56 protein-coding genes and 1 pseudogene (2 of these 57 cut by a window edge) are annotated in these 56,714 nt (G+C 67.4%); 27 read left to right on the top strand and 30 right to left on the bottom strand.

The features are described 5' to 3' along the window. A protein-coding gene (gene purD, locus G6N25_RS12920; protein ID WP_083072292.1) for a phosphoribosylamine--glycine ligase crosses the window boundary here: on the top strand, window positions 1-724 show its 3' portion. Its footprint begins 545 nt before the window's first position; 724 of the gene's 1,269 nt are visible here — the last part of the coding sequence; its start codon lies beyond the left edge, outside the window; the stop codon is at window positions 722-724. Here purD and G6N25_RS12925 read toward each other — a convergent pair. The 4 genes from G6N25_RS12925 to G6N25_RS12940 form a co-directional block, all read right to left on the bottom strand. After that, on the bottom strand, window positions 721-1,926 hold the full coding sequence (locus G6N25_RS12925; RefSeq protein WP_083072291.1) for an FAD-dependent oxidoreductase: 1,206 nt from the start codon (window positions 1,924-1,926) through the stop codon (window positions 721-723). The two genes, purD and G6N25_RS12925, sit on opposite strands and share 4 nt — an antisense overlap. Window positions 1,927-1,930: 4 nt before the next feature. Then, complete coding sequence (locus G6N25_RS12930; protein ID WP_083072290.1) at window positions 1,931-2,662, bottom strand: TetR/AcrR family transcriptional regulator; 732 nt, start codon at window positions 2,660-2,662, stop codon at window positions 1,931-1,933. A 105-nt stretch (window positions 2,663-2,767) separates the two neighbouring features. Then, window positions 2,768-4,351 carry a gamma-glutamyltransferase family protein gene (locus G6N25_RS12935; protein ID WP_083072289.1) on the bottom strand — a complete coding sequence of 528 codons (1,584 nt, stop codon included), beginning with the start codon at window positions 4,349-4,351 and terminating at the stop codon, window positions 2,768-2,770. Window positions 4,352-4,447: 96 nt separating this feature from the next. After that, window positions 4,448-5,350: an alpha/beta hydrolase-fold protein gene (locus G6N25_RS12940; protein ID WP_083072288.1), complete on the bottom strand. Its 903-nt coding sequence runs from the start codon at window positions 5,348-5,350 to the stop codon at window positions 4,448-4,450. Window positions 5,351-5,411: 61 nt separating this feature from the next. Between G6N25_RS12940 and G6N25_RS12945 the strand changes: the two genes are divergently transcribed. From G6N25_RS12945 to G6N25_RS12960, 4 genes are all read left to right on the top strand, one after another. Next, the gene (locus tag G6N25_RS12945) at window positions 5,412-6,029 is read left to right on the top strand and encodes a TetR/AcrR family transcriptional regulator (RefSeq protein WP_083072287.1); all 618 of its coding nucleotides are present in this window, start codon (window positions 5,412-5,414) and stop codon (window positions 6,027-6,029) included. 156 nt (window positions 6,030-6,185) lie between these two features. After that, on the top strand, window positions 6,186-7,604 hold the full coding sequence (purB, locus tag G6N25_RS12950; RefSeq protein WP_083072286.1) for an adenylosuccinate lyase: 1,419 nt from the start codon (window positions 6,186-6,188) through the stop codon (window positions 7,602-7,604). Further along, the gene (locus G6N25_RS12955; protein ID WP_083072285.1) at window positions 7,601-8,848 is read left to right on the top strand and encodes a cytochrome P450; all 1,248 of its coding nucleotides are present in this window, start codon (window positions 7,601-7,603) and stop codon (window positions 8,846-8,848) included. The genes purB and G6N25_RS12955 overlap by 4 nt, the downstream gene beginning before the upstream one ends. Next, a complete protein-coding gene (locus tag G6N25_RS12960; RefSeq protein WP_083072284.1) occupies window positions 8,845-9,855 on the top strand; it encodes a tellurite resistance/C4-dicarboxylate transporter family protein in 1,011 nt (336 codons plus the stop codon). Before G6N25_RS12955 ends, G6N25_RS12960 begins: the two co-directional genes overlap by 4 nt. Here the strand turns inward: G6N25_RS12960 and G6N25_RS12965 are convergent. Beyond that, window positions 9,820-10,440, bottom strand: coding sequence for a hypothetical protein (locus G6N25_RS12965; protein WP_083072283.1), 621 nt, complete (start codon window positions 10,438-10,440; stop codon window positions 9,820-9,822). The genes G6N25_RS12960 and G6N25_RS12965 overlap by 36 nt on opposite strands. Before the next feature lie 51 nt (window positions 10,441-10,491). Here G6N25_RS12965 and G6N25_RS12970 point away from each other — a divergent pair, with 51 nt between their 5' ends. Together G6N25_RS12970 and G6N25_RS12975 are read left to right on the top strand one after the other, a co-directional pair. Continuing rightward, window positions 10,492-11,397 (top strand): phosphoribosylaminoimidazolesuccinocarboxamide synthase, encoded by a 906-nt coding sequence (locus G6N25_RS12970; protein WP_083072282.1) that lies wholly within the window; start codon window positions 10,492-10,494, stop codon window positions 11,395-11,397. After that, window positions 11,394-13,565, top strand: coding sequence for a S9 family peptidase (locus G6N25_RS12975; RefSeq protein ID WP_083072281.1), 2,172 nt, complete (start codon window positions 11,394-11,396; stop codon window positions 13,563-13,565). Before G6N25_RS12970 ends, G6N25_RS12975 begins: the two co-directional genes overlap by 4 nt. Here G6N25_RS12975 and G6N25_RS12980 read toward each other — a convergent pair. Further along, window positions 13,494-13,940: a DoxX family protein gene (locus tag G6N25_RS12980; RefSeq protein WP_083072280.1), complete on the bottom strand. Its 447-nt coding sequence runs from the start codon at window positions 13,938-13,940 to the stop codon at window positions 13,494-13,496. The two genes, G6N25_RS12975 and G6N25_RS12980, sit on opposite strands and share 72 nt — an antisense overlap. 93 nt (window positions 13,941-14,033) lie before the next feature. Between G6N25_RS12980 and G6N25_RS12985 the strand changes: the two genes are divergently transcribed. Then, window positions 14,034-14,597 (top strand): TetR/AcrR family transcriptional regulator, encoded by a 564-nt coding sequence (locus G6N25_RS12985; RefSeq protein ID WP_083072279.1) that lies wholly within the window; start codon window positions 14,034-14,036, stop codon window positions 14,595-14,597. Here G6N25_RS12985 and G6N25_RS12990 read toward each other — a convergent pair. Beyond that, entirely contained in the window at window positions 14,583-16,217 is a 1,635-nt protein-coding gene (locus tag G6N25_RS12990) for a DHA2 family efflux MFS transporter permease subunit (protein WP_142272457.1), read from the bottom strand. The two genes, G6N25_RS12985 and G6N25_RS12990, sit on opposite strands and share 15 nt — an antisense overlap. A gap of 158 nt (window positions 16,218-16,375) precedes the next feature. Here G6N25_RS12990 and G6N25_RS12995 point away from each other — a divergent pair, with 158 nt between their 5' ends. Beyond that, the gene (locus G6N25_RS12995) at window positions 16,376-17,080 is read left to right on the top strand and encodes a DUF2334 domain-containing protein (protein ID WP_083072277.1); all 705 of its coding nucleotides are present in this window, start codon (window positions 16,376-16,378) and stop codon (window positions 17,078-17,080) included. A 51-nt stretch (window positions 17,081-17,131) separates the two neighbouring features. Then, complete coding sequence (locus tag G6N25_RS13000) at window positions 17,132-18,808, top strand: FAD-binding dehydrogenase (protein ID WP_083072276.1); 1,677 nt, start codon at window positions 17,132-17,134, stop codon at window positions 18,806-18,808. Window positions 18,809-18,872: 64 nt separating this feature from the next. Here G6N25_RS13000 and G6N25_RS13005 read toward each other — a convergent pair whose 3' ends face one another. Further along, window positions 18,873-19,511 carry an MBL fold metallo-hydrolase gene (locus G6N25_RS13005; protein WP_083072275.1) on the bottom strand — a complete coding sequence of 213 codons (639 nt, stop codon included), beginning with the start codon at window positions 19,509-19,511 and terminating at the stop codon, window positions 18,873-18,875. Between G6N25_RS13005 and G6N25_RS13010 the strand changes: the two genes are divergently transcribed. The 3 genes from G6N25_RS13010 (at window position 19,488) to purQ (ending at window position 21,194) form a co-directional block, all read left to right on the top strand. Next, window positions 19,488-20,222, top strand: coding sequence for an ATPase (locus G6N25_RS13010; RefSeq protein ID WP_083072274.1), 735 nt, complete (start codon window positions 19,488-19,490; stop codon window positions 20,220-20,222). The genes G6N25_RS13005 and G6N25_RS13010 overlap by 24 nt on opposite strands. Window positions 20,223-20,283: 61 nt before the next feature. After that, window positions 20,284-20,523: a phosphoribosylformylglycinamidine synthase subunit PurS gene (purS, locus tag G6N25_RS13015; protein WP_083072273.1), complete on the top strand. Its 240-nt coding sequence runs from the start codon at window positions 20,284-20,286 to the stop codon at window positions 20,521-20,523. Then, window positions 20,520-21,194, top strand: a complete 675-nt coding sequence (gene purQ, locus G6N25_RS13020) for a phosphoribosylformylglycinamidine synthase subunit PurQ (RefSeq protein WP_083072272.1) — start codon at window positions 20,520-20,522, stop codon at window positions 21,192-21,194. Before purS ends, purQ begins: the two co-directional genes overlap by 4 nt. A 270-nt stretch (window positions 21,195-21,464) precedes the next feature. Here purQ and G6N25_RS13025 read toward each other — a convergent pair whose 3' ends face one another. Further along, window positions 21,465-22,289, bottom strand: coding sequence for an Rv0792c family HTH-type transcriptional regulator (locus G6N25_RS13025; protein ID WP_083072271.1), 825 nt, complete (start codon window positions 22,287-22,289; stop codon window positions 21,465-21,467). A gap of 58 nt (window positions 22,290-22,347) precedes the next feature. On the opposite strand from G6N25_RS13025, the pseudogene G6N25_RS13030 reads away from it, so the two are divergent. Continuing rightward, a pseudogene (locus G6N25_RS13030) lies at window positions 22,348-22,527 on the top strand (VOC family protein); the annotation flags it as partial. On the opposite strand, the gene G6N25_RS13035 reads toward G6N25_RS13030, so the two are convergent. The 9 genes from G6N25_RS13035 to G6N25_RS13075 all read right to left on the bottom strand — a co-directional run bounded on the left by G6N25_RS13035 (window position 22,521) and on the right by G6N25_RS13075 (window position 31,459). Next, window positions 22,521-23,981 carry a dihydrolipoyl dehydrogenase family protein gene (locus tag G6N25_RS13035; protein ID WP_083072270.1) on the bottom strand — a complete coding sequence of 487 codons (1,461 nt, stop codon included), beginning with the start codon at window positions 23,979-23,981 and terminating at the stop codon, window positions 22,521-22,523. The pseudogene G6N25_RS13030 and the gene G6N25_RS13035 overlap by 7 nt on opposite strands. A 27-nt stretch (window positions 23,982-24,008) precedes the next feature. Next, the gene (locus G6N25_RS13040; RefSeq protein WP_332103901.1) at window positions 24,009-24,695 is read right to left on the bottom strand and encodes a haloacid dehalogenase type II; all 687 of its coding nucleotides are present in this window, start codon (window positions 24,693-24,695) and stop codon (window positions 24,009-24,011) included. 79 nt (window positions 24,696-24,774) lie between these two features. Beyond that, the gene (locus G6N25_RS13045) at window positions 24,775-25,680 is read right to left on the bottom strand and encodes a DUF427 domain-containing protein (RefSeq protein ID WP_083072268.1); all 906 of its coding nucleotides are present in this window, start codon (window positions 25,678-25,680) and stop codon (window positions 24,775-24,777) included. A 52-nt stretch (window positions 25,681-25,732) separates the two neighbouring features. After that, complete coding sequence (locus G6N25_RS13050) at window positions 25,733-26,707, bottom strand: zinc-binding dehydrogenase (protein ID WP_276005428.1); 975 nt, start codon at window positions 26,705-26,707, stop codon at window positions 25,733-25,735. Between the two features lie 229 nt (window positions 26,708-26,936). Beyond that, window positions 26,937-27,608 carry a TetR/AcrR family transcriptional regulator gene (locus G6N25_RS13055; protein ID WP_083072266.1) on the bottom strand — a complete coding sequence of 224 codons (672 nt, stop codon included), beginning with the start codon at window positions 27,606-27,608 and terminating at the stop codon, window positions 26,937-26,939. 22 nt (window positions 27,609-27,630) lie between these two features. Continuing rightward, window positions 27,631-28,326, bottom strand: a complete 696-nt coding sequence (locus G6N25_RS13060) for a TetR/AcrR family transcriptional regulator (RefSeq protein WP_083072265.1) — start codon at window positions 28,324-28,326, stop codon at window positions 27,631-27,633. Window positions 28,327-28,403: 77 nt separating this feature from the next. After that, window positions 28,404-29,276, bottom strand: a complete 873-nt coding sequence (locus G6N25_RS13065; protein ID WP_083072264.1) for an alpha/beta fold hydrolase — start codon at window positions 29,274-29,276, stop codon at window positions 28,404-28,406. Between the two features lie 369 nt (window positions 29,277-29,645). Then, on the bottom strand, window positions 29,646-30,443 hold the full coding sequence (locus tag G6N25_RS13070) for a family 1 encapsulin nanocompartment shell protein (RefSeq protein ID WP_083072263.1): 798 nt from the start codon (window positions 30,441-30,443) through the stop codon (window positions 29,646-29,648). Then, entirely contained in the window at window positions 30,443-31,459 is a 1,017-nt protein-coding gene (locus G6N25_RS13075) for a Dyp-type peroxidase (protein WP_083072262.1), read from the bottom strand. Before G6N25_RS13075 ends, G6N25_RS13070 begins: the two co-directional genes overlap by 1 nt. 110 nt (window positions 31,460-31,569) lie before the next feature. On the opposite strand from G6N25_RS13075, the gene G6N25_RS13080 reads away from it, so the two are divergent. The 3 genes from G6N25_RS13080 (at window position 31,570) to purL (ending at window position 37,151) form a co-directional block, all read left to right on the top strand. Next, window positions 31,570-32,838, top strand: coding sequence for a M18 family aminopeptidase (locus G6N25_RS13080; RefSeq protein ID WP_083072380.1), 1,269 nt, complete (start codon window positions 31,570-31,572; stop codon window positions 32,836-32,838). 148 nt (window positions 32,839-32,986) lie between these two features. Next, window positions 32,987-34,801: a molybdopterin-dependent oxidoreductase gene (locus G6N25_RS13085; protein WP_083072261.1), complete on the top strand. Its 1,815-nt coding sequence runs from the start codon at window positions 32,987-32,989 to the stop codon at window positions 34,799-34,801. A gap of 85 nt (window positions 34,802-34,886) precedes the next feature. Beyond that, complete coding sequence (gene purL / locus G6N25_RS13090; RefSeq protein ID WP_142272465.1) at window positions 34,887-37,151, top strand: phosphoribosylformylglycinamidine synthase subunit PurL; 2,265 nt, start codon at window positions 34,887-34,889, stop codon at window positions 37,149-37,151. A 41-nt stretch (window positions 37,152-37,192) separates the two neighbouring features. On the opposite strand, the gene G6N25_RS13095 is transcribed toward purL, so the two are convergent. Further along, the gene (locus tag G6N25_RS13095) at window positions 37,193-38,407 is read right to left on the bottom strand and encodes an MCE family protein (RefSeq protein WP_083072259.1); all 1,215 of its coding nucleotides are present in this window, start codon (window positions 38,405-38,407) and stop codon (window positions 37,193-37,195) included. A gap of 19 nt (window positions 38,408-38,426) precedes the next feature. Between G6N25_RS13095 and G6N25_RS13100 the strand changes: the two genes are divergently transcribed. The 3 genes from G6N25_RS13100 to purM all read left to right on the top strand — a co-directional run bounded on the left by G6N25_RS13100 (window position 38,427) and on the right by purM (window position 41,655). After that, the gene (locus tag G6N25_RS13100; protein ID WP_083072258.1) at window positions 38,427-38,816 is read left to right on the top strand and encodes a sterol carrier family protein; all 390 of its coding nucleotides are present in this window, start codon (window positions 38,427-38,429) and stop codon (window positions 38,814-38,816) included. 137 nt (window positions 38,817-38,953) lie between these two features. Then, window positions 38,954-40,489: an amidophosphoribosyltransferase gene (gene purF / locus G6N25_RS13105; protein ID WP_083072257.1), complete on the top strand. Its 1,536-nt coding sequence runs from the start codon at window positions 38,954-38,956 to the stop codon at window positions 40,487-40,489. Window positions 40,490-40,560: 71 nt separating this feature from the next. Further along, window positions 40,561-41,655 carry a phosphoribosylformylglycinamidine cyclo-ligase gene (gene purM / locus G6N25_RS13110; RefSeq protein WP_083072256.1) on the top strand — a complete coding sequence of 365 codons (1,095 nt, stop codon included), beginning with the start codon at window positions 40,561-40,563 and terminating at the stop codon, window positions 41,653-41,655. Here purM and G6N25_RS13115 read toward each other — a convergent pair. Beyond that, complete coding sequence (locus G6N25_RS13115; RefSeq protein WP_083072255.1) at window positions 41,652-41,837, bottom strand: DUF3073 domain-containing protein; 186 nt, start codon at window positions 41,835-41,837, stop codon at window positions 41,652-41,654. The genes purM and G6N25_RS13115 overlap by 4 nt on opposite strands. Before the next feature lie 146 nt (window positions 41,838-41,983). Beyond that, the gene (gene ygfZ / locus G6N25_RS13120; RefSeq protein ID WP_083072254.1) at window positions 41,984-43,078 is read right to left on the bottom strand and encodes a CAF17-like 4Fe-4S cluster assembly/insertion protein YgfZ; all 1,095 of its coding nucleotides are present in this window, start codon (window positions 43,076-43,078) and stop codon (window positions 41,984-41,986) included. Between the two features lie 53 nt (window positions 43,079-43,131). Between ygfZ and G6N25_RS13125 the strand changes: the two genes are divergently transcribed. Further along, on the top strand, window positions 43,132-44,004 hold the full coding sequence (locus tag G6N25_RS13125; protein ID WP_142272464.1) for an aminodeoxychorismate lyase: 873 nt from the start codon (window positions 43,132-43,134) through the stop codon (window positions 44,002-44,004). A gap of 248 nt (window positions 44,005-44,252) precedes the next feature. Here G6N25_RS13125 and G6N25_RS13130 read toward each other — a convergent pair whose 3' ends face one another. From G6N25_RS13130 to lmeA, 7 genes are all read right to left on the bottom strand, one after another. After that, window positions 44,253-44,861 carry a nitrobindin family protein gene (locus G6N25_RS13130; protein WP_083072379.1) on the bottom strand — a complete coding sequence of 203 codons (609 nt, stop codon included), beginning with the start codon at window positions 44,859-44,861 and terminating at the stop codon, window positions 44,253-44,255. Between the two features lie 257 nt (window positions 44,862-45,118). Continuing rightward, entirely contained in the window at window positions 45,119-45,421 is a 303-nt protein-coding gene (locus tag G6N25_RS13135; RefSeq protein ID WP_083072252.1) for a DUF1416 domain-containing protein, read from the bottom strand. Window position 45,422: 1 nt separating this feature from the next. After that, window positions 45,423-46,256, bottom strand: coding sequence for a sulfurtransferase (locus tag G6N25_RS13140; protein WP_083072251.1), 834 nt, complete (start codon window positions 46,254-46,256; stop codon window positions 45,423-45,425). Window positions 46,257-46,289: 33 nt separating this feature from the next. After that, entirely contained in the window at window positions 46,290-46,754 is a 465-nt protein-coding gene (locus G6N25_RS13145; protein WP_083072250.1) for a DUF4395 domain-containing protein, read from the bottom strand. Window positions 46,755-46,849: 95 nt separating this feature from the next. Beyond that, entirely contained in the window at window positions 46,850-46,969 is a 120-nt protein-coding gene (locus tag G6N25_RS24475) for an Ms5788A family Cys-rich leader peptide (RefSeq protein ID WP_408632428.1), read from the bottom strand. A 5-nt stretch (window positions 46,970-46,974) separates the two neighbouring features. After that, the gene (locus G6N25_RS13150; RefSeq protein WP_083072249.1) at window positions 46,975-47,391 is read right to left on the bottom strand and encodes a thioredoxin family protein; all 417 of its coding nucleotides are present in this window, start codon (window positions 47,389-47,391) and stop codon (window positions 46,975-46,977) included. Beyond that, on the bottom strand, window positions 47,391-48,203 hold the full coding sequence (gene lmeA, locus G6N25_RS13155) for a mannan chain length control protein LmeA (protein WP_083072248.1): 813 nt from the start codon (window positions 48,201-48,203) through the stop codon (window positions 47,391-47,393). The genes G6N25_RS13150 and lmeA overlap by 1 nt, the downstream gene beginning before the upstream one ends. A gap of 172 nt (window positions 48,204-48,375) precedes the next feature. Here lmeA and G6N25_RS13160 point away from each other — a divergent pair, with 172 nt between their 5' ends. The 6 genes from G6N25_RS13160 (at window position 48,376) to pstB (ending at window position 54,129) form a co-directional block, all read left to right on the top strand. After that, complete coding sequence (locus G6N25_RS13160) at window positions 48,376-49,155, top strand: winged helix-turn-helix transcriptional regulator (RefSeq protein WP_142272455.1); 780 nt, start codon at window positions 48,376-48,378, stop codon at window positions 49,153-49,155. Next, window positions 49,152-50,084 carry a mycothiol synthase gene (gene mshD, locus G6N25_RS13165; RefSeq protein WP_083072246.1) on the top strand — a complete coding sequence of 311 codons (933 nt, stop codon included), beginning with the start codon at window positions 49,152-49,154 and terminating at the stop codon, window positions 50,082-50,084. Before G6N25_RS13160 ends, mshD begins: the two co-directional genes overlap by 4 nt. A gap of 147 nt (window positions 50,085-50,231) precedes the next feature. Then, window positions 50,232-51,350 carry a phosphate ABC transporter substrate-binding protein PstS gene (gene pstS, locus G6N25_RS13170; protein ID WP_083072245.1) on the top strand — a complete coding sequence of 373 codons (1,119 nt, stop codon included), beginning with the start codon at window positions 50,232-50,234 and terminating at the stop codon, window positions 51,348-51,350. Between the two features lie 44 nt (window positions 51,351-51,394). Next, complete coding sequence (gene pstC / locus G6N25_RS13175; RefSeq protein WP_372506953.1) at window positions 51,395-52,429, top strand: phosphate ABC transporter permease subunit PstC; 1,035 nt, start codon at window positions 51,395-51,397, stop codon at window positions 52,427-52,429. Next, the gene (gene pstA, locus G6N25_RS13180; protein ID WP_083072244.1) at window positions 52,426-53,340 is read left to right on the top strand and encodes a phosphate ABC transporter permease PstA; all 915 of its coding nucleotides are present in this window, start codon (window positions 52,426-52,428) and stop codon (window positions 53,338-53,340) included. Before pstC ends, pstA begins: the two co-directional genes overlap by 4 nt. A gap of 12 nt (window positions 53,341-53,352) precedes the next feature. After that, window positions 53,353-54,129 carry a phosphate ABC transporter ATP-binding protein PstB gene (gene pstB, locus G6N25_RS13185; RefSeq protein ID WP_083072243.1) on the top strand — a complete coding sequence of 259 codons (777 nt, stop codon included), beginning with the start codon at window positions 53,353-53,355 and terminating at the stop codon, window positions 54,127-54,129. A 35-nt stretch (window positions 54,130-54,164) separates the two neighbouring features. Here the strand turns inward: pstB and phoU are convergent, their stop codons facing one another. Together phoU and G6N25_RS13195 are read right to left on the bottom strand one after the other, a co-directional pair. Beyond that, window positions 54,165-54,833 carry a phosphate signaling complex protein PhoU gene (phoU, locus tag G6N25_RS13190; RefSeq protein WP_083072242.1) on the bottom strand — a complete coding sequence of 223 codons (669 nt, stop codon included), beginning with the start codon at window positions 54,831-54,833 and terminating at the stop codon, window positions 54,165-54,167. 57 nt (window positions 54,834-54,890) lie between these two features. After that, window positions 54,891-56,714, bottom strand: partial view of an LCP family protein gene (locus G6N25_RS13195; protein ID WP_083072241.1) — the 3' portion only. The gene runs 270 nt beyond the window's last position; the window shows 1,824 of its 2,094 coding nt (coding positions 271-2,094); its start codon lies beyond the right edge, outside the window; it ends in the stop codon at window positions 54,891-54,893.

Consider the following 56,714-nt stretch of genomic DNA (forward strand, 5'->3'; position numbering starts at 1 on the left):
GCTGGAGTCTTTCCTCGACGGCCCCGAGGTGTCGCTGTTCTGCATCGTCGACGGCCGCACCGTGGTGCCGCTGCTGCCGGCGCAGGACTTCAAGCGTGTCGGAGACGGTGATACCGGACCCAACACCGGGGGCATGGGCGCCTATGCGCCGCTGCCCTGGTTGCGCGAGGATGTATATCGGGAAATCGTCAGCGGAATCGTCGAACCCGTTGCTGCCGAACTGGTTCAGCGGGGCAGTCCGTTTTCCGGATTGCTGTACGTCGGTCTGGCGATCACCGCGAAAGGGCCCGCGGTGGTCGAATTCAATTGCCGCTTCGGTGATCCCGAGACGCAGGCCGTGCTGGCTCTGCTGGACTCACCGCTCGGCCAGCTGCTCTATGCGGCGGGGTCGGGCACGCTGGCCGAGTTCGGCGAGCTGCGCTGGCGTCCCGGCGCCGCGGTCACCGTGGTGCTGGCGGCGGAAAACTATCCGGGTCGCCCCCGGGTCGGGGACGTCGTCGCCGGCTCCGAAGCAGAGGGGGTGCTGCACGCCGGAACGGCGCGGCGCGATGACGGCGCGATTATCTCGTCGGGAGGTCGGGTGCTGTCGGTGGTGGGCACCGGCGCCGACCTATCCGCCGCGCGCGCCCACGCGTACGACATTATGAGTTCAATCAAGCTGCCCGGTAGCCATTTTCGAAGCGACATCGCCCTGTCGGCGGCGGAGGGCAAGGTCCACGTCTAGACATGCTCGACGGTGCGGATGTGTTCGCGACGGAAACCAAGCCCCATTATCCGGCCCAGTAGCCGTTTGACGGGCGGGGAGTGGCTCAGTAATCGCAACGTCCACAGCGGCGGGGCAGCTTTGCTCAATCGAGCGAGGTTGGCCGTCTGAGCGCCCTGCAGCCGCTGCGCGATCCGTGTCGGGGTCTCGCGACGTTTCTGCACCGCGCGCAGATCGTCGTTACCCACCCGGTCGTTTCGCAACGGTCCGGCAAGTGAATTGGCGGCGGCCACCGCGTCGGCGATGGCATAGTTCACGCCTATCCCGCCGACCGGGGACATCGCGTGTGCGGCATCCCCGATACACAACAATCCCGGCAGCCACCAGCGTCGCAATCCGTTGGCGCGCACGGATAGCAGTTTGACCTGGTCCCAATCGGTCAGCGAGTCGAGGCTGGTGGCTAAAAATGGTGCGGCCGAAGCGATCTTGGATCGGAACTCCGGTAGCCCTGCCGCCTGGACTCGTTCGAAGCCGTCCTTGTCGATGATGGTTCCACACTGCCAGTAGTCGCCACGATCGATCGCGATGATGATCTGGCCGCTACCGAGGTATCCGAGAGTCTCGGGTGCGGAATCAGCACGCGGAAGCCGGAACCAGAGCACGTCGATCGGCATCGGAAACTCGGTGACCGGCAGTCCAGACTGCTCCCGGATTATCGACCATCGTCCGTCGCAGGCGACCGTCACATCGGCGCGAATCTCGACGGGTCGACCCGCGGCCTGGGCGGTGACGCCGACCACCCGATCGTCCTCCCAGAGCAGTCCGGTGACTTCGGTGTTCATCTCGAGTCGGAAGGACGGGTACCGCTTGGCCTTGGCCGCCAGGAAGTTCAGGAAGTCCCACTGCGGTGCCAACACGACGTACTTGCAGGCGGTTGGCAGATGGCGGAAGTCGACGAGATCGAAAGCCTGGCCGTTGAATCCAATGCCCAGCTGTTCCAGCTTGTGGTGCGGGACCTCGTGCAGGAACTCGTCGAGTATTCCGAGCTCATGCATCAGCTCTGTGGTCGATGGATGAACCGTGTCCCCGCGGAAGTCGCGGAGAAAGTCGCCGTGCTTCTCCACCAGGATGGTCGGCACACCCGACCGCGCCAGCAGATAGCCGAGCATTATCCCGGCCGGGCCGCCGCCGGCCACCAGGCACGTCGTCCGCCAACGATCCATGGCTCTACCGCTTTCCGTCCGGCGCGATGGTGGTGCGGTGTAACGCCGCGATCCAGCTCCTCACCGCGCGGGCGTCAACACGGTTCAGCGCGCCGGCCGGCACACCCAGGTACCGCTCGATCGCTTCCATGTGTGCCCCATGGGTGTTCACCATCTCCTTGACGCTCGTTGGCGACGGTGACCGGTGCGGCACGGCCAGCAGCCGCCGGACCATATCGTCTTGGAGCGCCTGGATGATGGCGATGATGATCGCCCCGGCCTGATCGGGATAAGCGGTCGCGAACCGGCCCTCGTCGACCCCCTGACGGACGACCGCGGTCAGCAGGGGCGCTAATCGCTTCGCGCTCTCTCGATCCACCAGCAGCCGAAAGGCGAGGTTATCGGCCGAATACCACACCGGCAGCATCGCCACGAAGAGGTCCTGGCGCTCCGATTTCCAGCGGATGATCTCGCCGAAGAAGGCCTGCAATTTCTTGACGGCCCCCAGTTCGGGATTCTCGACAACCGCTGCAAGAGCCCGCTCGGACTCGCCGACCAGGCGCGTGGTGAGGGCGTCGATCACCGCCGGCTTGGAGTCGAAGTAGTGGTAGAAAGCCCCCTTGGAAATGTGCAGGTCGTCGAGGATGTCTTGGACCGTCAGGCGCTCGTATCCGGTGGACAGGATCAACCGCTGCGCGGCGTCGAGGATTTCGTCACGCCGCGCGGCGTGTTCGGCGATGTTGATCGTCCTGGCCACCGCACCCCATTATTAGACCGACGGTTGGTTTATTTATTGGTAGTCTCGCTCGCCGGCCGCGTCTGGTCAAGGGGTACGGCCAAAGACCGTTGGGCACCTGGAAGTTCAGAAGGCGGCGGCTTGTCCGTCGCGGCGCGGATCGCTCGCCGCAAGATACCCGTCGTCGAGGCGCCAGATCGCCTGGCAGCTGCCGAATTGGTTGTAGTCGTCCACGGTGATCAGGTCGTGTCCGCGCCGCTGCAGCTCGTCGAGGGTCGAGGGCGGGAAACCCCTTTCGCAGCTGACCTGCAGGCCGTGCACCCACCGGAACCGCGGGCCGTCACACGCGGCCTGCGGATTCTGCCCGTGGTCGGCGATGCGCACCATCATCTGCACGTGGCCCTGGGGTTGCATCGTGCCGCCCATCACTCCAAAGCTCATCACCGGGGCGCCGTTCTTGGTGACGAAACCCGGGATGATCGTGTGGTACGGGCGCTTGTTGGGCCCGACCCGGTTCGGATGGCCTTGAGCGACAGCGAAATCCGCGCCCCTGTTCTGTAGCGAAATCCCGGTGCCCGGCACCACCACGCCGGAGCCGAAACCCATGTAGTTGGACTGGATCATCGACACCATCACGCCCGCGGCGTCGGCGGCGGTCAGATAGACGGTGCCGCCCTTCGGTGTGTCCGCGAACGCCGGCTTCGCCCGCTTGGGATCGATCGAGGCCGCGCGCTGCCGCAGGTATTCGCCGTCCAACAAGCGGTGCGGCGCCAGCGCCATGTGGTCGATGTCGGCAACGTGGGCCCGGGCGTCGGCGAACGCCAACTTCACCGCTTCGATCTGCAGATGCACGCTGTCGGCGGAATCGACTGGCAGCGAGGGCATGTCGAAGTGCTCCAGGATGCCCAAAGCGATGAGCGCCACGATCCCCTGGCTGTTGGGCGGTATTTCGTGCACCGTGTATCCGCGGTAGGTGGAGTCGATCGTGCCCACCCAGTCGGCGCGATGAGCGGCGAGGTCATCGGCGCGCATGACCCCGCCGTGGGCCGCCGCGTGCGCCTCGAGCCTGTCGGCCAGCTCGCCGCGGTAAAGCGCCTCGCCGTTGGTCTCGGCGAGCAGTTCCAGCGTGGCCGCGTGATGGGGAAGCCTAAACAGCTCACCGGGTTTGGGTGCCCGCTTGGCGGGCAGGAACGTCTCGGCGAAGCCGGGCTGGTCCTTGAACAGCGGCGCCTGCGCCGCCCATTGCTCGGCGACGGTCGGCGACACCAGAAAGCCGTTGCGGCCATACGCTATCGCGGGCTTGAACAGCGTCGTGAAGGGAAGCTGTCCGAACGTGGCGTGCAGCTCGGCCCACGCCGACACCGCCCCGGGCACGGTCACCGAATTCCAGCCCAGCGCGGGAACGGGGTTGCCGCCGAAGTACTCTGGCGTCCAGCCAGCGGGCGAGCGGCCGGACGCGTTCAGTCCGTGCAATCGCGCGCCGTCCCAGACGATGGCGAACGCGTCCGAGCCGATGCCGTTGGACACCGGCTCGACGATCGTGAGTGTGATGGCGGTGGCGATCGCCGCGTCCACCGCGTTGCCTCCCTCGGCGAGCATTCGCAGGCCGGCTTGCGCGGCAAGCGGCTGCGACGTGCACACAACGTTTTCCGCGAGCACGGGCTTTCGCGGCCAGGCGTAGGGCAAGTTCCAACCGAACGGTGTGGTCACCCCTGCGAGCGTAACGCTGACGCGATTTTTGGCGCGATTTTTCGCCGTGGCGTTTCCCCCTCAATCGGGCGGCGCCCCCACCCGGCGGACCCGAGACTACGCCGTGAGCAGCGGCGCCATCCAGGTCAGCTCGGCCGGTAGCTGCGAGCTCCAGAACTCTGCGTTGTGCCCGCCGGGCGAAAATCCGCCCGCGGGCCTGTTTGGCAGTTGGGCAACGAACTGCTTCGTCGCCGCATAGAACGGGTCGCTGTCACCGCAATCCACGCGAATCGGGATCGACGCCAGCGCCGGCATTCCGAACACCGAGTTCGCCGCGAAGTCGTCGGGCCCGTCGAACGCGCCGGGTGCGGCCGCCCCGGAAGACAGCCACAACGCCGGGCTCACCGCGCAGATCGCCGCGGTGCGTGCGGGTCCCAGCCGGCCGCCGAGCAGCAATGCACCGTAGCCACCCATCGACCAGCCCAAGAACGCCACGCGGGAAGTGTCCAGATTCTGGCCGCCCAGCATCGGGATGAGCTCGTCCAGCACCATGGCCCCGGCGTCCTCGCCGGACGCTCTCTTGTGCCAATAGCTGCCGCCGCCGTCAACGGCGACCACCGCAAACGGCGGCAGACCGGCGTCGACCGCCTGGGCCAGACCCTGCTCGACGCCGCCGGCCATCACGGTCGATGCGTCGCTGCCCTTGCCGTGCAGCGCGATCACCGGTCGCAGCGGCTTGGTCTGGCCCGGCGGACGCGCGATCGCCCAATTGGTCGATATGCCACCGCGGGCAGCCGACACGAAGGAGCCGGTCACCATCGTCGGTGCCGGCTGAGTCGAGGGGGCAGGTTCACCCGGTGCCAACGGCGCCCGGGTGCCGCCCGTCGGCCCGGGCGAGGCGTGCGATGTTCGGGGCTGGAACAGGGCATCGAGGGCGTATCCGCCGACGGCGCCGGCGGCCGCGCTGACACCCAAACCGAGCAGGGTGCGGCGGCTCAGGTCGGGCATGCGGGCCATCATGCCATGGCCGTTTGGCCGAAATGGCAATGCAGTACCACTTTGACTGGCACGATGGCTACTCGTGACTGCAGCAGTTACTCCGAAAGGAGAACGTCGGCGGTATGCGCTCGTGAGCGCGGCCGCCGAGCTGCTTGCCGAAGGCGGGTTCGAATCGGTGCGGCACCGGGCGGTCGCTCGGCGGGCCGGCCTGCCGTTGGCCTCTACTACTTACTACTTTTCGTCTCTCGACGATTTGATCGCGCGGGCCGTCGAGCACATCGCGATGATCGAGGTGGCGCAACTCCGCGCGCGGGTGACCGCCTTGTCCCGGCGGCGCCGGGGGCCCGAGACCACCGCCGAGGTGCTGGCTGACCTGCTGGTGGGGGACCTGTCCGATCCGGCGCTGGCCGAACAGCTGATATCGCGATATGAGCGACATATCGCCTGCACCCGGTTGCCCACGTTGCGCGAGACGATGCGCCGCAGCCTGCGCCAGCGCGCCGAGGCCGTGGCCGAGGCCCTCGAGCGATCCGGCCGATCGGTGCGCATCGAGCTGGTGTGCACGCTGATCTGCGCGGTCGATGGTTCGGTGGTCTCCGCCCTGGTCGAGGGCCGAGATCCCGCCGCCGTCGCGCTGGGGACGGTGGTCGACCTCGTCGACGTGCTCGCGCCCATCGACACGCGACCGGTGCAGATCTGAGCGGTTAGGGGCGGGCCACGGCGACGGTGCCGACCTGTCGCATCCGCCATACTGGCCTCCGCTGCGAAGGGGGTGCCCGCTGTGGCGGCTGTGACGACTGCGATGCCGGGGGAGAGCCGGGCCATCGGGGCACCCCGAACCGTAAGCTGTCTGCTTGTGAGCATTCCGAACGTCCTGGCCGCCCGGTACGCCAGCGCGGAGATGGTCGCGATCTGGTCGCCGGAGGCCAAGGTCGTCGCGGAGCGGCGGCTGTGGCTGGCGGTGCTGCGGGCCCAGGCGGAATTGGGAGCTCACGTTCCCGCGAACGCGATCGCCGACTACGAGCGGGTGCTCGACGACGTCGACCTGGCCTCGATCGCCGCCCGCGAACGGGTGCTGCGCCACGACGTCAAGGCCCGCATCGAGGAATTCAACGCGCTGGCCGGCCACGAGCACGTGCACAAGGGGATGACCAGCCGCGACCTCACCGAGAACGTGGAGCAGCTGCAGATCCGGCGCTCGCTGGAATTGGTTTTCTCGCATGGGGTTGCGGTGGTGGCGCGGCTTGCCGAGCGGGCGGTCGCCTATCGCGACCTGGTGATGGCCGGGCGCAGCCACAACGTCGCCGCGCAGGCCACCACGCTGGGCAAGCGGTTCGCCTCCGCGGCGCAGGAGACGCTGATCGCGTTGACCAGGCTGCGGGAGCTGATCGACCGCTACCCGCTGCGCGGCATCAAGGGTCCGATGGGCACCGCGCAGGACATGCTCGACCTGCTGGGCGGGGACGCGGCCAAGCTGGCCGAGCTCGAGAGGCGCGTGGCTGAATTCTTAGGCTTCTCAACGGTTTTGATCAGCGTCGGGCAGGTCTACCCGCGCTCGCTGGACCACGACGTGATCTCGGCGCTGGTGCAGCTCGGCGCCGGACCGTCGTCGCTGGCCCACACCATCCGGCTGATGGCCGGGCACGAGCTGGTCACCGAGGGATTCACCGAAGGACAGGTCGGCTCGTCGGCGATGCCGCACAAGATGAACACCCGCAGTTGTGAACGCGTCAACGGGCTGCAGGTGGTGCTGCGCGGCTACGCGTCGATGGCCGCCGAGCTGGCGGGCGCGCAGTGGAACGAGGGCGACGTGTTCTGCTCGGTGGTGCGCCGGGTCGCGTTGCCGGACAGCTTCTTTGCCGTCGACGGGCAGATCGAGACGGTCCTGACGGTGCTCGACGAGTTCGGCGCCTACCCGGCGGTGATCGCCCGCGAGCTGGATCGCTACCTGCCGTTCCTGGCGACCACCAAGGTGCTCATCGCCGCGGTGCGCGCCGGCATGGGTCGCGAGGCCGCCCACCATGTGATCCGGGAGCACGCGGTGGCGACGGCGCTGGCCATGCGGGAACGCGGCGCGGAGCCCGACCTGGTGGAGCGGTTGGCCGCCGACGAGCGGCTGCCGCTGGACCGCGCGGCCCTGGACGCCGCGCTGGCCGACAAGAGGGCGTTCACCGGTGCCGCCGGTGACCAGGTCGACGAGGTGGTCGCGATGGTGGAGGAATTGGTGGGCCGCTACCCCGACGCCGCCAAATACACCCCGGGGGCGATCCTGTGACTCTCGCCGGCGCCCTTTCGGGGATCGACTTCACCGATCTGGACAACTTCGCCAACGGATTTCCGCATGACCTGTTCGCCGTCCACCGCCGCGAGGCACCGGTGTACTGGCACCAGCCGACCGACAACACGCCCGACGGGGAGGGTTTCTGGTCCGTCGCCACCTACGCGGAAACCCTTGCAGTGCTGAGGGATCCGGTGACATTCTCCTCGGTCACCGGCGGCGAGCGACCTTTCGGCGGCACGCTGTTGCAGGACCTGGCCATCGCGGGCCAGGTGCTCAACATGATGGACGACCCGCGGCATTCCCAGATCCGGCGACTCGTCAGCTCCGGGCTGACGCCACGGATGATCCGTCGGGTCGAGGACGACCTGCGGTCGCGGACGCGCCGACTGCTGGACGCGGTGGTGCCGGGCGAACCGTTCGACTTCCTCGTCGACATCGCCGCCGAGCTGCCCATGCAGATGATCTGCATCCTGCTCGGAGTTCCCGAATCCGAACGACATTGGCTGTTCGAGGCCATCGAGCCGCAGTTCGACTTCGGCGGCTCCCGCAAGGCGTCCCTGTCGCAGCTTTCGCTAGAGGAGGCCGGGTCACGGATGTACGCCTACGGCCAGGAATTGATCGCGTCGAAGCGCGCTACGCCGACCGATGACATGCTGTCCGTCGTCACCAATGCGATGCTCGATGACGCCGAGGCGCCGGTCTTGTCCGATCTCGAGCTGTACCTGTTCTTCAGCCTGCTGTTCAGCGCCGGCGCGGAGACGACCCGCAACGCGGTCGCCGGTGGGCTGCTGGCGCTGGCCGATCATCCGCGGCAATTGCACGAGCTTCGCCGGGATTTCGACATGCTCCCGACCGCGGTCGAGGAGATGGTGCGGTGGACGTCGCCGTCGCCGTCGAAGCGGCGCACCGCCACGCGCGACGTCACGCTCGGTGGCCAGTCGATCGAGGCGGGACAGAAGGTGCAGATCTGGGAGGGCTCGGCCAACCGCGATGCCGGCGTGTTCGACCGCGCCGACGAGTTCGACATCGCCCGAAAGCCCAACCCGCACCTGGGTTTCGGCCAGGGCGTGCACTACTGCCTCGGCGCCAACCTGGCCCGGTTGGAGCTGCGGGTGCTGTTCGAGGAGCTGCTGTCGCGCTTTTCCGCGGTGCGGGTCGTGCGGCCCGTCGAATGGACCCGCAGCAACCGGCACACCGGCATCAGGCATCTCGTCGTAGAGCTGCTCGAAGGACCGTGACGATCCGGCTCGCCGACGTCGAGCCGTCACCGGATGCGTTCGCCGCGGTGATGGCGACCGGGATCCTGTCCATCGCCGCGCGCGACCATCATTACACCGGAATCAGTGAAACGATGGGCGCTCTCGCATCGACGGGCCTGGTCGTTCTTGTTGCGCTGGTGATCGTTACGCGCCGGCTTTCGCTGTGGGATCTGACGGACCCCGACGTCACGCTGCGATTGTTCACGTTTGTCGCCGCGTGCGCGGTGCTGGACAGTCGGCTGGCGTCGCAGCCGGTGTTGGTGGCGGTGCTGGGTCTAGCAGCATTGGTGTCTTGGCTGCTGCTGATCGCACTCAGCGCGCGCAATATGGCGGCCGGTCCCCGGTCGGTGTTGCGGGACCAAGCACACGGCGCATGGGAGCTGGCCAGCGTCGGCACCTCCGGTCTGGCGATCGTTGTCACCAAGGTTGCCCGGTACACGCCCGCGCACTGGTGGCTCTGGGCGGCCGTGCCGGTCTGGGTGGCGGCGCTGTGCATCTACGGAGCGATGACCTGGCTGATCCTCTGGCGCACGGTGGCCGAGCGGCAGGACCGCGACGGCTTCGAGCCCGACACCTGGATTCTCATGGGCGGTTTGGCCATTGCGACGCTGGCCGGCGACAACATCCACGGCCTGGCTCCCCGTTGGCTGGCCGGGCCGGTGCTCGTCGTCACCGTGGTGACCTGGGTGGTGGCCACGCTGTGGATTCCGCCGCTGATCCACTTCGTCCTGCACCGGATCAGCCGCCGCCCCGAAATGCTGCACTTCGCCGGTGTGTGGTGGGCGTTCGTCTTTCCGCTGGGCATGTATTCGGCGGCCAGTTATGCCATGGCGGCGGAGCTTGGCCAGCGCTCGCTGATCACCGTCTCGCTGGTCTTCTTCTGGGATGCGTTGGCGGCGTGGCTGATCGTGGTCGTCGCCGGGCTGTTGCGCTTGTGGCGCGTCGTGTCGTCAGCCCGCGCGAATCGTGATGCCGGCCGCCCGTAGCTCCAGCGCGGCCAGCGCCCGGACGATCGCGGGATCCTCGCGTCGCCACCCCCCGACCGGATCCGCGCTGATGGCGATCAGTTTGCGCGGCGCCTGGTTCGTCAAGGCCCGCAGCGCCAGCAGCTGTTCGCCGGCCGGGGTCGCGGCAAGGCCGGTGACGGTCCATTTGCGCCGGAAGAACCGCATACGCAGGAACAGCCACGGCGCGCCCACGATGAGGATCGGCACGGCGACGACGGCCAGCGCCAGCAACACCGCGAGCCAGCTCGCCGTGGTGTCGAGGCTGTGTCCGGCGCCCGCGATGTCGAGGGCGGCCTCGCTGGCCGAGGCGAGTGGCTTGCTGACCGCGTCGCCGACCACCGGAATGCGCTGCGCGCCATGGCCTGCCGACGCCAGGTTGCCGGCGATCCCGTTCGCGCCGGTCTCGACCTGCCGGCCGGCGTCGGCGATCGTCGAGATGGCGTCGTAGACGGCCGTGCCGACGAGCAGCCATATCGCCGTCCACACGAAGACGGCGAAATCGCTGAAAAGTTGTGCCAGCAGCCGGCCGGGTCTAGTGGAGTAGGGCAAGAACCGCGATGTCATACCTAAATACCAGCACAGGCCGGGCGGCGCGGCGCCCGATAGGCTGACCCGATGCGTCCAGCACTGTCCGATTATCAGCACCTGGCCAGCGGCAAGGTCCGGGAGATCTACCGCGTGGATGACGAGCACCTGCTGCTGGTGGCGACCGACCGGATCTCCGCGTACGACTACATCCTGGACAGCACGATCCCGGACAAGGGCCGCATCCTGACCGCGATGAGCGTGTTCTTCTTCGGCCTGGTCTCGGAGCGTACTGGAGTCCCCAACCACCTGACGGGCCCGCCGGACGACCCCCGCATCCCCGACGAGGTGCTTGGCCGCGCCCTGGTCGTGCGGAAGCTCGAAATGCTTCCCGTCGAATGCGTGGCTCGTGGTTACCTGACCGGCTCGGGACTGCTGGACTACCAGGCGACCGGCAAGGTCTGCGGCATCGCGCTGCCGCCGGGTCTGGTGGAAGCCAGCAAGTTTTCCACACCGCTGTTCACCCCCGCGACCAAGGCGGCACTGGGGGATCACGATGAGAACATCTCGTTCGCCCGGGTCATCGAGATGGTGGGTGCGGTGCGCGCCAACCAGCTGCGCGACCGCACGCTGCAGATTTATGTCCAGGCGGCCGATCACGCCCTGACGAGGGGAATCATCATCGCCGACACCAAGTTCGAGTTCGGCACCGACCGCGACGGCAACCTGCTGCTGGCCGACGAAATCTTCACCCCGGATTCCTCGCGGTACTGGCCTGCCGCGGATTACCGGTCCGGTGTGGTCCAGGCCAGTTTCGACAAGCAGTTCGTCCGCAACTGGCTCACCGGCCCCGAGTCCGGTTGGGATCGGTACGGCTCGGAGCCACCCCCTCCGCTTCCGGATGACATCATCGATGCCACTCGCGCCCGTTACATCGATGCCTACGAACGGATTTCCGGTTTGCGCTTCGACGACTGGATCGGCCCGGGCGCATGACGGATACCTCCCATGACGCACCTTTGGCGCCCCTACCGCCCATAGCCAGGCGGGTCGAGACCCGGCGCGAACACCACGGCGACATCTTCATCGACCCGTACGAATGGCTGCGCGACAAGGCCGACCCCGGGGTGATCGCTTACCTGGAGGCCGAAAACGACTACGCCGACCGGATGACCGCCCACCTGAAACCGTTGCGGCAGCGGATTTTCGACGAGATCAAGGCGCGCACCAAAGAGACCGACCTGTCGGTGCCGACTCGACAAGGCGAGTGGTGGTACTACGCCCGCACCTTCGAGGGAAAGCAGTACCGGGTCCAGTGTCGTTGCCCGGTAACCGATCCCGACGACTGGGATCCCCCGGTCCTAGACGAGGACACCGAAATCCCCGGCGAACAGATTTTGCTCGACTCGAACGCCGAAGCCGAAGGCCACGAATTCTTCGCACTCGGCGCCGCGCTGGTGAGCCTGGACGGGAACCTGCTGGCATACTCCGTCGACATCGTCGGCGACGAGCGCTACACGCTGCGGTTCAAGGATTTACGCGGCGGCGAGCGGCTCCCCGACGAGATCGCCGACATCGCCGCGGGAGTCACGTGGTCGGCAGACAACCGCACCGTGTACTACCTGACCCTGGACGCGGCCCACCGTCCGGACAAGGTGTGGCGGTATCGACTCGGCTCCGGGGAGCCGGCGGAGTTGGTGTACCACGAAGCCGACGAACGGTTTTGGCTGGGCGCCGGGCTCACCCGAAGCGAGAAGTACGTGCTCATCGCCTCGGGGTCGTCCATCACCTCGGAGGTACGCTACGCGGACTCCGGCGATCCGCACGCACCGTTCACCGTCGTGCTGCCGCGGCGTGAGGGCGTCGAGTATTCGGTGGAGCACGCGGTCGTCGGCGGGCAAGACCGGTTTTTAATCCTGCACAACGACGGCGCGGTCAACTTCACGCTCACCGACGCCCCGGTCAGCGATCCAACCCAGCAACGCACCCTGATCGCGCACCGCGACGATGTCCGGCTCGACGGAGTGGATGCCTTTGCCCGGCACCTGGTGGTCAGCTACCGGCGTGAGGCGTTGCCCCGGATCCAGTTGTGGCCCATCGACCCCGACGGCGGCTACGGCGGGCCCGAAGAGGTTTCCTTCGACTCCGAGCTGATGTCGTGCGGCCTGGCAGGCAATCCGACCTGGGATTCGCCCAAGCTGCGGATCAGGGCGGGATCGTTGATCACTCCGGCGCGGGTCTACGACATCGACCTCGCCACCGGCGAGCGCACCTTGCTGCGCGAGCAACCGGTCCTCGGCGGCTATCGCCCCGAGGACTACGTCGAAAGGCGCGACTGGGCGCTGGCGGACGACGGCACCCGGATCCCCGTGTCGATCGTGCACCGCGCCGACGTCGAATTTCCGGCGCCGGCGCTGCTCTACGGGTACGGCGCCTACGAATTGTGCACCGATCCAAGCTTTTCCATCGCGCGGCTGTCGCTGCTGGACCGCGGGATGACGTTCGTCATCGCCCACGTCCGCGGTGGCGGTGAGATGGGTCGGCCATGGTACGAACACGGCAAGCTCCTGGAGAAGAAGAACACCTTCACCGACTTCGTCGCGGTGGCAAGGCATTTGGTGGATTCTGGCCTGACCAGACCGCATCAGCTGGTGGCCCTGGGTGGCAGCGCAGGCGGTCTGCTGATGGGTGCTGTGGCCAACTTGGCGCCGGAACTCTTTGCCGGAATCCTTGCGCAGGTCCCCTTCGTCGACCCGCTGACCACGATCCTCGACCCCTCGCTGCCGCTGACCGTCACCGAATGGGATGAATGGGGAAATCCCTTGAGCGACGGCGATGTTTACTCGTACATGAAGTCGTATTCGCCCTATGAGAACGTCGGGGCCAGACGGTACCCGGCCATTCTGGCGATGACGTCCCTCAACGACACCAGGGTCTACTATGTCGAGCCGGCCAAATGGGTTGCGGCGCTGCGGCACGCGAACACCGACGGCAAGCCGGTCCTGTTGAAGACCCAGATGAACGCGGGACACGGTGGTGTCAGTGGTCGCTACAAGGCCTGGCAGGAAACCGCGTACCAATACGCGTGGCTGCTAGCCGCTGCCGATTGCGACCGCTATGGCGGCGGCCAGGAAGACGACCTCGATGGCCATCCGCAGGGGTAGCCGTGTCGTCATCGACTTGGGCGGGTCGGGCATCCGGGAGGCGTAAACGTTGGCCGGGAACATGGCCAGCATCAGCACCAGCAGGCAGACGGCCGCCGCCATCCGGGTCGCGGGAACCAACAGCCCCACGGCACCCAGGAGTTCGAGCAGGCCGGTAACGGTGACCAGCAGGCCGGGGGCGGGCAACCGGGGCGGCACGATCGCGATCAGGTCGCGGCGCAGCGGCAGCGCGAAGTGGCTGAAGCCGGTCAGCACGAACATCGCCGCCAGCCCGACGGCGATCGCCGCGGTCCAGCTGTTGACATAGCCGACGCCGAGCCAGCCGATGCTCCGGGCGGCGATGGTGCTCAATAGCAGGGTGATCAACGGAGCCATCTCGACCCTCCGATCTAGGCAATGACAAGTTTCTGGTCTCTCAAAGTAGGCGGTCATCTAGTCGCTGTCAAGTTTGGTGGGTATGCTGATGGCGTGAAGCGCCCGAACTACCACCATGGCGACCTGCGCGCGGCGATCCTCACCGAGGCCGCGCGATTGGTGGCCGAGCGCGGCGCGGACGGAGTTTCGTTGCGCGAGTTGGCCCGCAGCGCCGGTGTGTCACATGCGGCACCGGCTCACCACTTCACCGATCGGCGAGGGCTGTTCACCGCGCTGGCCACCCAGGGATTCCAGCTGCTGGCCCGGGCGCTGATCGATGCCCGGGGCCGCTTCGCCGACGCGGCCCTGGCCTACGTGGGGTTCGCCCTCGAGCACCCCGGCCATTACCGGGTGATGTTCGACAAGTCGCTCCTCGACGCGACCGACACCGAACTGGCCGCCGCCGAGGCCGCCGCCGGGGCGGAACTGTCCTGTGGGGTGGCGACGTTGCGGGATCCCGGCGCGCAGGCCGACCCCACGGGTGCCCAGCTGGCGGCATGGTCACTGGTACACGGGTTTTCGATGCTGTGGCTCAACGGCGCGGTCAACGATCAAGTCAGGCAGGCCGATCCGATGGCCACCGTCGCGCGGATAGCGACGATGCTATTCGACGGGTAGCCGCGCTACTTCGCCGGCCGTTTCGCTCGCCGGTCTCTTCGGCAGAAACGAGGCCGGGATGATGGTCGCGATCACCAACACGACCGCGATCACGAATACCGCCGTATAGGCATGGGAAAGGTCGTGCAGCACATTGCCCGAGAAGCCGGGGACGAGTGACTGCCGGGGTATTGCGGACCGGTCAACCGGCAGTCCGCTGGCGGCGGCCTTCTGTTGTAGCGACACGAGTGTTTTTGCGGCGGTGATGTTTTCGCTTCGATTGAACTGGTTGGTCAGGATCATCGACATCAGTGCGGTTCCCATCGAGCCGCCCACCTGATGGCTGACGCTCATCACCGTTGTACCGCGGGCAATCTGGTGCGGGGCCAGTGCCTGCACCGACGCCACCGACAGCGGCATCATGGTGCAACCCATGCCCAGTCCCATGACCGTCAGGCCGACCAGCAGGGTGGGTTGGTAATCGGCCTGCCTGGCCACCCCGAAGGCGAAAGTGCCCAGGCCGGCGGTGATCAGCGCAATGCCGACCAGCACGATCTTGCCCGGTCCGCGCCTGTCGACCATCGGTCCGGTCAGCCGCATGGTCAGCATGGCACCGAGCCCCTGGGGGATCATGTGCACGCCGGCTTGCATCGGCGTGTGGTGCAGCACCTGCTGGAAGTAGCTCGGGAGCAGCAGGCCGGCGCCGAAAAAGGCGGTGGCGAATACCAGCATCGTGACGTTGGCCTGGGTAAGCACGGGGTTGGAGAACAGCCGCAGATCGATGAGCGGGTGATCCGCGCGGTGCCACGCGTGCACGACGAACGCGGCGATCAACGCCAGGCCGATGGTCGCCGGTATCAGCACGTGCCGATCGGCCACGGTGCCGCGGCCCGGGATGGACGACACGGCGAACAGGAACGTCGCCAGGCCGGGCGAGAGCAGCAGGCAGCCGATGACGTCGAAGGTCTCGGACCGCGCCGGGTGATCCCTGGGGAACACGATGGCCGCAAGGGCGACGGTGACGAGCCCGATCGGCAGGTTGATCAGGAAGATCCATCTCCAACTGGAGGTGTCGATGAGCCAGCCGCCCACGACTGGCCCGCAGATCGGGGCGAGCAGCATGGGGATGCTCAGGATGGACATCAGGCGGCCGAGCCGCCCGGGGCCCGCTTCGCGGGTCAGGATCATGAAGCTCACGGGCAGCAACATGCCGCCACCGACGCCCTGCACGACGCGAAATATGATCAGCTGCAGAATGTTTGACGCCATCGCGCACAGCAGCGAGCCGAGCATGAAGGCCAGCACGGAGCCCATGAACAGCCGTTTGGTGCCGAATCGGTCGGCCGCCCACCCGGTCAGTGGGATCACGGTCGCTAACGCGAGCGTGTAGCCGGTCATGGTCCACGCGACGACGGCCTGGGATGAGCTGAATTGGTCGATGAAGGTTCGTTGCGCGACGCTGACGACGGTGACATCCAGGATCGCCATCACCGTGGCCAGGATGCACACGCCGGAGATCCGGAGAAGCGCGGCGTCCAGCTTGTCGGGACCAACGTGCGCGCCCGGATGCTGAGTGACGGCGATGAGCGGCGGGATGTCGGCCGCTGCTGGACGGGCCTTTTCCATGGCGTTGCTTAGCATATCGAACCGATCATCTCCGCCGACGCCGGTAGGCGTTTGCTGATCGACGCTGACGTGGCCGGTGCGGTGCCCAACCGGCGCCCCGGTACCAGTCGATATACGCCTGCCGTCCGCGTGTCCTTCACCATCCCGACACTTGGGATCGGCAAACTGCTGGTGTGTCTGGAAAATTGATCGTCTCGGTCTCGGGCATAGGGGAACGCACCCTGGCCGACGTCGAGGCGTTCTGCGGGCAGATGGATGCCCGCAAGGTGCCGGTGTCGTTGCTGGTGGCTCCGCGCCTGTCCGGCGACTACCGGCTCGACCGCTACCCGCACACCGTCGAGTGGCTGACCGCCCGGCGGGCCGGTGGCGACGCCATCGTGCTGCACGGCTACGACGATCCGGCCACCAAGAAGCGCCGCGGCGAATTCGCGATTCTGCGCGCACACGAAGCCAACCTGCGGCTGATGGCCGCCGACCGCGTCCTCGAGCACCTCGGGCTGCGCACCCGGCTGTTCGCCGCACCGGGCTGGGTGGTGTCGCCGGGCGTCGTCAAGGCGTTGCCGCAGAACGGCTTTCGGCTGCTTGCCGACCTGCACGGGGTGACCGACCTGGTCCGGCACACCACCGTCCGCGCCCGGGTCCTCGGTATCGGGGAGGGCTTCCTGACCGAGCCGTGGTGGTGCCGCATGGTCGTGCTGTCCGCCGAGCGGATCGCCCGCCGCGGCGGCGTCGTGCGGGTGGCGGTGGCGGCCCGTCAACTGCGCAAGCCCGGCCCGCTGCAGGCGATGCTGGACGCCGTCGACCTGGCCTTGATGCACGGCTGCACGCCGACGGTGTACCGGTGGCGGGCCGACAAGGCGATTCTTGACGCCGCCTGACGTCACGCTTCCGATTAACCCGATGGCCGGGGGGCATTACCCTGTTCTCGTATGACTGATTCTTCGGCCGCAGGGTTCGCCGCCGACGCGATTATCGTCGGCGCCGGGCTGTCGGGCCTGGTGGCCGCCTGCGAATTGGTGGACCGCGGCTTGCGGGTGCTGATCCTCGACCAGGAGAACAGCGCCAACCTGGGCGGGCAGGCCTTCTGGTCGTTCGGCGGCCTGTTCTTCGTCGACAGCCCGGAACAGCGCCGCCTGGGCATCCGCGACAGCCACGAACTCGCCTTACAGGATTGGCTCGGTACAGCGGCCTTCGACCGGCCCGAGGACTACTGGCCGCGCCAATGGGCGCATGCCTACGTCGATTTCGCGGCCGGGGAGAAACGCAGCTGGCTGCGCGCCCGGGGGCTCGAGATCTTTCCGCTGGTGGGCTGGGCCGAGCGTGGCGGCTACGACGCACGGGGACACGGCAACTCGGTGCCCCGCTTTCACATCACGTGGGGTACCGGGCCGGCCTTGGTCGAAATCTTCGCGCGTCGGCTGCGCGACCGCTCGACGGTGCGCTTCGCGCATCGCCACCGGGTGGACGAGTTGATCCTGGAGGGCAGCGCGGGTGACGCGGTGACCGGCGTCCGGGGCACCGTGCTGGAGCCCACCGCGGCGCCGCGCGGTGTGGCGTCGTCACGAAAGTCAGTGGGGGAATTTGAGTTTCGTGCTTCTGCGGTCATTGTGACCAGCGGCGGCATCGGCGGTAACCACGACTTGGTGCGAAAGAACTGGCCGAAGCGGATGGGCCGCGTCCCCGAGCAACTGCTCAGCGGGGTGCCCGCGCATGTCGACGGCAGGATGATTGCCATTTCGCAAAAGGCCGGCGCGCGGGTGATCAACCCCGACCGGATGTGGCACTACACCGAAGGCATCACGAATTACGACCCGATCTGGCCGCTGCACGGCATCCGGATCATTCCGGGTCCGTCGTCGCTGTGGCTGGATGCGTCGGGCAAGCGGTTGCCGATCCCGCTGTACCCGGGATTCGACACCCTCGGCACACTGGAATACATCACCAAGTCCGGGTACGACTACACCTGGTTCGTGTTGAATGCCAAGATCATTGAGAAGGAATTCGCGCTGTCGGGCCAAGAGCAGAACCCGGATCTGACCGGGCGGAGCGTCCGCGAGCTGCTGCGGAACCGCGTCAGTCCCGGACCGCCGCGACCGGTGCGGGCCTTCATCGACCGGGGCGTGGACTTCGTCAGCGCGCACTCGCTGCGCGAGCTGGTGAACGCGATGAACAAGCTGCCCGACGTGGAGCACCTGGACTACGCCACGGTCGAGGCCGAGGTCACCGCCCGCGATCGCGAGGTGGCCAACAAGTTCAGCAAAGACGGGCAGATCACCGCGATTCGCGCCGCCCGCGGTTATCTGGGCGACCGGCTGGGCCGGGTGGTCGCACCGCATCGGCTGACCGATCCCAAGGCGGGGCCGATGATCGCCGTCAAGCTGCACATCCTGACCCGAAAGACGTTGGGCGGCATCGAGACCGACCTGGCCGGGCGGGTGCTCACCGGCGACGGCACCCCGCTTGCCGGGCTGTACGCGGCCGGCGAGGTGGCCGGGTTCGGCGGGGGAGGCGTGCATGGCTACCGGGCGTTGGAGGGGACCTTCCTGGGTGGCTGCATCTTCTCCGGGCGCGCCGCCGGCCGCGGCGCCGGCGATGACATTTCTTGATGCCGAGCAGACGCAGAATCGCACTGCGCGTGCCGCCCGCGTGCGATTCTGCGTCTGCTCGCGGTCAGAAGGCGACCGCGCTTTCTTCGGGCAACACCTGGAAGTCGGTGCTGGTCATCTCGCCGAGCCGGCCGTAGTAGATGCCCCTCGCGTCCGGTGCGATGATGCCCTGGTGAATGGGTATTGCGCGTGCCGGTGCGACCGCGCGCAGGTAATCGACGGCCTCGGCGATCCTCATCCACGGGGCCGCCGCCGGCGCGGCCAAGACGTCCACCGGTTCGTCGGGCACGAACAACGCATCGCCGGGATGCATCAACCTGGCGGCGTGCCCTCCGTCGCCCACCAGATACGAAATGTTCTCTATCACAGGGATTTCCGGATGGATCACGGCGTGCCGGCCGCCGACGGCGCGCACGGTCAGCTCCTCGATCCGCAGCTCGTCGCCGACGTGCACCGCCCGGCACGGGTCGCCCAGCTGAGCGGTGGTCTGCGGATCGGCGTACAGTGCGGCGTCCGGATTGCCCTCCAGCAGCGACGGCAGCCGCGTGACGTCGACGTGGTCGGGATGCTGATGGGTGATCAGGATGGCGGACAGGCCGGTGATTCCCTCGAAACCGTGGGCAAAGGTACCGGGATCAAAAAGCATACGGGTGTTGTCGAACTCGGCAAGTAGGCAGGAATGGCCGAAATGCGTCAGCTGCATGTCTACGATTGTGCCCTGACGGGGGTGATGCCGATGCGGGTGATCCTGGCGACGATCATGGTTGTCGGCAGTTTCGCCGTGGCGCTGACCGTCGCGGTACCCGCCCAGGCAGACCCAGAGACTTGTCCGCCCGTTTGCGACCAGATCCCGAACACCGCGTGGATCCCCCGCTACGCCGTGCCGCTGAACCCGGTCTACAACTGGCCCGCGCTCGCCTCCCTCGCGGTGCAGACGACGGGGGCGGCGTCCGGGCCGCGTTTCCGGTTCGAGGATGTGTGCGCCACACCGGCGGCACGGCAGGACGCTCGCGACTCGGCGGTCGCGGCCCGCGTGACGGTCGTACACCCCGACGGTCAGTGGCAGTTGCAGGCGCAGATCCTGCACTGGCGCGGTGACACGGCCCGCGGCGGCCCGACCGCGGCTTCGGTGTTCAGCAACGCCGTCGCCGCGCTGCGCGGCTGCCAACAGCGGGCACCGGCGCAGTCGCCATCGATCACCAGCGACGAGCCGAACCGGATGGCCGCGGTGATCAGCGGTCCCGTCGTCATGCACACCTACCTGGTCGCCCACGTCGCCAGCAGCACGATCAGCGAGCTCACGCTGTGGTCCCAGGGCCCCCCACAGGTTCCCTGGCCGGCGATGGCGGACGATCCCGTGCTGAACTCCATGACCGCCCCGTTGTGCGACGCCTACATCGCCTCGTGCCCATGACCCGCGCGCGCCGCCGTCGCCGGTAGAGTTGGCGCCGGGACGGATCTGAGGAGGAACGCAGGTGAGCCGGGTGGTCGTTCATGTGATGCCCAAAGCTGAGATTCTTGACCCGCAGGGTCAGGCGATTGTCGGCGCACTGGGCCGGCTAGGCCACCCCGGAATCTCGAATGTCAGGCAGGGCAAGAGGTTTGAGCTTGAAGTGGACGATACTGTTGACGACTCCACGCTTGCCGAGATCGCCGAATCCCTGCTGGCGAACACCGTGATCGAGGACTGGACGATCAGCAGGGAGACGCCATGACGGCCCGGATCGGCGTCATCACCTTTCCCGGGACGCTCGACGACGTGGACGCCTCCCGCGCGGCGCGTCGCGTCGGCGCCGAGGCGGTCAGCCTGTGGCACGCCGACGCCGACCTCAAGGGGGTCGACGCCGTGGTGGTCCCCGGCGGTTTCTCCTACGGTGACTACCTGCGGGCCGGCGCGATCGCCAGGTTCGCCCCGGTGATGACCGAAGTGGTCGACGCTGCCCGGCGCGGCATGCCGGTCTTGGGAATTTGCAACGGCTTTCAGGTGCTCTGCGAGGCCGGCCTGCTGCCCGGCGCCCTGACTCGCAACGCGGGTCTGCACTTCATCTGCCGCGACGTGTGGCTGCGGGTCGCATCGACGTCGACGGCCTGGACGTCGCGCTTCGAGCCCGACGCGGATCTGCTGGTGCCGCTGAAGTCCGGCGAAGGACGCTACGTGGCCCCGGCGAACGTGCTCGACGAGCTGGAGGGCGAGTGCCGGGTGGTGTTCCGCTACCACGACAACCCCAACGGCTCGCTGCGCGATATCGCCGGCGTCAGTTCCGCCAACGGCCGAGTCGTCGGGCTGATGCCACATCCGGAGCACGCCACCGAAGCGCTGACGGGTCCCTCCGACGACGGGCTGGGCCTGTTCTATTCGGCGCTGGACGCCGTGCTAACCGCTTGACCGAAAATCACTGCAGTACTAGGCAATTCGTTACAATTGGGGTGGGCTGTCGAACGTCAGCCGGCGTCGCGCACCAATGGTTGTGCCGTCGGCGGCAACTCGGCAACCGGGGGCAACTGACCAAACAGGTTCGCGCAAAGCGGCTCGCCGGTCATGAGATTCATGCTGAGGTCGGCGGCTTTGCGGATCCTTGGAGCCGAGCTAGCCGGCGCCGAAGAAATCGTTGAGAATCGGCTGAGCGGCCGTCAGCCCGTTTACGTCGGGCTCGATTTATGTCGGCTCGCGCCGCTCGACGATTCCGGCGCCGGGCCCGGGCATTGTCCTTGGCAGGGTGACCGAGAACCGGTACCGCTCGGGGCGATAGTGGAATTCCACCACTTCGAGGGGCTTGCCGTCGTCGGTGTAGCTGGTGCGCTCGAGGACCAACACGGGTGACCCCAACGGCACGGCCAACGCGCCGGCCACCTCGAGGGAGGCGCCGGCCGCATGAATCTCGTGGGTCGCCCTGGCGATCTGAACGCCCAGTCGCTCCCACATCGTGTAGGTGCTTTCCATCGCGGCCCCGGGCTGTCCGTGTGACGCGCTCGACAGCAGTGGCTCAACGGCTTTACCCAATCCCGGCGGAAGATAAGCGATCATCAGGGCCAGGGGTAGGTCGCCGTCGCGAAAACGCCGGTGAATGCACAGGGCCTTGGGCAGGCCCAGCGTTTCGGCGATCTGTTGCGGCGCCTCGTCGACGCGATGGGACAGCACGTCGACGAGGGGGGTGATGCCGGAGCTTGCCAGCACCTCGGTGATCGTGCGGACGCCGGAGCCCAGTTCCTGTTTCACCGGGTTGGCGACGAATGTGCCCAGACCTTGCCGGCGAATCAGCCACCCCTGACGTTCGAGGAGCCCGACCGCCGCACGGACGGTCACCCGGCTCAACCCAGAGCGATCGATCAACTCCCGCTCGCTGGGCAAGCGTCCGCCGCGGGGCAGGCGCTGTTTGATGATCCCCGCTTTGAGGGCCTCGGCGAGCTGGGTGCTCGCGGGCACGCTGCCGCGCGATATCCGCAGATTCAGGGCGTCGAGGTCCAGGACCCTACTGGCCATAAGACGTATTAAAACGTCTTGTTACCGGCTAGTAAAGGCCGTCATCGGCCACGCATTCGGATTGGAAGATTTGTGTTTCATCACCCGCTCCACGCCCGACGAGGTGCGGGCACAGCTTGCCGCGTGCGGCGTGGACGTTGTCTGCGGGCCGGTGGCCAGGATCGGCGCGTTGGGCCCGATGACGTCGCACTACTGCCGTGACATCGACGGAAATCTCGTCGAAATCGCCGTCTACTGAACGCCTTCCGCTGACGAATCACGGTAAGCTTCAAGAAGTCTCAGCCACAGTTCGCTGATCGTCGGAAAGCACGGCACGGCGTGCCACAACCGGTCGATGCGCACCTGACCGGCGACGGCGATGGTGGCGGAGTGGAGCATCTCGGTAACGCCGGCCCCGACCAGCGTGACACCGAGCAGGTGGCCACCATCGACATCGACCACCATCCGGGCCCGGCCGGTATACCCGTCCGCGTAGAGCTTGGCCCCCATCACGGCCTCGCCGATTTCGACGTCGACCGTGCGCACGCGGCGTCCGGCCCGCTCGGCCTGCTGGGCCGTCAGCCCGACCGCGGCGGCCTCGGGGTCGGTGAAGAAGGCCTGGGGCACGGCGTGATGGTCGGCGGTCGTCGCGTGCACGCCCCACGGCGCGGTGTCCAGCGGGGCTCCCGTCGCGCGGGCCCCGATCGCCGCACCGGCGATGCGTCCCTGGTACTTGCCCTGATGGGTCAGCAGGGCCCGGTGATTGACGTCGCCCGCCGCATACAGCCAGCCATCGTCGATGGCCCGCACCCGGCAGGTGTCGTCGACGTCGAGCCAGCTGCCCGGCGTCAGACCTACAGTGTCCAAGCCGATGTCGTCGGTGAGCGGTGCCCGGCCCGTGGCGAAAAGTACTTCGCTGACGCTCAATTCGGACCCGTCGTCCAGTTCGAGGACCACCCGCCCGCCGTCGGGTCGGCGCAGCGCGCGGACCGCTACTCCGACACGCACGTCCACGCCGGCGTCGGCGAGTCCGCGTCCGATCAGTTCGCCGACGAACGGCTCCATCCGGGGCAACAGGCCGGATCCCCGAGCCAGCAGGGTCACCTTGGAGCCCAATCCTTGCCAGGCTGTCGCCATTTCGACGCCCACCCCGCCGGCACCGACAACGGCAAGCCGCTCGGGAACGTAGCTGCTGTCGGTGGCTTGGCGGTTGGTCCACGGCCTGGCCTCGTCGATGCCGGGCAGGCGGGGCAGGGCGGGCCTGCTTCCCGTGCAGACCACGACCGCGTGCCGCGCGGCCAGCACCGGGCGCTCGCCGCCGGGCGTGGTGACCGCGACCCGCCGCGGACCGTCCAGCCGGCCATGGCCGCGTACCAGGGTGGCGCCGATTCCGCTCACCCAGTCGGCCTGGCCGCTGTCGTCCCAGTCGCTGACATAGCGATTGCGGCGGCCGAAGGCGCCCGCGGCGCTGAGGGAACCGCTGACCGCCTCGCGGGCGCCGTCGACCCGGCGGGCGTCGGAGACGGCAATCACCGGACGCAGCAAGGCTTTACTCGGCACGCAGGCCCAGTAGGAGCATTCGCCCCCGACGAGTTCGCGTTCGACCACCGCGACGCTCAGGCCCGCCGCCCGGGCGCGGTCGGCGACGTTCTGGCCGATCGGCCCGGCGCCCAGGACGATGACGTCGTAGTCCTGCTCGATGTCTGCTGCCATAGTCGAAAATCCTGTCGTTGCCGTTGATCAGTTGTCTATCCGAATGAGGCGCTCGGCCAGCTCTCGCAGGTCGCTCACCACGAGCGTCGGTTGGGGCAGCCCGTCCACCGGCAGCGGTGGGTTGCCGGGACGGGTGATGAGGGCGGCGCTGAAGCCGGCGTGCTGCGCGCCGAGGGTGTCCCACGCGTGGGCCGCCACCATCATGCAATCGGCGGGCGAGACCTCCAGGATCTCGCACACGTAGTGGTACACCGCCCGGGACGGCTTGAAGGCGCGGCAGGCATCGACGCTCAATTGGTGTTCGAAAAAGCCGCCCAGTCCCGAATTCTGCAGGGCCGTCGGCCCGTTCGGGTTGGGCGGCGAGTTGGTGAGGGTGACCAGACGAAACCCGTTGTCGCGCAGCGCGGCGAGTCCGTCGGCGGCGTCCGGGTGTGCCGGCATCGTGAGCAGCCCCGTCGTCAGGCGGCTCAGGTCGTCGTCGGCGATGTCGACACGATAGGCATCGCCGAGCATGCGCAGCACCCCCCGGGCGAGGGTGGGGAAGTCGACGTAATTTCCCGCCAGGGTGACGGTCATCGAGTACATGATGAGCTGCGCAAACCAGTCCCGCAGCACCCGCTCGTCGCCGAAGCGCTCGCCGAAAAGCGGTGCCAGCGAGTCGATATCGACCAGCGTCTCGTTCACGTCGAAAACGAGGACCGACGGCTTCACCAGGGTCACGGTGCGACCTTCCTGGGCGCAGGAATACCCGGCCGCAGGTACCAGATCAGGCACAGGCAGATCAGCACCATCGCTAACCTCGCCCGTGGTTGCGTTCCTGCGAAACCCTCCCGGTGGGCGTTTTCCGCAACACCTCGTCGGGGTCGAGTCCTCGGTCGACACCATGGGGTAGGACGGTTTGGCCGGGCTCGAGCCGCAGCTGTCGGTCGTCGAGGTATACGTCGATCTTGTCGGGCTCGAAGGACACCAGATTGGTTACCCGCCCCACCTCGGGCCAGGCGTTGATGTAGGACCAAGCGGCGCGCTGGTGACCGCCGACGTCGTAATACGAACATATTCCCTTGTATGGGCAGAAGGTCTGCAGCTCAACGAGTTTGAACGCGGTCTCGTCGATGTCCTCGCGCGGCACATACCAGCGGGGCGCGAAGCCCGATTCGTACAGCGCCAACGGATGCTTCGTGTCGGCGACCACCCGCTCGCCGTCTCGCACGACGAGATGGCGTGAAGTGGAGCGGATGTCGATGCGATGATAGGCGTCGGCGGCATGCCCGACGATGCGTTCGTTTTCCTCGTAGAAGGCGTCCATGGCGCGCCAGGCGAACGCCAGCCGCCCCTCGAGAATCGCCGCGTGGGGCGGCAACTCGGTGTGTTGCCAGGCGCTGTGATTGGCTTCGCGTGCCGCGGTTTTGACGGTGAACCACTGCGTGTCACCGAGATCCTGGTGCTGAGTCACCCGGCCCTCGGCGGTCAAGATCCCCGCCTCGATGTCGCCGAGCGGGAAGTAGGCAACCGGGTAGCGGCCCGGCTCGTGCAACAGGATGACGTCCTCGCTGTCAGCGATCCACCGGTCCGCGAAGTGCACTCTCATGCGCCGCCGCAACGGCTCGGCGAACAGCAGTCGCGGTGGCAGCGGCTGCTCAGTGAGGAAGTGGCCCACCGATCCGGTCGCCAGTGGACCTTGTTGCCATGCGAGCCCCATCGTTGTGTCCTTCCTCGAAACCCATTCCGGCAACGGCCGTTACGGCCGCGCATCACTCCATCACGACGACCATCTTGCCGCCGGATTCTTCGGCTTCCATCGTTCGGTGCGCTTCACGAATCTGGTCGAACGAGAAGACGCGAGACGGCTTTGCGTCGAGCTTGCCCTCGGCGACCTGGCGTGCGATGTCTTGCAGGGGCACGTCGGACAGCGGGAAACCGGGACTCCCAAACACGAAGCTGCCGAAGAAGTTCCAGTTCACGCCGCTGGCCATGCGCAGCAACGGGTTGAAGTCACCGATGGGGTCAAGCCCGCCCAGCCATCCCGCGAGGCAGGCAGTGCCGCCTCGGCGCAGCATATCGAGGGAGTCGAGGATGGTGCTGTTGCCGACCAGGTCCAGGACGGCGTCAACCTGTTTGGCCTCGGCGATGTGGGCGGCCAGGTCGCGCCTCTCCAACTCGACACGCGACGCGCCCAGCCTTTCGAGCATCGGAAAGCGGGCGCTGCTCCGCGTGGTGGCGATGACGCGCGCTCCAGCGGCGATAGCCATCTTGAGCGCGGCCTGGCCGAGCGACGACGTCGCGCCGCGCAGCACCAACGTCTGCCCGGCGCCCAGCGTGAGGTTGCGGAACAGGCATGTCCAGGCGACGGCATAGGTTTCGGGCAGCGCCGCCAGATCCGACCAGGGCAGGTCGGACTCGATGAGGGCGACGTTGGCCGCGCGCACGCGCGTGTACTCCGCGTAGCTGCCGTTGATGGTTCTGCCCAGCCCGCCCATGAGTGCGGCCACCTTGGCGCCGACCGGGAACTCGCCTCCCGGACACGAATCGACGATGCCGACGCATTCGATGCCGCTGACTTCCGCGGCTTCGGCCCATTCACCCCGGCGCATGTGCATCTCGGCGTGGTTGATTCCGAATCCCCTTATTTCGATCACCACTTCGCCGTCCTTGGGCAGCGGCTTGGGGATTTCGGTGTGGACCAGGCTGTCGAGGCCGCCGAACCCCTTCAGGATGATCGCCCGCATGGTTTCCCCGCCGGCTTGTTCGCGTAGGACCGCCGGCGCGGTGGGCGGTTGCGATGAACCGGTGGCGGACACGTGTTGTCCCTCCCAAATCGTTAGCACGCCTTTGGATATCGATATGCGAAGCCGGGCTACGGCAATGATACCCAGCCGCCCCTGTCAACTAAATGGGCTAGCTGACCCATTATTATGGGCTAACGAACCCAAATATGTCCAGGGCGAAGCCCGCCCGTCACGATGTGCCCCTGCGTGGGGTCGGGGTGGGTCGGCTTTTGCGACGCGCGGGACGTGGCGCAAAGGAGCGCACGTAATCGACGGCGGCGTTGACGGCGACCCGCAGCGGTTCCGGGTCACCGGTGGCGTGCGTGATCATCGCCCCGCCCTGGTGCGCGACAACCAGCGACACCGCCAAGTGCCGCGGGTCGGCATCGGGACTCAGATCGCCGCGGCGCTGCATCGCCGTGAGGCCCGCCCGAAACAGCTCAATCCACTGGTCGTAGCCGGCGGAGAGGTCGTCGTGTATTTCGTCGTCGGCCTCGATCAGCTCACCGGCCAGGGAACCGTAGACGCAGCCGCCGACGCGGTACACGGCGTCTATGTCCGACACGCAGGCATCGGCCCAGGCCTGTAGGGCATCGAGGCTGTCCAGCGCGCCCAGCCGCGGTTGGGCGTGAAAGGCCCGCACGCCGTCGCGGCGCGCGGCGACGACGTGACGGGTCAGGTCGCGCTTGTCGCGGAAGTAGTGCGAGATCTGCGATCCGCCCACCCCGGCGGTGCGCCGAACCTGGTCGATGCTGGTGTTGGCGACCCCGCGTTCAAACATGAGCCGGGCGGCGACGTCGATGATGCGCGCACGAGTCGCCAGTCCCTTGTGGGTGAACCGCGATGTGGTGTGGTCGGACACGTTGCCACCTTTGGCAGATGAGTCAGCTGGCTTTCCTTGTCGGGCGCCGGCCCCGCGAACGAGGTGGCGGCCGCGGAACGCGCTCGGCGGTATCGGTGGCGAACATGCGAAGGTAGTTGACCGCGAAACGGACCGCGTCGGCGTGTGGCCATTGCGCCCGATAGGTGAAGGCCAAGGTGGCGCCTCCCTGATGAGCGCAGACGATGGCCAGCGCCAGCCGCCGCGGGTCGGCGTCCGCGACCAGAACGCCGTCGTCCTTCATCCGCTGAATCGCCCGCTGCAGCAGGTCGACCCACTGCCAGTAGCCCGCCGCGAGCGTTTCGCGCGTGGCATCGTCGGACTTCGCCAGCTGCGCGGCGAGCGCATGGTAGGTGGGCGTCCCGAAGTATCCGATGCGTCTGAGGTAGCGCATATTGAGGTCGATCCAGCGCTCGAAGTCGTCGAACGTAGCCAGGTCCTGGAGCTTGGGCTGTCGGTGAAAGTCCAAAACCACGCCGATTTGGCGTCGGATGACCGCGCGAACCAGCGCACCTTTATCGGCGAAATAGTGAGCGAGCTGAGAACCACTGACCGACGCGGCTCTGCGGACATTGTCCATGTTGAACGCCGCCATGCCTTCGGTGACGATCAGCCGGGCGGCGGCCTGCACGATCCTGTCGCGGGTGGCACGCCCCTTGGCGGTCAACCGTTGTTCGTCCTGAACATCGGGATTGGCCATCGCGTCAGGCTAACCCGCAGGCGCCGCAAACTATGGGATATTCAACCCATTGACGCGTGTGGCGCCCGCGGGCCGCGTCAGTCGGGCACGTGGACCTTGGCGAGAAAGTCACGGATCAGCCCGGCGACCTCGTCCAGCGCGGACTCGAGCAGGAAGTGCCCGCCGTCGAGCAGATGGATCTCGGCATCGGGTAGGTCGTCGGCGAACGCTTCGGCGCCGGCCGGGCCGAAGATTTCATCGCCGCGGCCCCACACCGCCAGCAGCGGTACCCGGGTGGCGCGGAAGTATTCGTGCAGGCGCGGGTACAGCGCCGCGTTGGTGGCGTAGTCCCGCAGCAGTTTCAGCTGGACTTTGTCATTGCCGGGACGGGATATCAGCGCGTAGTCGTGATACCAGGACTCGGGGTCGACCAGCGTCTCGTCGGCGACGCCGGTGAGGTATTGCCAGCGGGTGGCGTCCAGCGTGAGGAACTGCCGTACCGCTGCCTCGGTGTCCGGCGTCTGCTCATTTTGGTAGGCGCCCACGACCTTCCAGAAGCTTTCGACGAATCCCGCGTCATAGCCGTTCCCGTTCTGACTGATGATCGCGGTGATCGCGGAAGGGTCGCGCAGCGCCAGCCGCCAGCCGATCGGCGCGCCGTAGTCCTGTACGTAGAGGGCGTATCTGTCGGCGCCGAGCGCGCGCAGCAGCCCCGCGGTGAAGTCGGTCAACGCGTCGAAGGTGTAGTCGAACTCCTCGACGGGCGGTGCGTCGGAGAGCCCGAAGCCCAGGTGGTCCGGTGCGATCACGTGGTAACGGTCCGCGAGCGCCGGAACCAGATCCCGGAACATGTAGGAGCTGGTGGGAAACCCGTGCAGGAGCACCAGCGCCGGCGCATTCGGATCGCCGGCCTCGCGGAAGAACAGCCGATGGCCGTCGACGGTGGCGTATCGATGATGAACGTTCGGCATGACATTCCTCCTGAGCGCACGCGCGAATTCACAAGCGAACGCCGTCGTGGCGTTCGACGAAAGTCCACCCAACCCAGCACCCCGCAGTTCTGGGTTGTCTGACCCAGTATGCACCAAAACGGGCGGCGCGCAACAGTCTCGGAACGGGATGTGTTGCCCTCCGCGCCGGCGTGGCATATTCTGGGCCAGCCAACCCAATTTAAGGTCCGGTCTCGGGCGTGCCGCCTACCGGACCAAAGGAGCAGGCGCACGGTGGGTAACACGTTGCGAAGTGCTCATCTGCTCTGCCGCGCCGCGCAGCGACCTCGTCCTGGATCTTTGAGCGTTAGGGGACACCGGCCCAACGGCGGTTGACGCCGACCGGCACCGTCACGGCGCCAGGCAGACCGACGCCTCGGCGGTGTAGCACAAAAACGTCAGTGTCTCCTGCAGATACAGCTGCACGGTCTCGGCGTCATGGCTGAGGTACCCGATGGCGACGTCGGTCCCGAGCTGTAGGTCGAAGTCGCCGCCGCGCGTGGTCAACACGAAGGCGCCATCGATCGCCGGCGCCCAGATGATGTCCCCGTCGACCAACCGGTTCAGGTGCTCGCGGATGGGATATCCGTGTTCGGTGGTCTCGCTGACTTTCGTGTAGACCTCGGCGGACAACAGCACCGAGTACGGGCCGTCGACACCCGCCAGCCGCAGCCCGGTCAACGCATGCGAGATGGCATCGGGCATATCGCGGGGGTCCTCGGGCAACGTCAGCGCCGGGTTGGAGCTGCAGCTGCGGATGCCCTCGATCGACGCGGCGGCGTAGCCCTCGAAGATGACGCGGTCCTCGACGAACGCCAGCTTCTTGGCCGCGGCCTTGACCGGGTCCCAGTCGGAGTCGTTGGAGCCGCGCTCGACGTCGTCGATCTCGGAACGCGACAGGGTAAACGGAACCCGCAGCCGGACAAGCGGTTTGCTCGCCCGCAGGTGGGCCACCACGCCGTCGGTGGGTGCGTCGACGTCGACCAGCCGACCCGTGCCAACCGCCGCGGCGACCGGTCCGCCCGGCTCGCTGACGTCGACCACGCGGCGCCCGGCAATGTGGCGCTTGAACGTCCGCGTGGCCTCCAATTCGATTTCGGCCCAAGCGACTTCGGTGACCGGTGCCAGATCGCGGTAAAGGTTGTTCATCAAGGGGTTCCTTTCAGGCTGCCGATCCCAAGTGAGCCGTCGTGAGGAGCTGGTGTGGCGGGCCGCGCCGTGGCCATGGGTGCGGGCAGGGGCGGGGGATCGTCGAGGAAGTCGACGGTGGGGGAGAAGAACAGTCCGCCGGTGACCGCGGTGGAAAAATCCAGGATGCGGTCGGTGTTGCCGGGCGGATCGCCGAGGAACATGTTGTCCAGCATCTGCTCGGTGACCCGCGGTGTCCGCGAATACCCAATGAAGTAGGTGCCGTACTCGCCCCTGCCGAGTTCGCCGAAGGGCATGTTGTGCCGCACGATCTTCAGCTCGGTGCCGTCGTCGTCGGTGATCACGTTCAATGCGATGTGGGCGTTGGGCGGTTTGACGTCGTCGTCCATCTCAATGTTGTCCAGTTTCGTGCGCCCGATGACCCGCTCCTGTTCGGTGACCGACAGCGAATTCCACGACGACATGTCGTGCACGTACTTCTGCACGTGGACGTAGCACGAGCCCTCGAACGCGGGGTCCTCATCGCCGACCGCGGTGGCGCTGACGGCCAGTGGGCCATCGGGGTTCTCGGTGCCGTCGACAAAGCCCAGCAGGTCACGGTTGTCGAAGTAGCGAAACCCGTGCACCTCGTCGACCACGGTCACCGCCCCGGCCATCGCCTGCAGGATGCGGTCCGCGAGCTCGAAACACACGTCGAGGCTTTCGGCCCGGATGTGGAACAACAGATCCCCAGGCGTCGCCGGGGCGGTGTGCCGCGGTCCCTTCAGCTCGACGAACGGATGCAGCTCGGCGGGACGCGGTCCGGAAAACAAGCGGTCCCAGGCGTCGGAGCCGATCGAGACGATCGTCGACAACCGTTTCGGCGGCTCCCGGAAACCGATCGCGCGCACCAGGCCGGAGATGTCCGGCAGCGCGTCGTGCACGGTCGCCTCTCCGCCGTCGTCGATCGTGACCACGAGGAAGATCGCCGCGGGCGTCAGCGGCTCGAGGATGGGTTGCGGCTGAACCGGAGGCACTCTGCCGACCCTAGCGTGGCGACGGCGAGCACCGGAAGCGGTGCGAGCAAGGAGCCGCGCAATTGACCCTAGCGTCAACTGCGCCGTCGCGAACAGCCATGATGTTGAACATGTCGGCAAGCGCCGCGGGCCTCTGCGATTTCATCGACGCGTCGCCGTCGCCGTTTCACGTCTGCGCCACGGTGGCCGCCCGGCTTGTCGAGGCGGGGTATGCCGAGCTCAGCGAAACCGATCGATGGCCGGACAGCCCCGGCCGCTACTTCACCGTGCGCGCCGGCTCGCTGGTCGCGTGGAATTCCGACGGGCCCGACGGGCCGTTTCGCATCGTCGGCGCGCACACCGACAGCCCCAACCTGAGGGTCAAGCAGCATCCGGACCGGCTGGTCGCCGGTTGGCGCGTGGTGGCGCTGGAGCCCTACGGCGGCGCGTGGCTCAACTCGTGGCTGGACCGAGACCTCGGCATCAGTGGGCGGCTGTCCGTCCGGGACGGCGCCGGCATCATCCACCGGCTCGTCCGGATCGACGACCCGATCCTGCGGGTGCCCCAGCTGGCCATCCACCTGGCCGAGGATCGCAAGTCGCTGACGCTGGACCCGCAGCGACACGTCAACGCGGTTTGGGGCGTTGCGGAACAGGCGGGTTCATTCGTGGACCACGTGGCGCAGCGCGCCGGCGTCGCGCCGACCGACGTGCTGGCCGCCGACCTGATGACGCACGATCTGACCCCGTCGAGGGTAGTCGGCGCCGACGCCAGCCTGCTGAGCGCGCCCAGGCTGGACAACCAGGCCAGTTGCTATGCGGGTCTGGAGGCATTGTTGGCCGTGGAACCGGCCTCGGCGCCGAGCGGCTTCCTGCCCGTATTGGTCCTCTTCGATCACGAGGAGGTCGGTTCGTCGTCCGACCACGGCGCGCAATCCGACCTGCTGGGTACCGTCCTGGAACGGATCGTGCTCGGGGCCGGCGGCGACCGGGAAGACTTCCTGCGCCGGCTGCCCGCGTCGCTCCTGGCCTCGGCGGACATGGCCCACGCCACCCACCCCAACTACCCGGAGCGTCACGAACCCGGCCACCCGATCGAGGTCAACGCCGGCCCGGTGCTCAAGGTGCACCCCAATCTGCGGTACGCCACCGATTCACGCACCGCCGCCGCGTTCGAGCTGGCCTGCCGCCAGGCCGGGGTCGGATTGCAGCGCTACGAGCACCGCGCCGACCTGCCGTGCGGTTCGACGATCGGGCCGTTGGCGTCGGCGCGGACGGGCATTCCCACCGTCGACGTCGGCGCCGCCCAGCTCGCGATGCACTCCGCACGCGAGTTGATGGGCGCACACGACGTGGCCGCCTATTCGGCCGCCATGCGCGCCTTTCTTTCCCCGCGGTAGCCGCACGCAATCTGGCTTTCGCCGTTGAACGACAGCTCGGCGGTTAATACTGTCGGCGGACCGGCGAATTGGCGTAACTTAAGTTCCTGCACGATCTTTTGTGTCGGCGCGAGGGCTCACGGAGTTGGCGACCGGGAGAAGGTGTCACATGGCTGACTATTCAGTGAACGATGGCGCCGACACGGTTGCGCGCGCCCGTCTTGAGTCGTTGCTCGATCAGCATGCCCGCCAGCGGGTGCTGGATCAACGCATAAATCTCGATGAATGGGCCGGGGGGTTGTCGCAGCAGGAAAAGGTGCAGGTGCCGGTAGTTCGGATCGGTCGACGCTGGTTTAGCTCGTTGTGGTTGCTGCCGCTCGGTGTGGTCGGAATGCTGGTGGCGGTCGCGCTGGCGCAGCAGTTGCGTCAATACGAATGGATGCAGAGCTTTATCGAGCGTTACCCCGGGACGTCGGCAAGTTTCGCGCCCGCGGTGCACTCGGGATTTCCGGTGTGGTTGCGCTGGCAACACCTGTTCAACATCGTCTTCATGATGTTTATCATCCGGGCGGGGATGCAGATTCTCGCCGACCATCCGCGGTTGTATCTGAACGCTGGGTGTCGGCCGGGAACCGAATGGCTGCGGTTGCGTGGTCCGGTCCCCACCGATCGCCAGGACAAAAGCGACGCAGCCCATATTTGGACGGCCAAGGACGATTCGGTGGCCATTCCGAGGTGGCTCGGGATACCCGGCTTTCGGCACTCGATCGGGCTTGCCCGTTGGTGGCATTTCAGTTTCGACCTTCTGTGGCTGGCCAATGGGCTGGTTTTTTACATTCTGCTTTTCGCCACGGGACAGTGGCGCCGGATCGTGCCCCGATCGGTCGATGTTTTCCCCAACATGCTGTCCACGGCGGTCCAATACGCCTCGCTGGACTTCCCGGCCAATCACGGCTTCACGAGCTACAACGGCTTGCAGATCATCGCCTACTTCACGACCGTGTTCGTCGCTGCGCCGCTGGCGTTTGTCACCGGCCTTTTGCAGGGGCCGGCGATCGCGGCGCGCCTCGGTTTCGGCCGGGGTCCATTTAATCGGCAGGTGGCGCGGACGGTGCACTTTGCGATCCTGGTGTGGATGATCTTTTTCATCGCGGTCCACACCGTGATGGTGTTCATCACCGGGTTTGTGGGCAACGTGAACCATATTGTGCTCGGCACCGATACCCAATCGTATTGGGCGGTGGTGGTTTACGTCGTGGCCATGGCCGTCATCGCGACGTTGTGGTTGCTCGCCTCTCCCATCACGGCTCGGTATCCCGCCGTTGTCCGCGGGTGCGGGCGCGCATTGGTGGGGTGGGCCAAGGAGCTGCTGGAATTGCCGCATCCCAACGCGAACTATTCCGAAAAGGACATTTCGCCCTATTTTTGGCCGAACGGCACCATCCCCGACTCGGACCGCTATCGTCAGCTTCAGGCCACCGGGTGGTCGCAGTATTCGCTGCGCATCGAAGGGCTTGTCGAGAACCCCGTCAGTCTGACCTACGACGAATTGCGGGGGCTACCCAAGCACGAACAAATCACCCAGCACTACTGCATTCAGGGCTGGTCCGGCGTGGCCAAATGGGGAGGCGTTCGCATGTCGGACATCCTCGACATCGTGCGCCCACTGCCGTCGGCTCGCTGGGTGGTGTTTTACTCCTTCGCCTACGGAGCCGATGGACCCGGCAAAGGCCGTTACTACGACTGCCACAAGATCGAGCAAATGTCCGCGCCGACAACGCTGTTGGCGTACGACATGAACGGCCAGCCGCTCACCGAAACCCACGGTGCGCCGCTGCGGCTGCGCAATGAACGCGAACTCGGCTTCAAACAGGTCAAATGGATCGAAGCGATCGAGTTCGTCGAGACCTTCGCCCACCTGGGGCTGGGGCATGGCGGCTACAACGAAGACCACGAATTCTACGGCTACCGCATGCCGATCTGACGATAATCCGGCGAGCCCGGGGCGGAGCGGCCCGGGACTCTAGACTATCTGCGTGACTGTCTCCGAGACGAGCGCGCACACCCACCTGATGGACACCGTCGAGCACGCCGCCACCACCCCCGACCACCCGCAACCCTTTCACGAGCTGGGCCTCAAAGACGACGAGTACCAGCGGATTCGCGAGATTCTGGGCCGCAGGCCAACCGACACCGAGCTGGCGATGTACTCGGTCATGTGGAGTGAGCACTGTTCCTACAAGTCCTCGAAGGTCCACCTGCGCTACTTCGGCGAGACGACGACCGACGAGATGCGCGCCGGCATGCTCGCCGGCATCGGCGAAAACGCCGGCGTCGTCGACATCGGCGACGGTTGGGCCGTCACCTTCAAGGTGGAGTCGCACAACCACCCGTCCTACGTCGAGCCCTACCAGGGTGCCGCCACCGGCGTCGGCGGGATCGTCCGCGACATCATGGCCATGGGTGCCAGGCCGGTCGCCGTGATGGACCAGCTCCGGTTCGGCGCCGCCGACGCGCCGGACACCCGCCGCGTGGTCGACGGCGTCGTCCGCGGCATCGGCGGCTACGGCAACTCGCTGGGCCTGCCCAACATCGGCGGCGAGACCGTCTTCGACGCGTGCTACGCCGGCAACCCGTTGGTGAACGCGATGTGCGTGGGCGTATTGCGCCAGGAGGACCTGCATTTGGCGTTCGCCTCGGGGGTGGGCAACAAGATCATCCTGTTCGGCGCGCGGACGGGGCTGGACGGCATCGGCGGCGTGTCGGTGCTGGCGTCGGACACGTTCGATGCCGAAAACTCCCGCAAGAAGCTGCCCTCGGTTCAAGTGGGCGACCCCTTCATGGAGAAGGTGCTCATCGAGTGCTGCCTCGAGCTGTACGTGGGCGGGCTGGTGATCGGCATCCAGGACCTCGGAGGCGCCGGATTGTCCTGTGCCACCTCGGAATTGGCGTCGGCCGGGGACGGTGGGATGGCGATCCAACTCGACACCGTCCCGCTGCGGACCACGCAGATGACCCCCGCGGAGGTGCTCTGCAGCGAGTCGCAGGAGCGCATGTGCGCGGTGGTCGCACCGGAAAACGTGGACGCCTTCCTGGCGGTGTGCCGCAAATGGGACGTGCTGGCCACCGTGATCGGCGAGGTCACCGACGGCGACCGGTTGCGGATCACCTGGCACGGCGAGACGGTCGTCGACGTGCCGCCGCGCACCGTCGCCCACGAGGGGCCGGTATACCAGCGTGCGGTCGCGCGCCCCGAATCGCAGGACGCCCTCAATGCGGACCGGTCAACGAGCCTGCCGCGGCCGGCCACCGGCGACGAGCTGCGCGCGACTTTGCTTGCGCTGCTGGGCAGTCCGCACCTGTGCAGCCGAGCGTTCATCACCGAGCAGTACGACCGCTACGTGCGCGGCAACACCGTGCTGGCCGAGCACGCCGACGGCGGCGTGCTGCGCGTCGACGAGTCCACCGGCCGCGGCATCGCGGTGTCGACCGACGCGTCGGGCCGCTATACGCTGCTTGATCCCTACGCCGGTGCGCAGCTGGCGCTGGCCGAGGCGTACCGCAACGTCGCCGTCACCGGTGCGACACCGGTCGCGGTGACCAACTGTCTCAACTTCGGCTCGCCCGAGGACCCCGGGGTGATGTGGCAGTTCTCGCAGGCGGTGCGGGGCCTGGCCGATGGCTGTGCGGCCCTGGGGATTCCGGTGACCGGCGGCAACGTGAGCTTCTACAACCAGACCGGGTCGGCGGCGATCCTGCCCACGCCGGTGGTCGGCGTGCTCGGCGTCTTGGAGGACGTCAGCCAACGTGTCCCCGTGTTTTTCGGCACCGAACCGGGCGAAACCCTGCTGCTGCTGGGCGATACGCGCGACGAGTTCGACGGTTCCGTCTGGGCCCAGGTGACCGCCGACCACCTGGGTGGGCTCCCGCCCGCCGTGGACCTGCCACGCGAGAAGCTGCTGGCCGAGGTGCTGACCTCGGCGTCGCGCGACGGGCTGGTGTCCGCCGCGCACGACCTGTCCGAGGGCGGCCTCGCGCAGGCCGTCGTCGAATCCGCGCTGGCGGGCGAAACCGGTTGCCGCATCGTGCTTCCCGAGGGCACAGACCCATTTGTGATGCTGTTTTCCGAGTCGGCGGGCCGGGTGCTGGTGGCGGTGCCACGCACCGAGGAGAGCCGGTTCCGTTCGATGTGCGAGGCGCGGGGGCTGCCCGCGGTCCGCATCGGCGTCGTCGATCAGGCCTCGGACGCGGTGGAGGTGCAGGGCTTGTTCACGGTGTCGCTGGCGGAGCTGCGCGAGACCTCCGAGGCGGTGCTGCCGCGATTCTTTGGATGAGCGCAACCACGAGCGCGCACCGGAGCGCCGGGCGCGTCTCGTTAGGGGTTGATGGTGTAGTCGCCCACTTGGCGGCCCCACACGTAGTCGACGGCGAACGGTGAGCCGATTTCGATGTGGTTGTAGGGGGCAAGGCTCGCGCCGACGTCCATCACCAGAAGCGGCGCCGGCCATAGTTGTCGAGTGATCGGCTGCCAACAACCCGGCCGTCCGCCCGGTCCCCCTCTGGCGTTGGTCCGCGGCAGGTTCTCCGGATAAATGTACGGGTTGGGCGCCCCGGCGATGGCGCCGCCCGAGTGCGCCCCCAGCGAGTAGCCGTTGTTGCTGAGGTCGGCGTAGACCTTGGGCGCGACGTCGTGGTAATTGCGGATGGTGCAAAAGATTTCGGGGCTGTACTTGTCCAGCAGCTGGCTGAAGGTGACCAGATCGGCGGCCCCGCGCGCCAGGTAGGGTCCGCCCCGCCCGAAGACGTCCGCGGCGGTGTTGCCCAGCCCGGCGGCCGCCAGCAGCGCCGCGTCGAGGTCGCCTTGCTGGCGGTCGAGCGTGCGCGCCGTGGTCACCGCGTGGTCGAGCGCCTCCCACAGGTCCGGTGCGGCGTCGGCGTAGACGTCACTCAGGGCTGCCAACCGCTGAATGTCGGTGCGGATTGCGGGCATCCGCGGGTTCAGGTCGTCGAGGATGGCGTTGCCGTCGATCAGCGAGCCGCCGAACTTTTGGCCCAACCCCGTCAGCGCCTGCGCGGCCGCGCTGAGCGTCAGGTTGACCTTGACCGGATCGACCTTCTCGGCGATCGAGGTCAGCGTCTCGAACAGCGTGTTGAACTCGGTCGTCACCGACGTCGCGTCGATGACGGTCGACGGCGTGATGGATTGGGCCGCAGGGTGTTTCGGCGAGGTCAACGCGACGTACTTGTTGCCGAACACCGTGGTCGCCTTGACGGCGGCGGCCACGTTGGCCGGAATCAGCTTGACGTATTTCGGAGTGACATCCAGCGTCACCTTCGCCGCCGGCTTGCCGTCACGGGTGATCTCGGAGATGCCGGCCACTCGCCCGATCTGGACGCCGTTGTAGGTGACCTTGGAACCGGGGTCCATCACCAGCCCCGCCCGCGGGGCCACCATCGTCAGCCTCGTGTTCGGCGCGAGATCGCCCCGGAATTGCAAGTACAGGACCAACCCGACCAGCCCCATGACCACGATGGTCACGAGCCCGACGGTCTTGTACGGTGGCCGCGCCCCCAGGCGACGAGGCTCCATGGTTCTGAGACCCTAAGGTATGGCCGCCCGTCAACGAGCCGATCCGGCACAGACTCGGCACGCCGTGTTGGCCGTCGAGGACTGGTTGCGTGACGAATCTCGCCCGGCGCCCGACCGGGACGCTGTGGCGACGGCGGTTCGGCTCACCGCACGCACGCTGGCCGCGCTGGCGCCGGGCGCCAGCGTCGAGCTCCGGGTCCCGCCGTTCGCCGCGGTGCAATGCATCCCCGGCCCCAGGCACACCCGCGGCACGCCACCGAATGTGGTGGAGACCGATCCCCGGACCTGGCTGCTGCTGGCCACCGGGCTGTTGGCGCTCGGGGAGGCGCAGGCCACCGGGGCGTTGACGCTGTCGGGTGCCCGGGCGGGTGAAATCGACCACTGGCTGCCCCTGTTCGACGTGGGCTGAAGATAACCCTGAACTGCACCTTTAGGGTTATCGGAGGGCTTTTCGGCGCTCAACACGCGCACCGGATTCGGCGCTCGGGCCATCGTGCCCGTAGACTCCGTTACGTCACCAATCGTTCGCCAGGGAGCCGCCGAACCGTGACCGTCGCTGGACCAGAAGCACCCGAGCACGACCTGAACTCCCCCCGTGAAGAGTGTGGCGTATTCGGGGTCTGGGCCCCGGGCGAGGAAGTCGCCAAACTCACCTACTACGGCCTGTACGCGCTGCAGCATCGCGGGCAGGAAGCCGCGGGTATCGCGGTCGCCGACGGATCCCAGGTGCTGGTCTTCAAAGACCTGGGCCTGGTCAGCCAGGTGTTCGACGAGCAGACGCTGGCCGCGATGCACGGCCACGTCGCCATCGGGCACTGCCGCTACTCCACCACGGGCGACACCACGTGGGAAAACGCCCAGCCGGTCTTCCGCAACACCGCGGCCGGCACCGGGGTTGCGTTGGGCCACAACGGGAATCTGGTCAACACCGCCGACCTTGCCGCGCGTGCCCGCGCCGCGGGGTTGATCGGCACCCGATGCCCGGCCCCCGCCACGACGGACTCCGACATCCTGGGCGCGTTGCTCGCCCACGGCGCGGCCGATTCCACCCTGGAGCGGGCGGCGCTGGAGCTGCTGCCGACCGTGCGCGGCGCGTTCTGCCTGACGTTCATGGACGAGAACACGCTGTATGCGTGCCGCGATCCGCATGGGGTGCGGCCGCTTTCGCTCGGGCGGCTCGATCGCGGCTGGGTGGTGGCCTCCGAAACGGCCGCGCTCGACATCGTCGGCGCCTCGTTCGTCCGCGACATCGAGCCGGGCGAACTGCTGGCGATCGACGCCGACGGTGTGCGTTCGACGCGTTTCGCCAACCCGGAGCCCAAGGGCTGCGTCTTTGAATACGTCTACCTGGCGCGGCCGGACAGCACGATCGCCGGCCGGTCCGTGCACGCCACCCGGGTGGATATCGGCCGCCGGCTGGCGCGCGAATGCCCGGTTGACGCCGACCTGGTGATCGGCGTGCCGGAATCGGGCACCCCCGCCGCCGTCGGATACGCGCAGGAGTCCGGCATTCCGTACGGGCAGGGCCTGATGAAGAACGCTTACGTCGGGCGCACCTTCATCCAGCCGTCGCAGACCATCCGCCAGCTCGGCATCCGGCTGAAGCTCAATCCGCTCAAAGAGGTGATCCGCGGCAAGCGGCTCATCGTCGTCGATGACTCGATCGTGCGGGGAAACACCCAGCGCGCGCTGCTGCGCATGCTGCGCGAAGCCGGCGCCGTCGAAGTGCACGTGCGCATCGCCTCGCCCCCGGTGAAATGGCCCTGTTTCTACGGCATCGACTTCCCGTCGCCGGCCGAGTTGATCGCCAACGCCGTCGAAGACAAGGAGGAGATGCTCGAGGCGGTACGGCACGCCATCGGGGCGGACACGCTGGGCTACATCTCGCTGCGGGGACTGGTCGCGGCCTCCGAGCAGCCCGCGTCACGGCTGTGCACCGCCTGCTTCGACGGCAAGTATCCGATCGAGCTGCCCGACGAGACCGCGCTGGGCAAGAACGTCATCGAGCACATGCTCGCCAACGCCGCGCGCGGGGCCGGGCTCGACGATCTGACGCCCGACGAAGTGCCGGTCGTCCGCTGACGAAATCCGCTCGCAGCACTTCAAAGACGTTTGATACCGGCGGTGAGCGCCGCCCGGTAGCCTTTACCGCGATGACGGATCCCGGAAAAAGCCCCGGACGAGAACCGGGCAGCCAGGGCATTACATACGCGTCCGCTGGGGTGGACATTGAAGCCGGTGAACGCGCCGTCGACTTGTTCAAGCCGCTGGCCACCAAGGCCACCAGGCCCGAGGTGCGCGGCGGGCTCGGCGGATTCGCCGGCCTGTTCGCTCTGCGCGGCGACTACCGGGAGCCGGTGCTGGCCGCCTCCACCGATGGCGTCGGCACCAAGCTGGCGGTCGCGCAGGCGATGGACAAGCACGACACCGTCGGCCTCGACCTGGTCGCGATGGTGGTCGACGACCTCGTCGTCTGCGGCGCCGAGCCGCTGTTCCTGCAGGACTACATCGCGGTCGGCCGGACCGTGCCGGAACGCCTGAGCGCGATCGTCAGCGGCATCGCCGAGGGATGTGTGCGGGCCGGCTGCGCGCTACTGGGCGGCGAAACCGCCGAACACCCCGGCCTGATGGAACCGGACCACTACGACATCTCGGCCACCGGCGTCGGCGTCGTCGAGGCCGACGACATCCTGGGGCCCGACCGCGTCAAGCCCGGCGACGTCATCATCGCGCTGGGCTCTTCGGGCCTGCATTCCAACGGATACTCGTTGGCCCGCACGGTCCTGCTCGAGATCGACCGGATGAATCTGGCGGGTTACGTGGAGGAGTTCGGCCGCACCCTGGGCGAAGAACTGTTGGAACCCACCCGGATTTACGCCAAAGACTGCCTGGCGCTGACCGCCGAAACCCATGTCCGCACCTTCTGCCACGTCACCGGCGGTGGGCTGGCCGGCAACCTGCAACGCGTGATCCCGCCCGGGCTGGTCGCCGAGGTCGACCGCGGCACCTGGACGCCCGCGCCGGTGTTCGCCATGATCGCCCAGCGTGGCCGGGTGGCGCGTGAGGAGATGGAAAAGACGTTCAACATGGGCGTCGGCATGATCGCCGTTGTCGCTCCGGAAGACACCGACCGCGCCTTGGCCATATTGACCGCGCGGCACCTGGACTGCTGGGTGTTGGGCACCGTCGGCAAAGGCGGAAAAGAAGGCCCGCGGGCCAAGCTGGTCGGGCAGCACCCGAGGTTTTAGCGGTGCCAGTCGTCCTGGTCGCTCCATGAATTGTCTGAGCCTTCGTCGTCCAGCTCGGTGGACCCTTCGGCGCCGGTTCCTGACAGCTCGCGCTGAAGCCGCTCGAAGTCGGTCTGCGGGGAACTGTATTTAAGTTCTCGTGCAACCTTGGTCTGCTTTGCCTTAGCCCGGCCGCGGCCCATGGGGGAACCCCCTCGCGCAATAACGGAGCGGCCTAACAAGTAGGCGGCCCCGATCTCTTGGTCTCGTTATTGTCCTGCCGACAGTTTACCGTGCCCCATGGTCGGGTGTTGGTGACCCCTGCCCGCTGTGGCGGACGTCGCGGCGATCATCTCGTTCCGCCGCGCAACCGCTCGACGGCCAGCCGTCCGGCTCCGATGTGTTCGGTGCCGGGTAGGGAATCGGCGTCGATTGCGGCGGCGACCGCGGCCTGCGGGCCGGTCGCCAGTTCGGCGTCGGCCGGCAGCCCACGCTTGAGCAGTGCCAGCGCCACCGGCCCAAGGTCCACATGCTCGACCACGGTTCCGAGGCGTCCGACGGCGCGGCCGCCGGCGAGCACCGCGTCCCCCGTCGAGGGCCGTTCCACCGAGCCATCGAGGTGCAGCAACACCAGCACCCGGGGCGGTCTACCCAAGTTGTGCACCCGCGCGACGGTCTCCTGCCCGCGGTAGCAACCTTTGTTCAGATGCACGGCTCCCTCGCCGGGACCACCGATCCACCCCACCTCGTGGGGGATCGTGCGCTCATCGGTGTCGACGCCGAGCCGCGGGCGCAGCGCTGCCACCCGGTGAGCTTCAAAGGCCCACACCCCGGCCGGCCGCACGCCGGCCTGCGCCAAGCGCCCCCGCCAGTCGGCCGACTCGCTGCGCGGCACCACCAGGTCCAGTTCGATCGGGTCGGCAAGCGTGCCGGGCATCCGCCGCGCAAAGCCACCGCCCGCGACTGGAACCGCGGTCAGCTCGGCGGGCAGGGCGTCCAGGCCGAGCGCGTCGAGCACCGCCCGGTCAGCCAGCCGCGGACCCAGCAGCGACAGCACCGCCATGTCCGCGCCGCCCGGGGTGACCTCCGACCAGAACACCATCTTGCGCAGGTACTCCAGCAGCGGGTCACCCCGCCAGGGTTCGGTGTCGAGGTAGGTCACGCCACCCAGCTCCGTCTGGATCCAGTGGTCCTCGACCCGGCCCTGGCCGTCGAGGCTCAGGTTCTGCGTGCTGGCGCCCTCGGGCAGTTCGCTCACGTGCTGGGTGGAGATGCTGTGCAGCCAGGCCTGCCGGTCTTTGCCGGTCAGGGTGAGCACCGCGCGGTGCGAGCGGTCGATCAACACCGCGTCGGTTTCGGCCGCTCGCTGCTCGCCCAGGGGATCGCCGTAATGCCAGACGGCGCCCGCGTCGGGGCCGGGATCTGGTGCGGGAACTGCGGTCACAGGTCAACTCTACGGGCCGGCGCCGGTTAGGCTTGTCGCCCATGGTGATGGGTGTGATCGTCACGCTGGACGGGCAGACACATCCGCCGGGTGCCCCGCTGCTGCACGCCGACGACCTGGCCGCGGTTCGCGGCGACGGCATCTTCGAGACGCTGCTGGTGCGCGACGGCCGGGCGTGCCTGGTCGAGTCGCACCTGCAGCGGTTGACCCAGTCGGCCAAATCGATGGACCTGCCCGAGCCGGAGCTCGCGAGCTGGCGGCATGCCATCGGGGAGGCGACACGGCGGTGGGTCGCGGGCTCCGCCGACGAAGGCGCGATGCGCTTGATCTACAGCCGCGGCCGCGAGGGCGGTTCGGCGCCGACGGCCTACGTGATGGTCAACGCCGTCCCGGAGAGGGTGACCGCGGTTCGCCGCGAGGGGGTCGCGGCGATCACGCTGAACCGCGGATTGCCCGCCACCGGCATCGACGCCATGCCGTGGCTGCTGGCCGGCGCCAAGACGTTGTCGTATGCGGTCAACATGGCCGTCCTGCGTCATGCCACCCGACGGGGCGCCGGCGATGTCATCTTCGTCAGCTCCGACGGCTACATCCTGGAAGGCCCGCGCTCGACGGTGGTGATCGCGACCGAATCCGAAGCGGGCGCAGCGGGGAATCCGTGCCTGCTGACACCGCCACCGTGGTATCCGATCCTGCGCGGCACCACGCAGCAGGCCCTCTTCGAGGTGGCCAGGGCCAAGGGCTACGACTGCGACTATCGCGCGCTGCGCGTCCCTGATCTGCTTGCAGCCCAAGGGATTTGGTTAGTCTCCAGCATGACCCTGGCCGCTCGCGTGCACACGCTCGACGGCCGGCGACTGCCCCCGTCCCCGATGGCCGCCGAATTCGCCGAACTCGTCGACGCCGCGATCGTCAGCGATCGCTAAGCGCTGAATTCTGTTGTCGGCTAGCGGAATGGCCGGTACGGTCGGCCGTACACAGGGAAGGAGGTGGTCCGCGAAATTGATAGCTTCATGGACATGTGAGGTGGCTACGAGTTAGCTGCATTGGCTCGGAAAAGTCGGCGCAATGCACGCTGGCGAATTCCCCGTAGCCACCCGGCCCCCGAGTTCCGGTCTGTCCAACCGAGAGCCTTGCTCGGGGGCCGCTCCATGTCATGACACCGCGCGGATAGCTATCCGGCGAAGCGCGACAGTCGCGCCGAAAGGTGCGGCACCAGGCCGCCGTCGGCGTCCACCCGTTCCTCGACGTAGGCCAGGTCACCGCCTTCGACGATGCCGTAGAGCCGCTTGGCGCCGCCGACCAGCAGGCCCGACCGGCTGCGGGCCAGCGCATCGGTCGCCAACTCCCACGACGACTGGGTGCGCGGCCGGCCGTAGAACAATTCGATGTAGCCGGCCGAATGAGCCAGCAACAACTCGATGGCCTGGGATTCGCTCGGGTCGTAGGGGTCGCGCACAAAGCGCCAAAAGCCCGTCTCGCGCAGGCCAGGTTCCTGGTAGTCGCCCTTGTCGTCGAGCCGCCAGGACCGGGCTTCCCAATTGAGGTAGTCGCCGCCGTCATGCGAGACGACGATCTGTTGACCGAACCGGTAGTCCCCGTCGTTTCCGCGGCCCTCGCCCTCGCCGCGCCACACGCCGACCAGCGGCAGCAACGCCAGCAGCGCGTCGTTGAGGTTGGCGCCTTCGCGCAGGTTCGCCGTGTCGGCGGGAACCGGCAGATCGTCGAAGGCGGGGATGTTGCGGGACGCGGTGACCTTGGCGCGCTCGGCAGCGGCGGCCACGGCGCGGTCACCGGAACCCGCCGGCCCGTCGGGGCCCTCGCCGGAGGTCGTGCGCCGCTCCTCAGCATCGCTGCGCTCTGCATCGTCGCCGGCACGGGTCACGATTCGTCAGTGATGAGCCGGTAGAGCGTGTACAGCGCGAACCACGAAATGACCACGACTGACACGACCAGCATGATCTCGAAGAAGAGCACCACGGCGACGAGTCTATTCTTCCCTGGGCTCCCCGGGGGACAACCCGGTCGGCGGCCGGTCCGTCAGGCGATCTTGACGTCCACCTCGTGGATGCCCGCGCCGGACGGCGTCACCACGGCGTCGCCGTTGCCGACCGGGGACAGCGCGCGCAGCGTCCAGGATCCCGGCGCGGCGAAGAAGCGGAAGTCACCGGTGGCCGACGCGACCACCTCGGCGGTGAACTCGTCCGACGAGTCCAGCAAGCGGACGAACGCCCCACCCACTGTTTGGCCGTCGCGGTCCACGACGCGGCCGGTGATCACCGTTTCCTTCTCCAGATCGACGCCGGCGGGCAACGTCTGTCCTTGCTTCGGTCCAGAGCACATATCAGCTTCCCAACTCGATCGGGGCACCCACCAGGGAGCCGTATTCCGTCCAACTGCCGTCGTAGTTCTTGACGTTCTTATGCCCGAGCAATTCCTGCAGGACGAACCAGGTGTGCGACGAACGCTCCCCGATCCGGCAGTACGCGATGGTTTCTTTCGTGCCGTCCAGTCCGGCGTTGGCGTACAGCTTGGCCAACTCCTCGTCGGACTTGAAGGTGCCGTCCTCGTTGGCGGCCTTGCTCCACGGAACGTTGAGCGCGCCGGGGATGTGACCCGGCCGCTGGCTCTGCTCCTGCGGCAGGTGCGCCGGCGCGAGGATCTTGCCCGAAAATTCGTCGGGCGAACGCACGTCGACCAGGTTCTTGACGTTGATGGCCGCGATGACCTCGTCACGGAAGGCCCGGATGGTGTTGTCCGGCGGGGCCGCGGTGTAGGAGGTGGCCGGTCTGCTGACGGTGTCGGTGGACAGCGGGCGCCCATCGAGCTCCCACTTCTTGCGGCCGCCGTCGAGCAGCTTGACGCCGACGTGGCCGTACAGCTTGAAGTACCAGTAGGCGTAGGCGGCGAACCAGTTGTTGTTGCCGCCGTAGAGGATCACGGTGTCGTCGTTGGAAATGCCGCGGTCGGACAGCAGCTTGGAGAACTGCTGCGCGTCGACGAAGTCACGTTTGACCGGGTCCTGCAAGTCGGTGCGCCAGTCCAGCCTGATCGCGCCGGCGATGTGGCCGGTGTCGTAGGCGCTGGTGTCCTCGTCGACCTCGACGAAGACGACGTTCGGGGCGTTGAGATTGCTCTCGGCCCAGTCCGCGGAGACCAGGACGTCGGAGCGTGCCATGGGGATTCCTTTCGATTGCTTCTGACGAATGGTTTAAGCGGGAGTGGGCCGGAAGCGTGCGACCAGCGGGTAGAGCTGGCAGCCCAGGCAGATGCCGAAGGCCGCGTTCAGGAAGGCGGCCACCAGCGCGGCCGCGGTGGCGACGACGCCCACCAAGAAAGCGCCGGCGGCGAACGCGACGATGCCGACGACCGCGAAGGTCAGCCCGACGAGTTGGGCGAACTTCAGCGGCGCCACCGGTTCGCGCTCCGTGACGGGTCCCAGCCGGGGCGCAAGGACGCCGGCGAACACGCGCCCGTAGGGGTGCCGGCGCGGGCCGCCGACGGCGCCGATCGCAAAGACGACGGCCTGCGCGCCGAGAATGACAGCGGCCGCCAGCGGACTGGCGGCCGAAGCGATGAGCGCGAGCACCAGGGCTGCGGAGGTGACCCAGGCGGCGAACCTGGGTCCGCGGACGTCGACGCGGTCCGGCTGCACGACGGTGTTGCTGCTCGACACGGTGCTACTCCTAAAAAATCTTGTGGCGCGAAAAGGGGGAGGCACGCCGCGGTGGGGGCTCCGGGGCTGCTCCGAGCGCGCGCGGGCGCGGCTATTCAGCAGCTACAGCGACAGCAACAGCAACAACCCGCGATGCGGCACAGATCAACTGCGCGACGCTTGGTGAGCATGGGCTCGAGGCGGGTTGACACGTCGATCAGCTTACCCAATGACACGGCGCTCAAGCCAACAGCGGTTGCAGCGCCGACCGCAGATCGGCGGCCTTGGGCACGCCGGACGCCCGGTACCGCTGTCGCCCGTCGGCATCGAAGATCAACGTGGTGGGCAGCGACAGCACCGAAAACCGCCGGGCTGTCCCCGGATTGGCATCGAGGTCGATCTCGACGTGGGCCACGTCGCCCAGGTCCTCGCAGACCTGACCGACCACTCGACGGACGCGATCGCAGGGGCCGCACCACGGGGCGCTGAAATGCACGACGGTCGGCCCGCTGCGGGACAGGCCCAGGTCCGCGGTGTCGGGGCCGGCGCCCCGGTCGGGATGAATCTCCCGGATGCTTCCCGAGCGGCGCGTCAACAACCATCCCGCGAGGGTTGCCACGACGACCGCCGCTACGGTCGCGGCGATAACGGTGGTCATCATGACTGCTTAAACCCCTCGAGCGTGATCGTTACTCCCCGGGCGATGCCTTCGATGATGACGTCGGAGCCGCGCGCACCCACGGTTTGGGGCGCCACGCCGAACGGAAGCCGCTGATCGGGCAGCCTGGCGCTGAACGCATGAAGCACCGCGTCCCGCTTGTCGTCCGGAACGGTTTGATTGGCGGTGTCGGGTCCGGTGAGGACGCCGGTGGGGGTGAACACCAGCGTCGCCTGGTCGTCGTCGGCGATGGAAAGGTCCACCGAAACGCTGACCCGGTGGTCGAAGTTGGCCGACTTCGGCGTGCCGCTGAACACCAGCCCGTGGCTGCCGGAGATCCCGGATTCGGTGGTGCCGCCGGTGGCGTCGTTGGTTTCCTGCGGTGGCGCCTCGACCATGAGGTCGCCGATTCCCATGTACCGGCCCAGGTGCATCGAGTCGATGATGATGCGGCTCTCCAGCTTGCCCACCGGCAGCTTCGCGTCGGGCCTGATCAGCCACGACGCGTAGGTCAGGTCGATCGAATGCATGGTGGCCTCGAGGGTGGCCTTGCCGACCATCGCGTGATCGACGGCGTTGGCCTTGATCTCCAGCTCGTTGTAGTGCTCGCGCAACGCCTGCGGGATGAAGGGGAACGCCAGGATGGCGACGAACGGGTCGGAGCCCAGCTGGGCCGCTTTGCGCACGTTGGACGACAGCCGGTATTCGGCGTAGATGCTGGTTCCGTAGTCGACGCCGACGGCGCCGATGACGACCACGGCCACGGCGATCACCGCTGCCGTCACACCGATCAACACCTTGCGCATCCGCATATTGTGGCGCAGCTCCCGGCGTTCGCATTGCCCCGGACCACCCGGTGGCAGGGTTCACACCGCCTTTACACCGGGCCAAAGCCCAGGTGGCACGTTATCGTTAGATGGCCTGGCAACTAACGCCTGATGGCGTGACGAATTGGGAGATGCCTTTCCCACGAGCTGGAGGGGCTTGTTGGAGCTATTACTGCTGACCTCGGAGCTGCACCCCGACCCGGTCCTGCCGTCGTTGTCGCTGCTTCCCCACACCGTCCGGACGGCGCCGCCAGAACCATCCTCGTTGCTTGAGGCCGGGACCGCGGACGCCGTGCTCGTCGACGCGCGCACCGACCTGTCGTCCGCGCGCGGTCTGTGCCGGCTGTTGAGCACCGCGGGCCGCTCGGTCCCCGTCCTGGCCGTGGTGAGCGAAGGCGGCCTGGTGGCGGTCAGCGCCGACTGGGGGCTCGACGAGATCCTGCTGCCCAGCACCGGACCAGCCGAGATCGACGCCAGGCTACGGCTGGTCATCGGCCGCCGTGGCGGCCTGGCCGACCAGGAGAGCGCGGGCAAGGTGAGCCTCGGCGAACTGGTGATCGACGAGGGCACCTACACCGCGAGGCTGCGGGGCCGCCCGCTCGACCTCACCTACAAGGAGTTCGAGCTGCTGAAGTACCTGGCGCAGCACGCCGGCCGGGTGTTCACCCGCGCGCAGCTGCTGCACGAGGTGTGGGGATACGACTTCTTCGGCGGCACCCGCACCGTCGATGTGCATGTGCGTCGACTGCGCGCCAAACTCGGCCCCGAGTACGAGGCATTGATCGGCACGGTGCGCAACGTGGGTTACAAGGCCGTTCGGCCGGCGCGGGGGCGGGCGCCGATCGCCGACCCCACCGAAGCCGAAGCCGCCGACGGCGCCGAATCCGGCGCCGAGGATCTGCAAGACCCGCTGGGCGACCCGCTGCGCAGTCAGTGACCACGCCCGACTGGCGCCTCACGCTGACCGCCGACGAGCAGCGGCAAGTGCGCGAACTCGTCACGGCGGCAACGGAATTCGACGGGATAGCCCCCGTGGGTGAACAGGTGCTGCGCGAGCTTGGGCAGGACCGCACCGAGCATCTGCTGGTTGCCGGCGCCGCGGAAGACGCCGCCGGCACGGTCGTCGGTTACCTCAATCTGAGCCCACCGCGCGACGGGGGCGCCGGGATGGCGGAGCTGGTGGTGCATCCGCGGGCCCGCCGGCGCGGTGTGGGCGCGGCGATGGGACGCGCCGCGCTGGCCAGGTCGGCCGGGCGCAACCAGTTCTGGGCGCACGGCACGCTGGCGCCGGCCCGGGCGACCGCCTCCGCGCTCGGCCTGGTCGCGGTGCGAGAACTCGTCCAGATGCGGCGCACCCTGCGTGACACCCCCGATCCGGGGCCGCCGGTGGCCGGGGTGCGGATCCGCGCCTACGAGGGCACGTCCGACGACGCGGAGCTGCTGCGCGTCAACAACGCCGCGTTCGCACACCACCCCGAACAGGGCGGCTGGACCGAAGTCGAGCTGGCGGAGCGGCGCGGCGAACCGTGGTTCGACCCCGCCGGCCTGTTCCTGGCGTTCGGCGCCCCCGATAGCGATCAAGTGGGCCGGCTACTGGGCTTCCATTGGACGAAGGTGCACCTCGACCAACCGGGCCTGGGCGAGGTCTACGTCGTCGGCGTTGACCCGTCGGCCCAGGGCCGCGGCCTCGGTCAGGCGTTGACGGCCACCGGAATTCAGTGGCTGGCACGCCGGCTGGCGGGTTCCCCCGACCCCGCCGTGATGCTTTATGTGGAGTCGGACAACGTCGCGGCGGTGCGGACCTACCGGCGCTTGGGCTTCACCACCCACAGCGTCGACACCGCCTACGCGTCGATCACCAGCTGACCGAAGCCGATTATTCATCCCGCATTCACCTCTACGGGCTTCTGTGTGCCGGATCGGCGCATACTTTCGCGGTGTCTTGGCAACCTCTCTTTGGAAGATGGCCGGCGGCGCCCGGATGCGTCCGAAGTGAGTCAGAAAGCGAGATCGGTGAGGCTCGACGGAAAGGGCAGGGCGCTGACGGCGGTGGCGTTGGCGGCGGCGGTTTGCGGTGGGACGGCCTGCGGCAGCGACGACAACCGTCGCGGCGCCGTGGCGACGTCCATCCCGGGGTCCGCCGGCACCGCGGGATGCGGCGGCAAAAACAGGCTGACGGCGGAGGGCTCGACCGCTCAACAGAACGCGATCGCGCTGTTCAACCAGGTGTGGGGCCAGTACTGCCCGGGCAAGGGCGTCGCGTACAACCCGACCGGTTCAGGCGCCGGCCGCGAGCAGTTCGTCGCCGGCCATGTCGACTTCGCGGGAGCGGACTCGCCGCTGGTTGCGGATCAGATCGGCCCCGCCGCCAAGCGCTGCGACGGGAACCCGGCGTGGGACCTGCCGCTGGTGTTCGGGCCGGTCGCGTTGGTGTACAACCTGCCGGGCGTTCCGAGGTTGGTCGTCAGCAGTGACGCCCTGGCCAAGGTCTTCAGCGGCAGGATCACGGCCTGGAATGACCCGGTACTCGCGGCGCTGAATCCCGGTGTGGCCCTGCCCGATACCAAAGTCGTGCCGATCTACCGGGCGGATTCGTCGGGCACGACCGACAACGTCCAGAAATATCTGACGGCCGCCGCGCCGCAGAGCTGGACCCGCGGGGTCGGCACCGAATTTCAGGGCGGCGTCGGCGAAGGGGCGACAAAGTCGGCCGGTGTGGTCCAGGCCGTGCGGACCACACCGGGCGCCATCGGGTACGTCGAGAAAGGCTTTGCCGATCAGGCGGGTGTGCCTTACGCGCTGATCGACACCGGAAACGGCGTGGTTCAGCTCACGAACGACACGGCCGGCAACGCCATCCAAGCGGCCAGGTTCGTGGCCGATGGCAACGACCTGGTGCTGGACCTGAACTCGATGTATGCCTCGCAGCGGCCGGGCACATACCCGTTGGTGCTGGCCACCTACGAGATTGTGTGCTCGAAGGGCTACGACCCGGACACGTCCACCGCGATCAAGTCGTTCCTTACCGTGGCCGCCAACAACGGGCAGGCCGGGCTTGCGTCCGCCGGTTATGTTCCGCTGCCCGATAAGGTCAAGGAGCGATTGGTTACCGCGATCAACGCCCTGCAGTGACCAATGGGCGCAAGGAGCGAAAGCAGAACTGTGACGGGATCACAGTGACACAGCCAAACCCGTCCGCCGCGGGTTCGGGTGCGGTGGTTGCTGCGCCCCTGCCCGAGTCGCCGGTGGTACCGATCAGCCCCTGGGGGCGCGCCCAGCCGCGGCTGGGGGACAGGGTGTTTCGCCGGCTGGCGCAGGCTTCGGGTGTCCTCGTCGTCGTTCTGATCGCCGCGGTCGGCGGATTCTTGTTGCTGCGCGCACTGCCGGCCCTGAAGCGCAACCGGGAGAACTTCTTCAGCTACGGCGGCAATTGGGTCACCACCGACACCTCGGCGATGCACTTCGGGATCTTCGACCTGCTGCAGGTGACGGCGTTCGTGTCGTTGTTCGCGTTGATCCTGGCCATGCCGGTCGCCTTGGGCGTTGCCCTCTTCATCACGCAGTACGCCCCGCGGCGGGTCGCCGGATCGCTGGCCTATGCGGTCGATCTCCTGGCCGCGGTCCCCTCGATCATCTATGGCGCGTGGGGCCTGTACGTAGTGGCGCCGCAACTGAGACCCGTCGCCACCTGGCTGAATCAGACCCTGGGGTGGTGCTTCCTGTTCGCCACCGGCAATGCGTCGGTGGCCGGTGGCGGCACCATCTTCACCGGCGGGATCGTTCTGGCGGTGATGATCCTGCCGATCATCACCGCGGTGACTCGCGAAGTGTTCGTGCAGACACCGCACGACCAGATCGAGGCCGCGCTGGCGCTCGGCGCCACGCGTTGGGAAGTCGTCAAGACAACCGTGCTGCCGTTCGGGCGATCCGGCTACCTCAGCGGCGCGATGCTGGGCCTGGGCCGTGCCATGGGCGAGACGGTCGCGCTGCTGATCATTTTGCGGGGCACCCAGGCCGCGTTCGGCTGGTCGTTGTTCGACGGCGGTTCCACCTTCGCGACCAAAATCGCGGCCACCGCGGCGGAATTCGAGGATCAATTCAAGGCCGGCGCGTACCTCGCCGCGGGATTGGTGCTTTTCCTGCTGACCTTTCTGGTCGACGCGCTGGCGCGTGGCGTTGTCGTTGGAGCCGGGAGCGGGAGCAGCCGATGACCTCGATGCTGGACCGTCCGCTCAAGGCGCGGGCGTTCTCGGGGGTGGGCCGGCGTCGTCGGGTCGCGAACAACGCGGCGACCGCGTTGGTGATGGCGTCGATGGTGATCGCCGTGGCGCCCTTGCTGTGGGTGCTGTGCTCGGTAGTTGCCAAGGGATTCAAGGCGATTGCTTCAACCACGTGGTGGACGCACTCGCAAGCCGGTATGATGGCCTTCGTGGCGGGCGGCGGCGCTTACCACGCGATCGTCGGCACGTTGCTGCAGGGACTGGTGTGCGCCGCTCTCTCGGTCCCCTTCGGCATCATGGTGGCGATCTATCTGGTCGAATACGGCGGCGGCACCCCGCTGGGCAGGTTGGCCACGTTCATGGTGGACATCCTGTCCGGTGTGCCCTCGATCGTGGCGGCGTTGTTCGTCTACGCGGCGTGGGTGGCGACGCTGGGGTTTCCCCGTTCCGAGTTCGCGGTGTCGTTGGCGCTGGTCTTGTTGATGCTGCCGGTGATCGTGCGGGCCACCGAGGAGATGCTGCGGATTGTCCCGGTGGACCTGCGTGAGGCCAGCTACGCGCTGGGGATCCCGAAGTGGAAGACCATCGCCAGGGTCGTGATTCCCACCGGGCTGTCCGGCATCGTCACCGGGATCATGCTGGCGGTGGCCAGAGTGATGGGTGAGACGGCCCCGCTGCTGATCCTCGTCGGTTATTCGCAGTCGATGAACTTCGACATCTTCCGCGGGTTCATGGGGTCGCTGCCCGGCATGATGTACAACCAGACGTCGGCCGGCGCGGGCGTCAACCCCGTGCCCACGGAGCGGTTGTGGGGCGCGGCGCTAACCCTCATTCTGGTGATCGCGGTCATCAACATCGGGGCCAGGGTGATCGCGAGGATCTATGCCCCCAGGAAGTCGTAGGCAGGAGCGTCAGTGGCCAAGCGGTTGGACCTCAAAGCCGTCAACATCTATTACGGGTCGTTCAAGGCGGTCGCCGATGTGACGCTGTCGGTGCTGCCCCGCAGCGTGACAGCGTTCATTGGGCCGTCGGGCTGCGGCAAGACGACCGTGCTGCGCACGCTGAACCGGATGCATGAGGTGATCCCCGGCGCCCGGGTCGAGGGCAGCGTGCTGCTCGACGACCAGGACATCTACGGTCCCGGCATCGACCCGGTCGGTGTGCGCCGGGCGATCGGGATGGTGTTCCAGCGGCCAAACCCGTTCCCCGCCATGTCGATTCGCGACAACGTGGTCGCCGGCCTGAAGCTGCAGGGTGTGCGCAATCGGAAGCTGCTCAACGAGACGGCCGAGTACTCGCTGCGCGGCGCGAACCTGTGGGACGAGGTCAAGGATCGGTTGGACAAGCCCGGCGGCGGATTGTCCGGCGGCCAGCAGCAGCGCTTGTGCATCGCGCGGGCCATCGCCGTGCAACCCGACGTGTTGCTGATGGACGAGCCGTGCTCGGCGCTGGACCCGATCTCGACGATGGCCATCGAGGAGCTGATCAGCGAGTTGAAGCAGGACTACACCATCGTCATCGTCACCCACAACATGCAACAGGCCGCCCGGGTGAGCGATCTGACGGCGTTCTTCAACCTGGAAGCCGTCGGGAGGCCCGGCCGGCTGGTGGAGATCGACGACACCGAAAAGATCTTCTCCAATCCGACCCAGAAGGCGACCGAGGACTACATCTCCGGCCGGTTCGGCTGACCCGACCGCGAGTCGGGCCCATCGGTTCCAGCCCGCTAGCCGGAGACGGGTTTCGTGTCGTCTTCCGGAAGGCTGCCGGTCGCCTGGAAGATGACGCGCCGCGCCACCTCCACGGCGTGGTCGGCGAAGCGCTCGTAGAAGCGGCCGAGCAACGTCACGTCGACGGCCGCCGCCACGCCGTGTTTCCATTCCCGGTCCATGAGCACCGAGAACAGATGCCGGTGCAGGTCGTCCATGGCGTCGTCTTCTTCGCGGATCCGGGCCGCCTTCTCCGGGTCGCGCGATAACACCACCTCTTGCGCGCTGTTGCCCAATTCGACTGCGACCCTGCCCATCTCGGCAAAATACCCGTTGACCTCCTCGGGCAGCGCGTGCAGGGGGTGCCGTCGGCGGGCGATCTTGGCCACGTGCAGGGCGAGCGCGCCCATCCGGTCGATGTCGGCCACCATCTGGATGGCGCTCACGATCGACCTGAGATCGCCGGCGACCGGTGCCTGTAGGGCCAGCAGCACGAAGGCGCTCTCCTCGGCCTGGGCGCTCAGCGTCGCGATCTTTTCGTGGTCGGAGATCACCTGTTCGGCCAGCACCAGATCGGCCTGCAGCAGGGCCTGGGTTGCCCGCTCCATGGCGATCCCCGCCAGTCCGCACATCTCGCCGAGCCGCTCGGATAACTCCGAGAGTTGCTCATGGTAGGCGGTCCGCATGCTGCCAAGCCTACGTTCTCGACCACGGAAACGGCGACGCAGTGCCACCAAAAATCTTTACTCGCAGGTGGTGTCGGCCGCGTTGGTGACCGTCAGGTCGTCCGGCAACTTGGTCGGCGCGTTGCCCGAGCCGCGTTCTATCTGCATGCTGATCGACGAGCCGCTGGGCGCCGGCGTGGTGACCGAGTTGAAGTCCGGGCCGAGCACCACCTGAACGACCTGCCCATAGCCCGAAACCCGCTGGAGCTTTGCGTTGGCGAACGCCGACGCCACGGTGGCCGCGGCCTGCTCGTTGCCGGGCGAAAACAACACCGTCGTCGCGTTCACCGAACTCGGGTAGTCGTCGGGTGTCATCACGTTGAAGCCGTTCCGCTTGAGCTGGCTGGTCGCGGTGGCCGCCAGCCCGCTCTGCGTGGTCGCGTTGGAGACCCGCACCGTGACGTCTTGCGGCGAGGTCGTCGTCACCTGCTGGTGCTGAGCCTCGGGCGTCGCGGCGGGCGTCGGCGACTTCTTGGTGGTGGGCGCCTTGCCGGACCCGGAGCCGGGCCCCGAGGTTGGGGCCGCGCTCAAATTCTGGGCGTTGTTGTCGTTTTCCTCGGGCAGCGGATCGTCGGTGATGATGGCATCGAAAAGCGCCCGCATATCGGTCATCCGCGGTGGCTCATCGCCGTTCTGGTCCGTCACGCCGGTCGGGATGGTGACGAACGTGATGTGCCCGGCCGCCATGCCCTGCAACGACTGACCGAGCTGGACAAGATCTTTGGTCTTGACGTTGTCGACGTAGGTGTCGCCGATGAACATGTTGACGACGTTGTTGAGCTTGTTGAGGTCGAACAGCGTGTCCTCGGAGATCAGCGACCGCAACAGCGATGACAGGAACAACTGTTGGCGTTTGATGCGGCCGTAGTCGCCGTTGGTTTCGGTGGTGACCTGTCGGGCCCGCACATAGTTCAATGCGGTTGGGCCGTCGACGACTTGGTGTCCCGGGTGCTCCAGGACCGTGCCCAGCTCGTAGTCGTGCAGTGGGGTGCTGGTGCACACCTCGACGCCGCCGAGGGCGTCGACCATGCGCGCGAAACCGGCGAAGTCGACGGCGATGAATCGGTTGATGCTCAAACCGGACAGCTTCTGGATTTCCTTGACCAGACATTTTGGTCCGCCGAACGCGAATGCCGAGTTGAGTTTGGTCTCGGTGTACACCTTCTTCGGGCCCCAGGTCTTGGTCTTCTGGTCGTAGATGGGTCCGTACTTACCGGTGTTCGGATTCCAGGCTTCGCACTGTATCGGGGTGATCGCCAGGTCGCGCGGGAACGACACCGCGACCACGCGCTTGCGGTTCGCCGGGATGTTGACCAGCATCACGGTGTCCGACCGCGCGCCATCGGCGTCATCCGTGTCGCCGGCGCCCATGTTGGCGTTTTCCCCGGCGCGCGAATCGATCCCGACGATCAAGAAGTCTTCGTCGCCGTACTGCCCATTGGGGTCCCGGATGTCGCCCGAGTGCGGGTCGAGCGCGCTGACGATGTTGAGCCGGGCGTTCTTTGACGTGCTCCACTGCCATGCCCCGCCCGTCAGGGCCAGTGCCAGCACGGCGAACAGCGCCGCCAGCGAGCGCACGGCCAGCAGCATCGGCCGGCGTCCGGGTTTCGGCTCCCGGGTCTTCGGGGCTTCGGGGGCGGCCGATGCTCCGCGGAAGTGCTTCCGCCGCATCTGGCGTGGCGTGGTCGGCACCGCGATCGGGTCGGGTTCGTCGTCGTTGGGGTAGTTCGCGGCCTCAAGGTCGGGAAGCTGCGGGGCGACGTCGAGCGAGTAGGCCGGCGTGTCGATCACCCGCGTGTCGTGCAGGTCGGCGGGGACGTCCGGCGCAACCTCGGAAGCTTC

The sequence above is a fragment of the Mycobacterium heidelbergense genome, assembly GCF_010730745.1.
Classification (GTDB): domain Bacteria; phylum Actinomycetota; class Actinomycetes; order Mycobacteriales; family Mycobacteriaceae; genus Mycobacterium; species Mycobacterium heidelbergense.

Bases quoted from the DNA above. Each gene is read 5' to 3' on its own strand.
- G6N25_RS12925 (WP_083072291.1), bottom strand. From the start codon at position 1,926: ATGGATCGTTGGCGGACGACGTGCCTGGTGGCCGGCGGCGGCCCGGCC.
- G6N25_RS12940 (WP_083072288.1), bottom strand. From the start codon at position 5,350: ATGATGGCCCGCATGCCCGACCTGAGCCGCCGCACCCTGCTCGGTTTG.
- G6N25_RS12965 (WP_083072283.1), bottom strand. From the start codon at position 10,440: ATGACATCGCGGTTCTTGCCCTACTCCACTAGACCCGGCCGGCTGCTG.
- G6N25_RS12970 (WP_083072282.1), top strand. From the start codon at position 10,492: ATGCGTCCAGCACTGTCCGATTATCAGCACCTGGCCAGCGGCAAGGTC.
- G6N25_RS12975 (WP_083072281.1), top strand. From the start codon at position 11,394: ATGACGGATACCTCCCATGACGCACCTTTGGCGCCCCTACCGCCCATA.
- G6N25_RS12980 (WP_083072280.1), bottom strand. From the start codon at position 13,940: ATGGCTCCGTTGATCACCCTGCTATTGAGCACCATCGCCGCCCGGAGC.
- G6N25_RS12990 (WP_142272457.1), bottom strand. From the start codon at position 16,217: ATGCTAAGCAACGCCATGGAAAAGGCCCGTCCAGCAGCGGCCGACATC.
- G6N25_RS13000 (WP_083072276.1), top strand. From the start codon at position 17,132: ATGACTGATTCTTCGGCCGCAGGGTTCGCCGCCGACGCGATTATCGTC.
- G6N25_RS13010 (WP_083072274.1), top strand. From the start codon at position 19,488: ATGGCCGAAATGCGTCAGCTGCATGTCTACGATTGTGCCCTGACGGGG.
- G6N25_RS13005 (WP_083072275.1), bottom strand. From the start codon at position 19,511: ATGCAGCTGACGCATTTCGGCCATTCCTGCCTACTTGCCGAGTTCGAC.
- purQ (WP_083072272.1), top strand. From the start codon at position 20,520: ATGACGGCCCGGATCGGCGTCATCACCTTTCCCGGGACGCTCGACGAC.
- G6N25_RS13025 (WP_083072271.1), bottom strand. From the start codon at position 22,289: ATGGCCAGTAGGGTCCTGGACCTCGACGCCCTGAATCTGCGGATATCG.
- G6N25_RS13035 (WP_083072270.1), bottom strand. From the start codon at position 23,981: ATGGCAGCAGACATCGAGCAGGACTACGACGTCATCGTCCTGGGCGCC.
- G6N25_RS13045 (WP_083072268.1), bottom strand. From the start codon at position 25,680: ATGGGGCTCGCATGGCAACAAGGTCCACTGGCGACCGGATCGGTGGGC.
- G6N25_RS13050 (WP_276005428.1), bottom strand. From the start codon at position 26,707: ATGCGGGCGATCATCCTGAAGGGGTTCGGCGGCCTCGACAGCCTGGTC.
- G6N25_RS13060 (WP_083072265.1), bottom strand. From the start codon at position 28,326: ATGGCCAATCCCGATGTTCAGGACGAACAACGGTTGACCGCCAAGGGG.
- G6N25_RS13065 (WP_083072264.1), bottom strand. From the start codon at position 29,276: ATGCCGAACGTTCATCATCGATACGCCACCGTCGACGGCCATCGGCTG.
- G6N25_RS13070 (WP_083072263.1), bottom strand. From the start codon at position 30,443: ATGAACAACCTTTACCGCGATCTGGCACCGGTCACCGAAGTCGCTTGG.
- G6N25_RS13080 (WP_083072380.1), top strand. From the start codon at position 31,570: ATGTCGGCAAGCGCCGCGGGCCTCTGCGATTTCATCGACGCGTCGCCG.
- G6N25_RS13085 (WP_083072261.1), top strand. From the start codon at position 32,987: ATGGCTGACTATTCAGTGAACGATGGCGCCGACACGGTTGCGCGCGCC.
- G6N25_RS13095 (WP_083072259.1), bottom strand. From the start codon at position 38,407: ATGGAGCCTCGTCGCCTGGGGGCGCGGCCACCGTACAAGACCGTCGGG.
- G6N25_RS13100 (WP_083072258.1), top strand. From the start codon at position 38,427: ATGGCCGCCCGTCAACGAGCCGATCCGGCACAGACTCGGCACGCCGTG.
- purM (WP_083072256.1), top strand. From the start codon at position 40,561: ATGACGGATCCCGGAAAAAGCCCCGGACGAGAACCGGGCAGCCAGGGC.
- G6N25_RS13115 (WP_083072255.1), bottom strand. From the start codon at position 41,837: ATGGGCCGCGGCCGGGCTAAGGCAAAGCAGACCAAGGTTGCACGAGAA.
- G6N25_RS13135 (WP_083072252.1), bottom strand. From the start codon at position 45,421: ATGTGCTCTGGACCGAAGCAAGGACAGACGTTGCCCGCCGGCGTCGAT.
- G6N25_RS13140 (WP_083072251.1), bottom strand. From the start codon at position 46,256: ATGGCACGCTCCGACGTCCTGGTCTCCGCGGACTGGGCCGAGAGCAAT.
- G6N25_RS13150 (WP_083072249.1), bottom strand. From the start codon at position 47,391: ATGACCACCGTTATCGCCGCGACCGTAGCGGCGGTCGTCGTGGCAACC.
- lmeA (WP_083072248.1), bottom strand. From the start codon at position 48,203: ATGCGGATGCGCAAGGTGTTGATCGGTGTGACGGCAGCGGTGATCGCC.
- pstA (WP_083072244.1), top strand. From the start codon at position 52,426: ATGACCTCGATGCTGGACCGTCCGCTCAAGGCGCGGGCGTTCTCGGGG.
- phoU (WP_083072242.1), bottom strand. From the start codon at position 54,833: ATGCGGACCGCCTACCATGAGCAACTCTCGGAGTTATCCGAGCGGCTC.